Below are 57,671 nucleotides of genomic sequence, written 5' to 3' on the forward strand. Positions count from 1 at the left end.
TAATGGGAGCCGGCTTTTTCAGCAGCGCGGGAGATACCAGGGCATCGGGGGAGCGGATGGAGGCCAGCGACAGGCCGACGCCCTGAAAAGCCTTGGTCGCCAGGTTGACGTATGCCGATCCGGCGACGAAGCCGTCGAATTCCTCCGGAAAGTGAGACGCTGCAACCAGCGTGTCGCGGCCGCCACCCGAGCATCCGCAGAAGTAGGAATAGGCGATCTCCTACGACTGGCCGGAGACCCGTCCATAGAACGCGGTGGTGAATTGTTTGCCCATGCCGGCCAGAACCTTGTGGGCGCGATAGAGGAAGTCATCCAGCGCGTCCTGGTCGATCTCCCCATCGCTCTTAACGGCCCATTTGCCCTGGGTGAAGCCGTAGTGTCCCTCGTCCGTCGCGAAAGAGGCATAGCCCTTTCGCAAGACGTCGGTCGGCTTGCCCTGCACGCTGATAGAGATCGTCGGCCAGGTGGCGTTGCTGACTGAGAATGTGCCGCAATGTCCGCCGCAGCCGATCTGCAGGTACTTGCGGTTCCAGTTTTCAGGCAGCGTTGCGAGGAAGTGAGCCGTCTTTCCCGTGGCCTCGTTGGTGACGAAGGTGCCCGTGATCTGGCAATAGGCCGGCATGTCGTTCGTGGCCGGGGTAAACTTGACGCCGGTGGTGAGGAAAGGCCCGGGCTGAGCCTTGTCCGGCAATCGCCGGACATCGACTTTCGTGCGCAGCCCGGACACGAGCGTTTGCAGCGCTGCGGGTTGGCACAGTTCGCTCAACGGTACGGATGAGGCCTGCGCTGGCGGCGACACAGGCGGTGTGCGGTCGTATACGACGAAGAGTGCGATGGTCGGTCGCCAGCGTCAAGGCGGCGATGCCAGAGAGAACCGGTAGTCTTTTCATTTCAGTGTCCTATTGTTTGTAGCCCGTGAAACGCTCTTGCACACCTGCCGGCGCTTTTTCCGGCGTCTGCAAAAGGGCGATGATTGCCCTCTCGGCCCATTCTTTCAACACCGCCTGGCCGAGTTGGCCGTTGGCACCGCCAACACCGATTCTCATAACAACATCCTTTGGTTAGCTACAAAACTTTTGTTCGTAACGATACCATGGTAGTTTCTGAAATTCGCAAGAGTGTACAACTCTGTTCGTTACGTAATCTTATCCAAATAGGGGATGACGATGCGAATTGTGGTTCTGGGCGCAACCGGCACAACGGGCGGATACGCTGTGAGTGAGGCGCTGGCCGCGGGATATGAAGTCGTGGCCTATGTCCGTAATCCCCGAGCCGTGCAGCCCCGTGCCGGACTTACGGTGATGGACGGTTCGGTCGAGGACGTCGCCGCAATGCGGGGGGCGTTCGAGGGCGCCGAAGCCGTGGTCTATTGCCTTGGCGTCCGCACCAGCGTCAGATCGGTGTTCCGGAAGACGGATTTTCAACAAAGGACGCTGCCCAAGGTCATTGCTGCTATCAATGCAGCGGGTGTCAGACGTTTCGTGTTGCTGTCGTCCTTTGGGGTGGGCGAAACGCGAGCCAAAGGGGCATTTATCCCCAGGTTCGTGTTCCATACCCTGTTCGGCGGCCGCCTGTTTGCCGACAAGGCCATCGCCGAACGGGCGCTCTCCGATTGCCGGGCGAACTGGACGGCGGTCTATCCGGTTTCACTGAAAAACGGACCCGTTGATTCGGCTTGGGACCTGCTGCCGCTGGACGATGTTCGCCATGTTCCGGGAAACCCCATGCTGACTTTTGCAACGGTTGCCAAAGTGCTTGTAGATTTGATCTCCGATGACAGCCGGAATCGGCGCAAGCTACTACTGACGGCTCACGGCGCATGGAAATAAAACCTCGATTTTCGCTGATCCAGACACATACCTGAAAGACAGATTTAGCCAGATCGATACCGATGACTTTTATCGCGTTCATGATGCTGTACCCCAGAAAAGAAGACCGCTCAGCATAAGTGTGGCAGGACTTACGATAATGAAACCGTATCGCCGAAAGGCATACGGTTTCTTTTCGTCTTTATGATATCTCCGGCATAGCCGGGTATCCGACGCGAAATGGCTCACGCTACGAAAAGAGAATATTTTTTATGGTGCGCATCCCTGCGTACCACCATAACGCAATTTCGCCTGGAAATTTTTTACTCCACGTGAATGGCGGGAGGCGCATTAAACGATAATACGCCTTCTGTTTTGTCGCCAATAGGGTTGTGGAAAAGGATTTACATTACCGTGAGGTGCATAAATGAACCATTAAAGCGTCCGCTTTCCGGAATAAAGCAAAGAATTTTCTGTCCGCTTTTCAGCTCATTGGATTTAATCAGTTCGTCCAGCATAATATAAATAGAAGCAGAACCGACATTACCTTTGGTGGTCAGATTGGTGAACCAGCGCTCCTGTGGAATATTAAAACTATTTTTTTCCATACATTCGGCAATCGGTTGGCGGAAATAATTTGATGACATATGAGGCAGGAACCAATCAATATTGTCTGCCGAAATTTTCCGGCGCTCAATAGTTTTAAGCAGCGGTTTTCCCAAAGCAATATCGACGATATTCTCATTCAGTAATCTAACATCTTGTTTTACGGAAAAAATAGAACGATCTCCCCAATCTTTGACCGGGAAACGCATCCAGCCAATCAGCGTGCCGTTTTCATCTTTTTCCGCCCCGGAATACATACAGGTTTCCAACTCATTAGCGTAAGAATAGATATCAATCCAGTCGATACGCAGCGAGGAACCATTTGGACGTGGTTGGTTTTCCAGCAAGATGGCGCCCGCGCCGTCTGACAACATCCAACGCAGGAAATCTTTTTCAAAGGCGATTTCAGGGTGTTTTTCTAGTGCTTCGACTTTCGCCTGATTTTCATTGATAAAGTTACGCGCGTGCATTACCGTTGAGGCGATTTCAGATGCGGTGGTGACGGCATTGCGGGAGGCGCCGGAAAGCACCGACAGCCATCCGTATTTTAATGCGGTAACGCCCGCTACGCAGATCCCCGCTGTGGAAACCACTTCGCAAGAAGGATTACCCAGTTCTCCGTGCACCATCACGCCGTGGTTAGGCATCAGTTGGTCGGGCATGCTGGTGCCTGTGGCAAGGCATTCAATATCTTCCGGGGAGAAATCGTCGTCAAATAGGCCTTTTATCGCTTCCGCCGTGAGTTGCGCATTGGTATAACGAGGCTCCCCTGTTTCTGGGTCTAAAACGTAATAACGTGTTTTAATACCATTACTGCGTAATACAATTTTTTTTGCTCTGGACGGCGCTCCGCCAATATATCCCAATACCTTTTCAATTGAGTTATTATCAACCGGTTCGCCCGGCATAAATGAGGATGTTTTGTTTATATAGACACAATTATCCATTATAACACTCCGTTATTATAAATTACAGGTTTGAAGTTCCCGGTGTCAAATACGCAACCAAATTAAATATACAGGATATTATTAATGCCCTAGAGAAGAATGACGGCGTTTTATTAGTGTGATTTTTATAGTGATGAATAGTGAATGATTCACTGCTAATTATTTTTTTGAAATTCTATATACTCCTAAGACTTTATCGGCGTGGCTATTATGGTAGGTGTTGGAACTCTTCTTTTCAAATTTAAATAAATTTAATTTGTGCTTTTTTCATTTATTTTTTTCTGAAAACAGATGAAATGAATTATCGAAGCTAAGTCGATATATTTTTTTTCGTGAGAATAACGGATTTTTACAATGATTTGTTTTCTATCATGAATTGGAGAATATTGCGCCTGAGGGGGAAGTTATGGGGCGAACGCCCCATAATTCCCGGAACTAGAAATCCCAGTCCTCATCTTCGGTGTTGACCGCTTTGCCAATGACGTACGACGATCCGGAACCGGAGAAGAAGTCGTGATTCTCGTCCGCATTGGGCGAAAGGGCGGAAAGAATCGCCGGATTGACGTCCGTCATGCTGGCGGGGAATAACGCTTCATAGCCCAGATTCATCAGCGCTTTGTTGGCGTTATAGTGCAGGAATTTCTTCACATCCTCCGTCCAGCCGACGCCGTCATACAGCTCCTGGGTATACAGCACTTCATTGTCATATAAATCCTGTAGCAGATCGTAAGCGAAGTTTTTCACCTGTTGCTGGCGGGCCGTATCCGCTTTGGCCAGACCTTGCTGGAATTTATAACCAATATAATAACCGTGCACCGCTTCATCGCGAATAATCAGCCGGATCAAATCGGCGGTGTTGGTCAGTTTGGCCCGGCTTGACCAGTACATGGGCAGATAAAAGCCGGAATAGAACAGGAAGGACTCCAGAAACACGCTGGCGACCTTTTTCATCAACGGATCGTCGCTGCGGTAGTGACTCAGAATGATGGCGGCTTTTTTCTGCAAGGCCGGATTTTCTTCGCTCCAGCGATAGGCATCGTCTACTTCACTGGTCAGACACAGGGTGGAAAAGATGGAACTGTAAGAGCGGGCATGCACCGCTTCCATAAAGCTGATGTTGGATAGCACCGCTTCCTCGTGGGGGGTGACGGCATCGGGCATCAGCGTCGGTGCGCCCAGGGTGTTCTGAATCGTATCCAGCAGCGTCAGTCCGGTAAACACCCGGATTGTCAGCTGGCGTTCATGCGCGTTTAACGTTCCCCAGGAGGGGATGTCATTGGATAACGGGACTTTTTCCGGCAGCCAGAAATTCGAGGTAAGCCGGTTCCAGACCTCCAGATCTTTGTCGTCTTCAATTTTGTTCCAGTTGATGGCCTGTACGCGCGTTAGCGATGTCATAATCAGATTTCCTTCAGCGATAGCTTACAAAGCGCAGGACACGCAGCCCTGAACCTCGGTACCTTCCAATGCCATCTGCCGTATGCGAATGTAGTAAATGGTTTTGATGCCTTTGGTCCACGCATAGATTTGCGCTTTATTGATATCCCGCGTGGTGGCGGTATCACGGAAGAACAGCGTCAGCGACAATCCCTGGTCGACATGCTGGGTTGCCGCCGCGTAGGTATCAATAATCTTCTGCGGGCCGATGTCATAGGCGTCCTGGTAATATTCCAGATTGTCATTGGTCATGTAGGGGGCAGGGTAGTAGACCCGGCCAATCTTGCCCTCTTTGCGGATTTCAATCCTCGACACGATCGGGTGGATGCTCGATGTGGAGTGATTGATATAGGAAATCGAGCCGGTCGGGGGCACCGCCTGCAAGTTCTGGTTATAAATACCATGCGTCATAACGGCGTCGCGCAGCGTTGCCCAGTCCTGCTGGTCGGGAATGGTTATCTCCGCTTGTTCGAACAGTTCACGCACTCGTTCCGTAGCGGGTTGCCAGCGTTGTTCCACGTATTTATCGAAGTACTCGCCGGAGGCGTATTTAGAATTTTCGAATCCTTTAAAACGCCGTCCGCGCTCTATCGCCAGCTGATTTGAGGCGCGTAGCGCATGGTAGGCAACGGTGTAAAAATAGATATTGGTGAAGTCGATCGCTTCCTCTGAACCGTAAAATATTCTCTCGCGGGCCAGATAGCCATGCAGATTCATCTGCCCGAGGCCGATAGCGTGGGATTCATCGTTGCCTTTTTCTATCGATGGCACGGAGCGGATGTGGCTCATATCGGAGACGGCGGACAGCGCCCGGATCGCCATTTCAACCGTGAGGCCGAAGTCTGGCGACGACATCGCCTTAGCGATATTCAGGGAGCCGAGGTTGCAGGAGATGTCTTTACCAATGTGGCGATAGCCGAGATCTTCATCGTACAGGCTTGCGTCATTGACCTGCAAAATCTCGGAGCACAGGTTGCTCATATTGATGCGGCCCTGAATCGGATTGGCGCGATTGACCGTGTCCTCGAACATCATATAGGGATAGCCGGACTCAAACTGGATCTCGGCCAGGATCTGAAAGAACTCCCGCGCCTTGATCTGCGATTTACGGATCCGTTTGTCGTTGACCATCTCATGGTATTTTTCGCTGACGCTGATTTCCGACAGCGGAACGCCATACACCTGCTCGACGTCGTAGGGCGAAAACAGGTACATCACCTGATTGTTTTTCGCCAGTTGGAAAGTGATGTCCGGGATGACCACGCCAAGCGACAACGTTTTAATGCGGATTTTCTCATCGGCATTTTCCCGCTTGGTATCGAGGAAGCGCAGAATGTCGGGGTGGTGGGCGTTGAGGTATACCGCGCCGGCGCCTTGACGCGCGCCCAACTGATTAGCGTAGGAAAAGGCGTCTTCCAGCATTTTCATCACCGGGATGATGCCGGATGACTGGTTCTCTATTCTTTTTATCGGCGCGCCGGTTTCGCGGATATTGGTGAGCATGAAGGCCACGCCGCCGCCGCGTTTGGAGAGTTGTAACGCGGAGTTAATCGCGCGTCCAATCGATTCCATGTTGTCTTCAATACGCAGCAGGAAGCAGGAAACCAGTTCGCCGCGCTGTTTTTTTCCGCAGTTGAGAAAGGTGGGCGTGGCAGGCTGAAAACGGCCGCTAATGATTTCCTCCACCAGCGCGCCGGCAAGCTCGGTGTTACCGGCCGCCAACGTGAGCGCCACCATGCAGACGCGGTCTTCGTAGCGTTCCAGATAGCGCTTGCCGTCAAAGGTTTTGAGCGTATAGCCGGTGTAGTATTTGAACGCGCCAAGAAAGGTCTGGAAACGGAATTTATGGCTGTAGGCCTGCTGAAAAAGACTTTTGATAAAGCTGAAGGCGTACTGATCCAGCACCTCGGCTTCGTAATAGTTCTCTTCAACCAGATAGCGCAGCTTCTCTTCCAGGTTATGGAAGAACACCGTATTCTGATTGACGTGCTGTAAGAAATAGCGCCGCGCCGCCAGCTTGTCCTGCTCGAACTGAATGTGACCCTCGGCGTCGTAAAGGTTCAGCATGGCATTCAGCGCATGGTAATCCAGCTCCGTGGCGGCTGGTTTGGTGATCACGGATTCTGTTGTTGCCAAAATTCAGTTACTCCCTTTCGCACGTTTGCAACGTCTTCTGCCGTACCCAACAGTTCGAAGCGATACAGATAAGGCACCTGACACTTTTGCGCGATGATGTCGCCGGCGAGGCCGTAAGCGGCCCCAAAATTGGTATTGCCCGCGGCGATGACGCCGCGCAGGTAGTCGCGGTTTTGTCGGTCGTTCAGAAACAGGATCACCTGACGGGGCACCGAACCTTTGGCGCTTCCCCCTCCATAGCTGGGAACCACCAGAATATAGGGACGATCCATTTTCAGTCCGGGCTGTTCAATCGCTATCGGAATACGCAGGGCGGGCAACCCGACCCTGGCAACGAAGCGGTGGGTGTTCTCCGACTGGCTGGAAAAGTAAACCAGCGGGTTCATCGCGCCCCCTTACTGCAACCGTTGAGATTGCTGTAGCGTGCTGATTTTATCCGGGCGAAAGCCGCTCCAGTGATCGTCAGCGGTCATCACCACCGGTACTTGCTGATAACCCAACGCTCTTACCTGCGCTAACGCCTGCTCATCTTCCGTTAAGTCCACCAGTTGATAATGAATGCCCTGCTTATCCAGTGCGCGGCATGTTGCATTACATTGAACACAGTCCGGCTTGGTGAAAATAGTAATACGCATGATTCGTATTTACCTTTTAATGTAAGAGTCATGTGTCGGAGCGGCTGTTTCTGTGGGCGTTAGCGCCCGTACCGATCCATGGAGCAACCATCATTTGCGATGCGGTTACGAATTAGATACTAGATGTAGGTGTTTTAAATTTCAACCATACAATATATAGGAATTACGCTGAAATTTATCCAGCAGGGATGTAAGCCAGACGGCGCAAGGGAAAAATAAAAATCAAGGAAAAAATTTTCTTTCAACAACGGAATAATCAACGCCGTTTCTGGCGGCGTTTTATTCAGTTCAGGTGGTTGCCGTTGATGAGGTGAAAGGGAGCCAGGCTCCCTTGGTTGAACATTAGAGTACGGGCAGGTTTCTGCCGTAATAGATCTCCTGCATTTCGTGATACAGCAAATCGGTGATTCGTTTACGTTCCTCGGCGCTTAATGTGCTGGGATCGACGTTGAACAGGTAATGCTTAAGGTCGAAATCTTTCAGCAACATCTTGGTGTGGAACATGTTTTCCTGATAAACGTTGACATCCATCAGGTGATACAGCGATTTCATGTCCGCCGACATAAAGTTCTGGATCGAGTTGATCTGATGATCGATAAAGTGTTTTACGCCATTGATATCGCGGGTAAAGCCGCGCACGCGATAATCAATGGTGACGATATCCGATTCCAACTGGTGGATTAAATAGTTCAGCGCTTTTAGCGGCGAGATAACGCCGCAGGTCGACACTTCGATATCGGCGCGAAAGGTGCATAGCCCGACTTCAGGATGACTTTCCGGATAGGTGTGCACGCAAATGTGGCTTTTGTCCAGATGGGCGACCACGGAGTTGGGCAAGGGGCCCGGAAGCTCGGAGTTATCGACATCGCGCGGGTCCATCGGCTCTTCGCTGACCAGAATGGTCACGCTGGCGCCTTGCGGTTCGTAATCCTGACGGGCGATATTGAGAATGTTGGCGCCGATAATCGAGCAGGTTTCGCTCAGGATTTCGGTCAAACGGTTAGCGTTATACTGTTCATCAATGTAAGCGATGTAACCGTCACGGTCATCGGCAGTTCTGGTGTAACAGATATCGTAGATACAAAAACTCAGGCTTTTGGTCAGATTGTTAAAGCCGTGTAGTTTCAGCTTGTGCAATTTAAGTCACCCCCTTATGGATGCGATAATCAGCGCGCGGCCGATAATGCATTCAGTAAATATTGCGGCAGCGCGAAGCTACCTACGTGAACGGCCGGATTGTAATAGCGGCACTCGATACCGGACGCATTAAAGCGTTGTTGTAATGTCTCCACGCTTATCTGACGCAGCGACGGATGGTTGCTGGCCCAGGCAAACGTCATGATGCCGCCGTAATAGGTGGGGATCGCCGCCTGATAAAATGTTACATCGCTAAAGTAGCGGCTGAGTTTATGGTGGCTGTTGACGGCCTCATCCTGTTGCAGAAAACAAACGCCGTTCTGCGCAACGAAAATACCGCCTTCATTCAGGCAGCGCGCGCATCCCTGATAAAAGTCAGACGTGAACAGGCTTTCGCCCGGCCCGATGGGATCGGTGCAGTCGGAAATAATGACATCGAATGTTTCGTCACACTGATTAACGAAGTTCACGCCGTCGTCGATGACCAGACGAAAACGCGGATCGTCGTAGGCGCCGGCATTATGGTTGGGTAAATACCGGCGGCAGAATTCCACTACGCCCGCATCAATTTCCACCATGGTGATTTGTTCGATACCGGCATGACGGCTGACTTCACGCAGTATGCCGCCGTCGCCGCCGCCGATAATCAGCACGCGTTTCGCCCGCCCGTGAGACAACAGGGGGATATGGGTCAGCATTTCGTGGTAGATGAATTCGTCACGCTCGGTGGTTTGCACCACGCCATCCAGCGCCATGACACGGCCGAGCGCCGCGTTTTCAAAGATGATCAGATCCTGATGGTCAGTCTTTTCGTGGTATAGCACCCGGTCGATGGAAAAGTACTGGCCAAAGTTGGCATGCAGGGTTTCATACCAAATTTCTTTCTGGGACATGTTAGGGCTTCCTCCGCGATAACAGCCATGAAAATTGGCGCGCCATGATAGCTAACTCTTGCGGCGCTTGCACGGTCAAATTTCAGTCAGTGCAGAAGGAAGGAAGAAATTATTTCGCGTAGGCAAGCAAACCGAGTGAGTTACGAGCCAGAGACTGGCATTTCTGCGGCGTGGGGATAGCGATTTTGCTGAGATCCCGATAGCTCTCTTCCCCCAGCGCCGTCATGTTATAGGCATTGTAATTACTGAGATCCCAACGATTTTGCCGGGCGAATGCCAATAGCGACTGGCGAATTTGTTCGTTGGGCAAATCCTGATATCCGCAATTATTTTTCAGATAAACGAAAACGGCGGTTAAATCGGCAAGATCTTCCGCTTCAAATTCATTCAGTGCCTTGCCGGCGGAGGAGAAGCTCATCAGACTCAGCAGGAGTAGCGCCAGCGCAGAGTTTTTCATGGTTAAGTTCGTTCCGATTATTGTCATGAGACGTTATCACAATTGTAGATAACCTGACTAAATTTTCTTGCGCCGCGTCATTTTTGTTATTCGTAAGGATTGTGTAAAAAGTTAGTGACGTAAAGTAACTGATTGTGAATAATGAGAGCGATTCTGATAACTATTATCATTTATTGAGGCATCTCATGAAGAAACAGATTCTGATCGGTTCGATCCTTTCCGCGCTTGCCATCAGCAGCGCCGCGCACGCCGCATCTGAAGTCAATATCTATTCATACCGTCAGGCCTATTTGATTGAACCCATTCTCAAAGAGTTCACGCAGCAAACCGGCATCAAGGCCAATGTTATCTATGCCGAGTCAGGGCTGGTGGAGCGTTTAAAAAGGGAGGGGAGCCTAAGCCCGGCGGATGTAGTGCTGACGGTGGATATTAACCGTCTGATGGAAGTGGTTGATGCGGATTTGTCGCAGCCGCTGAAAGATAAAACGCTGGAAGAGAACATTCCGTCGCAATACCGCGATTCTCAGGGCCGCTGGGTCGGACTGACGACGCGCGCCCGGGCGATTTATACCTCAAAAGATCGGGTAGGAAAGATCCCGGCGTCTTTTGACTATCTGGACCTGGCCGACCCCAAATATAAAGGGCGTATTTGCACCCGCTCTTTTAAAAATGCTTACAACGTGTCGCTGACGGCGGCGATGCTGGCGCATCACGGCGAGGCGAAAACCCGGCAATGGCTGGAAGGCTTAAAGGCGAATCTGGCGCAGAAGCCGCAGGGCGGCGATCGCGATCAGATTAAAGCCATCACGGAAGGCGTGTGCGATTACTCGCTGGGGAATAGCTATTATCTGGTCAGAATGCTTGCCGATGATAAGCAGCGCAGCTGGGGCGAAGCCGTCAATATCAACTTCCCGGGTCAGGAAGCATCAGGCACGCACGTTAACATCAGCGGGGCGGTGCTGGCGAAATATGCGCCAAACCGCGACAATGCCGTGCAGCTGATTCGCTTCCTCAGCGAGGATCGGGCGCAGCATATGTACGCTGACGTTAACGGCGAATATCCGGTGAAACCGGGCGTACAGCCGTCGGAAGTGGTTGCGTCGTGGGGAACATTCAAGGCCGATGCGCTGCCGCTGGAGAAAATCGCCGACGAATATCAGCACGCCTTGCGGTTAATCGATGAGGTTAAGTTTGATCTGTAAATAAACATCTGATATTCAGGTGATAGAATAATTCAAGCCCGGAATATATCGCCCTGCGGAAAGCGTGATTATTGTTCCGGGCATTTTTGTTTACGAGTGGTACGGAATAGACGTGGCGAGTAAGAGCGGTTTCAGTATCCGACGTTGGCGAGCGAGTAGTTGGTTATTAACGGGGCTGTTGCTGTTCCCGATAGCCGCCATTTTTTTCCAGGCCTTTTTCGCCCGGGGCGAGGGGTTTATTCATCTGTGGCAAACCGTGTTGCCCACCTATATTGTCAACTCTCTGGGGTTGGTGGCGGGGACGGTGGCGCTGAGTCTATTATTGGGTCTGCCTGCCGCCTGGCTGATGACCCAGTATCGTTTTCCCGGTCAACGCGGGTTGCGGTGGATGCTGTGTTTACCGCTGGCCATGCCGCCTTATCTGGTCGCCTATATTTATACCGATCTGCTGGACTATGCCGGCCCGGTGCAGGGATGGCTGCGTCGGGCGTTTTCCCTGCACAGCGCCGGTGATTACTGGTTTCCGCCGATCCGCTCTCTCGGCGGCGCCTGCGTCGTTCTGGCGCTGGTGCTGTATCCGTACGTTTACCTGCTGGCGCGCAAAGCCTTGCTGGAACAGTCGGTTACCTTGCTGCATTCGGCGCGTCTGCTTAACCATTCCCCCAACCGGGCTTTCCGGCGCATCGCTTTTCCGCTGGCCAGACCGGCGATTGTCGTCGGCGCCTCGCTGGTGGCGATGGAAACCCTGGGCGATTTCGGCACCGTCTCCTATTTTGCTCAGGCCACGCTGACCACCGCCGTGTATGACACCTGGCTGGGGTATGGCGATCTGGGCGCTTCGACGCGAATTTCCGCCCTGATGTTGCTGTTCATCTTTATGATGATCTCGGCGGAGTTTTACAGCCGGCGTCGGCAGCGTATTTATCAGAAAAGCATGGGGCAGGAGCGGGAAGATCAACCGCCGCTTACCGGCCTGAGAAAATGGCTGGCGCTGGGGTATTGCTGGGGGCTTATTGCGCTGGCGATGGGGATACCCTGCCTGATCCTGATAACCTGGAGCTGGCGCTATATCACTCAGTCCTGGTCGATGGCGTTTTTTCACTACGGCATGAACAGCCTGCTGGTATCGTCGCTGGCGGCGGGCGTGACGCTGCTGGCGGCGCTGGTGCTGGTCTTCTCCACCCGCCTGGATAAATCCAGCCCGGTATTGTTGCGGCTGGCCAGCCTTGGGTACGCGGTGCCCGGCACCATTCTGGCTATCGGCCTGCTTATTCCTCTGGCGGCGTTCGACCATGCCGTCAACCGGCTGGCCAACTGGATAAACCTGCCCGCGCCGGGACTATTGCTGTCGGGAACGCTGTTCGCGCTGGTGATCGCTTACTGCATCCGTTTTAGCGCCATGATGATAGGCAGCGTGGAAAGCAGCATGTCGAGAATCTCGCCGTCGCTGGATATGGTCAGCCGGACATTGGGAAGTTCTCCCGCGCAGCTGTTGCAACGGGTGCATCTGCCGCTATTGCGACGGGGGATCGTAACCGGTACGTTGCTGGTTTTTATTGAGAGTATGAAAGAATTGAATGCGTCGCTGTTGCTGCGGCCGTTTAATTTTGAAACGCTGGCAACCTATGTTTTTACCTTTACCTCCGATGAGCAACTGGAGCAGGCGGCGCTGCCGGCGGTGATCCTGGTGCTGGTCGGGCTGTTCCCCGTTATCTGGCTGAATGCGGTGCTGGAAAATAAACGATGACAGATGTAACCGACGTATTAAAGATTGAGCACATAACCTGCCGTTATCTGCCGCGTAAGGAAAGGGACGGGAACGTACTGAATAACCTTTCCCTGACGGTACGGCAGCGGGAAATTGTTTGTCTGCTCGGCGCCAGCGGCTGCGGCAAGACCACCTTGCTTAAAGCGGTGGCGGGACTGCTTGCGCTGGATAAGGGTTTGATCGCCATCGCCGGCCAAACGATGAGCGACAGCGAACGGATTGTCGCGCCGGAGTTCCGCCAGGTCGGGTTGATTTTTCAGGATTACGCGTTATTTCCGCACCTGACGGTGGCGGAAAATATCGCCTTTGGCCTGTACGGTCAGCCGCAGGAAACGATTGTCCGTAGCGTCGGCGAAATGATCGATCTGGTGCATCTGGCCGGATTGGAAGCCCGCTACCCGCATGAACTTTCCGGCGGACAGCAGCAGCGGGTGGCGATAGCCCGCGCTCTGGTCTGTAAACCGAGCGTACTGCTGCTTGATGAGCCTTTTTCCAATATTGATAATCAGGTGCGCGACAACCTGATGAACGAGTTACGCATTATTCTGAAGCAGCGGCAGGTTGCCACCGTGTTTGTGACCCACAGTAAGGAAGAGGCTTTTGCCTTTGCCGATCGGCTGGCGGTCATGGACAATGGTGCCATTGTGCAGGAAGGCTATCCGGCAACGCTGTACCAGCGTCCCAACAGCCGTTTTGTTGCCGATTATCTGGGCAGCAGCAACTATCTGCCGGTTAACATCCTCAGCGATCATCAGTGGCAGAGCCTGTTCGGCGAGCACCTCGCCGCCCACCCCCACGGGCAGCCGATCGGTTCGCAATGTGACTGGCTGGTTCGTCCGCATGATATTGCTCTGGCGCTGGATCCCAACGGCACGGCGCAGATTCAGGATCGGTTGTTTATGGGCACCTTAAACCACTACCGCATCAAACTGGACGATCGCATTATCCAGGTGCAAAGCAGCACCTGGTTTGAGCCGGGGCAGCCGGTAAGGCTGAGCGTCAAGGCCTCGCAGCCACTCTTTTTCCCCAGCGCGGCCGGGAGTGAATAATCGACGGCGGCCTTGATTTCATTCGGGCGATTACCCGGACGCGGTGATGTTTTTTCAACGCCCGGTTTGGGGTAATACCCGGTAGCCTGCGCTTTCTGGTATACTTCGCGCCCTTAGGCGCTATCCGTCTGCACTGGCGCATCATCAATGGTCAGAGCCTGAACCCTCTTGATGGTGCTGAATACCTTTATTCAAAGAGTTATGAGTATGATGAAACATACCGTAGAAGTCATGATTTCCGAACAGGAAGTCAGGGCGCGGGTTACCGAATTGGGCCGGGAAATCAGCGAACATTATCGTGACAGCGGCAGCGATATGGTCTTGGTTGGTTTATTGCGCGGGTCGTTTATTTTTATGGCCGATTTATGCCGGGCGATTGATGTTTCACACGAAGTCGATTTCATGACGGCCTCCAGCTATGGCAGCGGTATGAGCACCACCCGTGACGTGAAGATCCTCAAAGATCTGGATGAGGATATTCGGGGCAAGGATGTGTTGATTGTCGAGGACATTATCGACTCGGGAAATACCTTGAGCAGAGTACGTGAAATCCTGCAATTGCGCGCCCCGAAGTCGCTGGCGATCTGTACGCTGTTGGATAAGCCGGAACGCCGTGAAGTAAGTGTGAAAGTCGAGTGGGTCGGCTTCTCTATTCCTGATGAATTCGTGGTCGGCTATGGTATTGACTACGCTCAGCATTATCGGCACTTGCCGTATGTTGGTAAGGTTATTCCTCAGGAATAAACAGGGTTACTGACGCCCGGAACCGGCATGGTTGGGCGTCAGTGGCGATCAGGAACGGGAAGACATGGCCCGGCGATAGCGTTGTTCCAGCGTCTCCCTGCTGGTGGCCGTCACTTCCAGATCGCGCAGCCGTCCGTCCTGAATACCATAAACCCATCCGTGGATGGTCACTTTCTGACCGCGTTTCCAGGCCGACTGCATCACGGTGGAGTGACCGAGATTATAAACCTGCTCGACCACGTTGATTTCGCACAGGGTATTCAGCCGTTGTTCGGGAGGCAATTCTCCCAGCAGCGAACTATGCTTATACCACAGGTCGCGGATGTGCAGCAGCCAGTTGTTGATTAAGCCCAGTTCGGGGTTTTCCACCGCCGCCTGGACTCCGCCACAGCCGTAATGGCCGCAAATAATGATATGTTCGACTTCCAGAACTTCGACGGCATATTGCACCACGGAAAGGCAATTCAGGTCGGTATGAATCACCAGATTGGCAACGTTGCGATGAACAAACAGTTCGCCCGGTTCGAGGCTGGTGAGGCTTTCCGCCGGTACGCGGCTGTCGGAACACCCAATCCACAAAAATCGAGGTCGTTGTGCCTGCGCCAGTCGTTCAAAATAACCAGGATCCTCTTCCACCATCGTTGTTGACCAGCGTTGGTTATTGGCGATGAGCGTTTCGATTTCTTTCATGAAAGTAAATGACCTGTAACAAACAAGGGGCGGTGGGGGTAATATAAGTCAACAATCGCCGTTTGAAAACGATAGTTTATGAATTGAAACTGTAGAACTTACTGATAATAAGGCAACCCATTTTTTATGACATATGCACTGGAGCTGGCGCAGTTAACTAAAACCTACCCGGGAGGCGTCAGGGCGTTGCGCGGCATCGATTTACGTGTTGACGCGGGTGATTTCTACGCTCTGTTAGGGCCGAATGGCGCCGGGAAGTCCACTACGATCGGCATCATCAGCTCTTTGGTCAATAAGACCGCCGGGAAAGTTCAGGTATTTGGTTACGATCTAGAGCGGGATGTGGTTAACGCGAAACGTCAATTGGGACTGGTCCCGCAGGAATTCAACTTTAATCCGTTTGAAACCGTGTTGCAGATTGTGGTCAATCAGGCGGGGTATTACGGCGTTAAACGTCATGATGCGCAAAAAAGGGCGGAAAAGTATCTGAACCAGCTGGATTTATGGGGAAAACGCAACGACCGCGCCCGTATGTTGTCCGGCGGGATGAAGCGTCGTCTGATGATTGCCCGCGCATTGATGCATGAGCCGAAGTTACTGATCCTGGATGAACCCACCGCCGGGGTGGATATCGAACTGCGCCGCTCCATGTGGGGATTCCTGAAGGAGTTGAATGCGCAGGGGACGACGATTATTTTGACCACCCACTATCTGGAAGAGGCTGAAATGCTGTGCCGCAACATCGGCATTATTCAGCATGGCGAATTGGTGGAAAATACCTCCATGAAACACCTGCTTTCCAAGCTTAAATCAGAAACCTTTATTTTCGATCTGGCGGCCAAGAGCCCGTTGCCGAAACTTGAGGGGTATCAGTATCGTCTGGTGGATACCTCGACGTTGGAAGTGGAAGTCATGCGCGAACAAGGGCTAAACGGCTTGTTCAGCCAGCTAAGCGGGCAGGGCATCCAGGTGTTGAGTATGCGTAACAAAGCTAACCGGCTGGAAGAATTGTTCGTCACCCTGGTTAATGGTTATGGAGGAAAAGCATGATGCGTTTGTATTGGGTGGCGTTGCAGAGTATCTGGATCAAAGAGGTGAACCGTTTTGGCCGAATCTGGATACAGACGCTGGTGCCGCCGGTTATCACCATGACGCTGTATTTTATTATCTTTGGCAATCTGGTCGGTTCGCGCATCGGGGATATGCGCGGATTCGATTATATGCAGTTCATCGTTCCCGGGCTGATTATGATGTCGGTGATCACCAATGCCTATGCGAATGTGGCCTCTTCCTTCTTCAGCGCAAAATTTCAGCGCAACATTGAAGAACTGCTGGTGGCGCCGGTTCCGACCCATGTGGTGATTGCCGGTTATGTCGGCGGCGGAGTGGCGCGGGGGATCTGCGTCGGCGTGCTGGTGACGGCGGTATCGCTGTTTTTTGTGCCGCTGCATGTTCATGCCTGGTGGATCATTGTATTAACGCTGCTGCTGACGGCGGTGCTGTTCTCGCTGGCGGGATTGCTGAATGCGGTTTTCGCCAAAACTTTTGACGATATCAGCCTGATCCCGACTTTTGTACTGACGCCCTTGACCTATCTCGGCGGGGTGTTTTATTCGCTGACGCTGCTGTCGCCGTTCTGGCAGTCGGTATCCAAACTTAATCCCGTGGTGTATATGATCAGCGGATTCCGCTGTGGTTTTCTCGGGATACAGGATGTCCCGCTGGTATTTACCATGGCGGTGTTGGTCGCCTTTATCGTCGTTTTTTATATTCTGGCGTGGTGGCTGATTGAAAACGGACGCGGGCTGCGAACCTGATCTGCGGATGGAAGTAAAAGGCGGTGGCGGCACCGCCTTGGTTATTCAATTCAGGCTATCTGTACCGGAATCGCTTTGGCCTGGCGCTGTAGCTCGTTGTCGCCGGAGAAATAAGCGACTTTGGGATGATGGCTTCTCGCCTGCTCATCGGACATTTGCACATAAGAACAGATGATCAGCTTATCGCCCACGCAGGCGCAACGGGCGGCGGCGCCGTTTACCGAAATAATCCGCGAGCCTCGTTCTCCGGCTATCGCATAGGTTGAGAACCGCTGGCCGTTATCCACGTTGTAGATATCAATGGCTTCGTATTCCAGTATGCCAGCCGCATCCATAAAATCCTGATCGATAGCGCAAGAGCCTTCGTAATGTAAATCGGCCTGGGTTACTTTTACCCGGTGCAGTTTGCCCTGCAACATGGTACGTATCATTGTTTATCACCTCGGTTATCCCCTTCATCTTTCAAGCTGCATCTGTGTTGGCTTCCCTCTCTCACCCCAGTCACTTACTGGTGTAAGCTCCTGGGGATTCATTCAGGCGCCGCCTTGATGCAACTCGAAATCTATTGGGTTCATACGGTCAAATCGACCTGCTGGTTATCAATTAATCGCGCTTTACCCAGCCAGGCGGCCATTAACACCACCGCGCGGGTGCTGGCTGCCGTGAGCGGCTGCAACGTGTCGGCATCACGGATGAACAGTTCGTCAGGCGTGAACCCGGCTTGTCGCAGCGATTCTTCCGCCTGAGCAATCAGCGGCTCTATCTGGCGATCGCCGGCAGCCAGTTGCTCCACTACGGTTGCCATGATCTGATGTAATCGTGGCGCGATCCGGCGCTGCTCGGCGCTGAGATAACCGTTGCGTGAGCTGAGCGCCAGCCCGTCGTTGGCGCGCACAATCGGTACGCCGACAATACTGATGTCATAACTCATATCGCTGACAAGCTGACGGATCAACGCCAACTGCTGATAATCTTTTTCGCCGAAGCAGGCCAGGTCGGGCTGCACCATATTAAACAGTTTGCTGACGATAGTGGCGACGCCGCGAAAATGGCCGGGACGACTGGCGCCTTCCAGCATATACGAAAGACCGGGAACCTCGACGAAAGTTTGTTCTTCCAGTCCGTTGGGATAGATCACCTCGGAGCCGGGAGCGAAAACCAGGTCGACGCCGCGCTGGTTCAGCTTCTCACAGTCTTCCTGCAACGTCCGTGGATAATGCGCCAAATCATCTTGCCGTTCAAACTGCATCGGATTGACGAAAATGCTGACGACCACAATGTCGGCCCGTTCTCTCGCTTCATCAACCAGCCTCATGTGCCCGTCGTGCAAATTACCCATAGTAGGCACCAGAGCGATACGTTTCCCCTCCTGGCGCCAGCGACGGATTTCACGACGTAGCAGTAGAGGGGTTTCAATAATCAACACACCTACACTCCTTAACGATTAACGAAAACAGCCAATTTTAGTAAAAAGAATAATCAGGAGAAGCTGGCGTTGTCAGCCGTAATGCAAACAAATTTTCTCTGTTCTTATTGCCATTGAGACGCCGGGCGTTCGGTTTTATGACGGCCTTCCTGACGTCAAGATGGCGGAGGAGCAGGGGATCATTCTAATGGAAGCACACGGGTAACGATAGCATTCACCCCACCTGAATAAACAGAGGGATCAGCCGACGCGGCTCTTATCCCAAAACGTCAACCCGTTACGGCCAACGTTAGTCAAAAGATGGGAGAGCGCTTCTCCATCGGGAAAAACCAGTTCCGGGGCGATCTCGGCCAGCGGAAACAGCATGAATTCACGATTTTTCATATCGTAATGAGGAACCGTCAGCCGCGGCGTCTGGATGACCTCATCGCCGAACAGCAACATATCCAGATCCAGCGTACGCGGCCCCCAGCGGTGCGCTTTTCGCACGCGTCCCTGTTGCTGTTCAATCGTCTGGGTATGATCCAGCAGGCGCTCGGCGTCCAGAGCGGTTTCCAGTTCGGCAACGGCGTTCAGATAATCGGGTTGATCCTGCGGGCCTAACGGTCGGCTACGGTAAAAAGAGGAACAGCGGATCAACCGGGTTTGCGGCAGGTTATCCAGCGCGGTCAGGGCGGCATTAACCTGCTGTAAAGGCTGTGCCAGATTGCTGCCCAGGGCCAGATAAACGCGCGTCATCAGGCTTTTTCTCGGCGCTCGGCGCTCGGTTTGCGCGGACGCCGGGGGCGGGAACGACGATGCGGCGTCGGGCCGTCATCCAGAGAACTCAGCATGGCCTGCTGACGCGGCGGCACCGCCGCCTGGAACTCTCCCCACCAGTGCGCCAGACGCAGCAGATCCTGATGGTTTTCTATTTCAGCGCGCAGACACAGCAGATCATAGGCGGCCCGGAACTTGGGATGCTCCATCAGTTTATAGGCGCGCTTGCCCTGGCGGCGTGACAGACGTAGCTGCAACTGCCAGATATCACGCACCAGCGAGGTAATACGTTTAGGTATCGCCAGTGAACGGCATTGTTCGTCCAGAATGTCATTCATCGCCAGTGAAAAGGCATCAAAATAGGCCAGACCGCTTTCCTGCGCCAACTTTTGCGCGTGCTCAATCAGCGGATACCACAACATGGCCGAGAACAGAAATGCCGGGTTAACCCGCATATTGTTTTGCAGCCGTTGATCGGTATTTTTCAAGACCTGAGCCACCATCCGTTCCAGCGTGGTATCGCCCGTTTCGGTAAAGTTACGGCTGATTAACGGGAAAAGCGGCTGGAATAACTGATATTCACACAGCATTTTGTAGGTTGGATAGCCGTAACCGGTCTGTAACAGCTTCAGCGATTCCTCAAACATGCGGGCCGCCGGAATGTCGTGCAGCAGGGCGGCAAGGCGGGGGATCGGTTCGGCCGTTTCGGGGCTGATGGTCATACCCAGTTTGGCCGCGAAGCGCACCGCGCGCAGCATTCGTACCGGATCTTCGCGATAGCGGGTTTCCGGATCGCCGATCATGCGAATCACGCCCTGACGCAGATCGTTTAAGCCGTCGGTATAGTCACGCACGGTGAAATCAGAAATCGTGTAATAAAGGCTATTGATGGAGAAATCGCGGCGTTGAGCGTCTTCCTCGATGGAGCCAAAAATATTGTCGCGCAAAAGCATGCCGCTCTGGGCTTGCTGGGCTGAATTCCTGATTTCCTGCTGTTCCTGGTGCCGCTCATGGTGGCCGCGGAATGTGGCGACTTCGATCACTTCCGGCCCGAACATCACATGAGCCAGACGGAAGCGGCGGCCGACCAAACGGCAATTGCGGAATAACTTACGCACCTGTTCCGGGGTGGCGTTGGTGGTGATATCAAAATCTTTGGGTTTTTTGCCCAGCAGCAGGTCACGGACGCCGCCGCCGACCAGATAAGCCTCGTAGCCCGCTTTGTTCAGGCGATAAAGTACTTTCAGTGCGTTATCACTGATATCACTGCGCGAAATATTATGCTGGTCACGCGGGATCACCGTCAGATGCTGACGCGTTTTCTCAGGTTTGACCATTTCGTTCTCACGATTCAGTACTTTACGGCAAAAATTAGCGACTCGGGTAAAGATAATACACCTCGATAGTGATGGATAAACAAAGTCACAATAAAAAATAGCGGCTAATCATAGCTCACCGGGCCCGGTTTGAGAATGCCGATGTGAGCTCTGGCCGGTTTTTGCTGCTGGCGAAGGGATTCGGGAAAGCGACCAATGTTCTACGGACCACTCAAGTAATGCCGCAAGCGTCAGGTCTTGCCAGCTTTCGGGCAATGGCTGATGTAAAAACTGTAATGCCGATATCAATATCGGGCGCGGGTCGCTATCGGGCAGCGCCGGGGCATGATTTTGTTTGGAGAGTTTATGTCCGTGCGCATTCAGTACCAGCGGCAGATGGATATACGCCGGCTGTTCATATCCCAGTTGACGATATAGCGAGATCTGCCGCACGGTGGGGGCGATCAGATCGGCTCCGCGGACAATTTCCGTGACGCCCTGCGCATGATCGTCGACGACCACGGCCAGATTGTAGGCAAAAAGCCCGTCGCGACGATGAATAATAAAGTCTTCACCCGCCAATGCGCGATCCGCATAAATTTCACCGCTTAATCGATCATAAAAGTGGCATACCGGCATGGTCTGGCGTAAGCGTAGTGCGGCGTTTTTGGCGCTTAGGCCGCGATCCCGGCAATAACCGTCATAGTGTCCGCCTAATTGCCGGATTCGGCGGCGGCTACAGGTGCAGTAGTAGCATAATCCCTGTTGCGTAAGCCAATGCAGCGCCTGGTGATAAAGCGCGTGGCGTTGTGACTGATAGACGACTTCGCCGTCCCAATAAAGGCCGTAATGCTCAAGCTGGGAGAGGATACGGGCGGCAGCGCCGGGGATTTCACGGGGAGGGTCGATGTCTTCGATACGCACCAGCCAGCGCCCGCGCTGAGCGCGAGCCTGAAGGTAACTGCCGAGGGCGGCAATCAGAGAACCAAAGTGCAGATCCCCGCTTGGGGAAGGGGCAAAACGCCCGATGTAACGATCTGTTTGACGCATCACTATAAGAATAACGCCGCGCATCGGCACTAAATCGGCAGCAGGCCGCGGCGAACGTTTTCTTTCTATAACGTTAAGCGCGGCTTATCGCCGCAGAGCCTATCCCTGTGTGCGAATATCCGCCCGCAGGGTTAGGCTTTTAGGATGAATGATTACCCAGCCATCTGCTTTTCGCGTATTTCCGCCAGTGTTTTGCAGTCAATACACAGATCAGCCGTTGGACGAGCTTCCAAACGACGGATGCCAATCTCCACGCCGCAGGATTCGCAATAACCGAAGTCTTCATCTTCGATTTTTTGCAAGGTTTTGGCGATCTTCTTGATCAGCTTGCGTTCACGATCGCGGTTGCGCAGTTCAAGGCTGAATTCTTCTTCCTGAGCCGCACGATCCACTGGATCGGGGAAATTAGCCGCTTCATCTCGCATATGCGATACGGTACGATCCACTTCGTCCCTGAGTTGGTTGCGCCATGCTTCAAGAATACGCTTAAAATGAGCCAGCTGAGCGTCGTTCATATACTCTTCGCCCGGCTTCTCCTGGTATGGCTCTACTCCGGCAATTGCGAGAATGCTCAGAGAAGATGTCTTACGGTTTTGCCCTTCTTGCATGTTGCTTCTCCTACATAACACGACACGCACTATACCCTGCTTATTTGCCGCCGCAGCCAGGCTACAACGCCAATTATTCGGGGTATATCGATCCCCTAAGGGGAAAAACAGGCCGCTATAAATAGCAGATGAAGATTAGGTTGGCAATGGTTCCTGACACGGGCCTGATAAAGTGTGAGGAACAACGTATTATCATCGGATGATAAACAACATGTTAGCGTGTATTGCTACGGCCATTTTATTTATCACGTTATCAATAACGGCAACGGATCGGTAAGTTTGATGCTGTCAGGGGATAAATTGGCGCCATAACATAAAATTTCAACCCCCTGCTGTTGCGCTGTCACCAATAATTCAGCGTAACGCGGGTCAATCTGTCGGGCAGGGCAAACCTGGTTGATCCCCGAATGAAGGACGGCGAAAAACAGCACGGCTCGCTCGCCATTGGCTGCTACCTGTTGGAGTTCGCGCAGGTGCTTTTGTCCCCTGAGCGTAACCGCATCGGGAAAGTAACCACATCCATGTTGCAACAATGTGACAGATTTCACCTCAATATAGCAGTTAATCTTGTCCGGCGCTTGTAATAGCAGGTCAATACGGCTGTTTTCCGTGCCGTATTTGACTTCCGTTTTTAAGGACGTATAACCCGCGAAGGTTGCTATCTGATTTGCTAACAAGGCTTCATGCAATAAGGCATTGGCACGCAACGTATTAACGCAAATCCAGTGATTTTCCTGCGTCTCGGTCAGCTCCCAGCTGTGCGGATATTTCCGCTTCAGGTTGTCGGAGGTGGAGTACCAGACGGTATCGCCGGGGGTGGCGCATCCGGTCATTGCGCCGGTATTGGCGCAGTGCAGCGTAAGTTCTTTTCCTTCCGGGGTCACTACATCGGCCAGAAAGCGTTTGTAGCGTTTAATCAGCCGGGCCGGCTGTAAGCGGGGAATGAATTGCATAGGTATCCTACTTGTTGATCAGCGGCCAGCTTGCCAATTCCTGATAGCGGGTTTTGCCATGTTCAAACAGTGATTGATAAAGCGAAAAATGGCGTATGGGGATTGACCAGTTAAAATCCGCGGGCGGCAGGGCAACGAATTTGGTTGCGCCGCGCAGCAGGGTGATATGCGGGTGGAAAGGCTGCGAGGGCTGGCTGCATCCGTTGCGGGCCGCCTGCGAGCGTAATAAATCCGCCAGTTGCAATAACCCGCGGGGAGCCTGTCGGCAGCCCATCCATACCACGCCGGAGCGCGGCCATTGGCCCGCGTCATTCAGATGCAGCGTAAATTCAGGCTGGCGGATTCGCCCCGCCAGCGTGCGCAGAGCCTGTTCTTTTTGTTCACTCACGTCGCCAAGAAAGGCCAACGTCAGATGAAGGTTGGCCGCAGCGACCGGGCGACCGGCCTGCGCTGAAAAGCTATCGGCGCGCCAGCGCACGATCGCCTGGCGGGTCGATTCCGGTAGCGACAAAGCAAAAAACAGGCGACGGGTGGGATGCATGTCGATCTCTTAAGTTCTGATTCCAGCAGATGCTACAATGCCTGCCGCTGAAAGTTAACCCTTACGGAGATTTCTGTGATTTTACCGCCCGTCAGTGCCGTATTGAATGATGTGATCGCCGCGCTGCACATGTCGCCCCAGGTTTTATTGAATGCGCCGACCGGTGCGGGAAAATCAACCTGGCTGCCGTTGCAACTGCTGCATCAGGGCAAACTGGACGGTCGGATTATCATGCTGGAGCCGCGACGGCTGGCGGCGAAAAGCGTAGCCTGGCGTCTGGCGCAGCAGTTGGGGGAAGAACCCGGCCGGACGATTGGCTACCGTATGCGCGCAGAAAGCCGGGTCAGCGCCTCAACCCGTCTGGAGGTGGTCACTGAAGGAATATTGACGCGCATGCTGCAACAGGACGCTGAACTGAACGGCGTGGCGCTGGTTATTCTGGATGAGTTTCACGAGCGTAGCTTGCAGGCCGATCTGGCGCTGGCGTTGCTGTTGGAGGTTCAGGCGGGGCTGCGTGAGGATTTGAAGCTGTTGATTATGTCCGCCACGCTGGATAATGCCCGGCTTTCGGCCCTGCTTCCCGAGGCGGGCGTGGTGACGTCCGCGGGGCGCAGCTATCCGGTTGAGCGTCATTATCACCCGTTGAATGGCCAGGAGCGGCTGGAGGAGGGCGTAGCCCGTCAGGTAAAACGTTTACTGGCCGAGGAAACCGGGTCGATGTTGTTATTTCTCCCCGGCGTGGCTGAAATCAAGCGGGTACAGGCTTTGCTGGCGGGCAGCGTGACGGACGATGTGGACTTGTGCCCTTTATATGGCGCGCTGACGCTGGCGGAGCAGCAGAAAGCGATCCTGCCGTCGGAAAGCGGGCGGCGTAAGGTCGTTTTGGCGACCAATATCGCCGAAACCAGTCTGACCATCGAAGGGATCCGGCTGGTGGTGGACAGCGGACTGGAGCGGATGGCGCGCTTTGACGTCAAAAGCGGTTTGACCAGGCTGGTCACCCAGCGTATCAGTCAGGCATCGATGGTCCAGCGCGCCGGACGCGCCGGGCGGTTAAGCGAAGGGATCTGCTGGCATTTATGTTCCCGCGAACAGGCCGAGCGCGCCGCCGCGCAAAGCGATGCGGAAATACTCAACGGCGATCTCAGTAGTTTCTGGCTGGATCTGTTGCAGTGGGGATGTACCGACGCCGGCCAATTAACCTGGCTGGATGCGCCGCCGCCGCCCGCCTTACAGGCGGCCCGGCAACTTTTGCGCCAGCTAGCGGTTACCGATCGGCATGACAAACTGACGTCGGAAGGGCGGAAAATCGCCGCGCTGGGGTGCGATCCGCGCTTGGCGACCATGTTGTATGCCGCCGCCCGGCAAAATGACGATGCGCTGGCAACGGCGGGGTGTCTGGCCGCGATACTGGAAGAGCCGCCCCGTAGCGGATCGATGAACCTGCTTGACTGGCTGCATCGCCCGTTGCCGCACTGGCTGCGGCGCGCGCAGCAGCTTACCCGTCGTTTGTCCGGGACGTCGGGCCGTATAGACGACGGATGGGCCGCCTGGCTGCTGGCGCAAGGCTTCGCCGATCGCATCGCCCGGCGCCGAAGTCAGGATGGCCGCTATCAACTGGCAAACGGCGCCGGGGCGATGATGTCGGCGGACGAGGCGTTGTCCGGCACCGACTGGCTGATGGTTCCCAGTTTATTGCAAAACAGCCATAATGCGGATGCGCGTATCCTGCTGGCGTTGCCGCTGGATATGGCGCGTTTGGAACAACAACTGCCCGGGTTGGTCAGCGAACATAACGTGGTGCGCTGGGACGAAGAAAAAGGTACGCTGCGCGCCAGTAAATGCAGTCAGATCGGTTGCCTGACGTTGCGCTCCCGTCCATTAAGCAAACCCTCCGACGAGGAGTTGCAACAGGCGATGTTGGGCTGGCTGCGGGAACAGGGGTTGTCCGCGCTGAACTGGGATGCGGCGGCATTGCAGTTACGCGCCAGAATACAATGCGCCCGCCAGTGGTTGCCCGAGGTAAACTGGCCGTCGGTGGATGATGAAACCTTGCTGGCGACGCTGGAACAGTGGCTACTGCCGTCTTTTCCCGGGGTGAGGGATATGCGGGCATTGCGACAGATTAACCTCGGCGAGGCGTTGATGCGCCTGCTGGACTGGCCGTTGCGCCAGCGGCTGGACAGCGCGTTGCCCAGCCATTACACCGCGCCGGGCGGGAGCCGTTTGCCTATCGCCTATTATGAGGATAAGCCGCCGGTGCTGTCGGTACGGATGCAGGAAATGTTTGGCGAGCGGCAGAGTCCGCTGCTGGCGGAAGGGCGGGTTGCGCTGGTGCTGGAGCTTTTATCGCCCGCGCAGCGTCCCTTACAGATTACGCGCGATCTGGCGGCTTTCTGGCAGGGCGCTTACCGTGAAGTTCAAAAAGAGATGAAAGGGCGTTATCCCAAACATGTCTGGCCGGACGATCCGGCGAATACGGCGCCGACCCGGCGTACCAGGAAATATCAGAATCATTAATTTCAGACGTTTCCTCTTCTTTGCAAAGGGCGGTGGAAACAGAGTAGGCGGCTTGAGTACCGAAGTAGGTGGCCGTTAATAACCTGACGGAGAAGTAACAGCAATGTCTCGGGATGACCGCGAACCGATTGGACGCAAGGGGAAAGCGTCGGGACGTAAACCTGCTCGCAAGCAGGCGATACGGCGTCGCAGGGATGACGACTATGATGATGATTACGAAGATTATCAGGATGGCTTTGATGACGACGACGATGGTTATGATGATGAGGACACGATGACGCGAAAACCGCGTAACAAACGGCGCTGGCTGGGGCTATTCATCAAATTGTTCCTGGTGTTCGCCGTATTGATGGCGATCTACGGCGTGTACCTCGACAGCCAGATCCGCAGCCGTATTGAAGGCAAGGTGTGGCAGTTGCCGGCGGCGGTGTACGGACGCATGGTTAATCTTGAGCCTGGGATGCCGTATAACCAGAAAGAGATGATTGGCCTGCTGGAAGGCATGCAATATCGCCAGGTGACCCGGATCACCCGTCCCGGCGAATTCAGCGTACGCGGCAACAACATTGAAATGCTGCGCCGTCCGTTCGATTTTCCTGACGGCAAAGAGGGGCAGATCCGCGCCCGTCTGACGTTCAGCAACGATCGTCTGTCGCAGATCCAGAATCTGGATAACCAGCGCAATTTCGGTTTCTTCCGTCTCGATCCGAAACTTATCACCATGATGCAGTCGCCGAATGGCGAACAGCGCCTGTTCGTGCAGCGCGCCGGGTTTCCCGATTTGCTGGTGGACACGCTCATCGCCACCGAAGATCGTCATTTCTATGAGCATGACGGCATCAGCCTGTATTCCATCGGCCGCGCGTTTTTAGCCAATATCACCGCCGGTCGGGCGGTGCAGGGCGGGAGCACCCTGACGCAACAGCTGGTGAAAAACCTGTTCCTGACCAATGAGCGCTCCCTGTGGCGTAAGGCTAACGAAGCCTATATGGCGTTGATCATGGATTATCGCTATAGCAAGGATCGTATTCTGGAGCTGTATCTTAACGAAGTGTACCTCGGTCAGAGCGGCAGCGATCAGATCCGCGGGTTCCCGCTGGCCAGTCTTTACTATTTTGGCCGTCCGGTGAATGAGCTGAGTCTCGATCAACAGGCGCTGCTGGTCGGAATGGTGAAAGGGGCGTCGCTGTATAATCCGTGGCGTAATCCTAAAATCACGCTGGAACGCCGTAATCTGGTATTGCGCCTGCTTCAGAATCAGCAGGTGATCGATGTCGAACTGTATAACATGCTGAGCGCGCGGCCGCTGGGCGTGCAGCCGAAAGGCGGCGTCATCAGTCCCCAGCCGGCGTTTATGCAACTGGTTCGTCAGGAATTACAGCAGCGGCTGGGGGATAAAGTCAGCGATCTGTCGGGGGTGAAGGTGTTCACCACGCTTGACCCGGTATCGCAGGATGCGGCGGAAAAAGCGGTGGAAGAGGGGATCCCGGCCTTGAGGGCCGCGCGGGGCGTTAACGATCTGGAAACCGCGATGGTGATCGTCGATCGTTTCAGCGGCGAGATCCGGGCGATGGTCGGGGGATCACAGACGCAATACGCCGGCTTCAACCGCGCCTTGCAGGCGCGTCGGCCGGTTGGTTCGTTGGCGAAACCCCCCACCTATCTAGCGGCGCTGAGTCAGCCCGATGCCTATCGGCTGAATACCTGGCTGGCGGATGAACCGTTGTCGCTAAGGCAGCCCAACGGCCAATTGTGGCAGCCGAAAAACTACGATCGCCAATTCCGCGGGCGCGTGATGCTGGTTGACGCGCTGGCGAATTCACTCAACGTGCCAACGGTGAATCTGGGGATGGCGGTGGGGCTGGATCAGGTTACCGCCACGCTGAAACGGCTGGGGATCCCCGAGAATGTGATTGAACCGGTTCCTTCGATGCTGCTGGGGGCGATCAGCCTGACGCCGATGGAAGTGGCGCAGGAATATCAGACCATTGCCAGCGGCGGAAACCGGGCGCCATTGTCCTCGTTGCGCTCGGTTATTGCGGAAGACGGTAATGTGCTGTATCAGAGTTTCCCCCAGGCCGAACGTGCGGTTCCCGCGCAGGCGGCTTATCTGACGCTGTACGGTATGCAACAGGTGGTGGCGCGCGGCACCTCACGTTCTCTGGCGGTCAAGTTCCCGAATTATCATCTGGCGGCGAAAACCGGTACTACCAACGATCTGCGCGATAGCTGGTTTGCCGGGATAGATGGTAAAGAAGTGGCGATCAGTTGGGTCGGGCGGGATAACAACGGGCCGGCAAAGCTGACCGGCGCGAACGGTGCGTTGACCATTTATCGCCGCTATCTGGAAAACCAGACGCCGCTGCCGTTGATGCTGACGCCGCCGGAAGGGATCGCCACCATGACGGTCGACGGCGGCGGCAATTTCCTGTGTAACGGCAGCGGCGGCGGACGGGTTTTACCGGTATGGACGGATAATCCGCAGGCGCTGTGTCAGGCCAGCCAGCCGCAGACGGCGCAGCCAGCGCAGCAAAATGGCGAGGGCGTCGCGGATTGGATCAGGGAAATGTTCGGCCAATAATTTTTTCTTCCGGCCCCCGCGCCGCCCTGTCTCTTATACAAATGCAGGGCATCATGATGGGTTTTGCCGTTACCCGGCGTAAGAAATTATGCTGAGGAGGCGGCAGGCTTAGGATGAGCCGCATGGATGCGGCGAAAGCTTGCGCCACGTCGGGAACGTGTCGCAAGCGGTCCGTTAAGCCTGATGCCGACGAAGGCACCGCGTCAGCGGCATAATTTAGCCGGAAGCCTGGGTTCGCAGGGCGGCGGCGCTTGAGCTGCCCTGCGTCGGGCGCGTGCTACGACGTAGCATGAAAATACCTTTCTTTTCGCGCACGAAATAACACTGAACCTACATATACCGTTATCAGTAAATTTGTGACTAAGAGACAGCGCGTCGCCGGGGGATCTTTTTCGCCTTGTCTCTGGCGTTTTTGCGTCTTCATCGTTGATTTCCGGCAGTGTAAATTCCTTGCGGAGCGTATTCCGTTACGCCTATTATGCAATCTTTATAATAATTATTATCATTGTCTTTTAGTTTGATAACCATTAACCACCTTGATTCCAGGTCGGCGGTAAAGCTCAAAACGTTATGCGAAACCAACATGCACTGCCAGATACTACGTTCAGGCTGGATAAAGTCAGCTTTTCCATCGCCGGCCGTACGCTGCTTCACCCGCTGTCCCTGACTTTCCCGGTGGGAAAAGTCTGCGGTTTGATTGGACACAATGGCTCCGGGAAATCCACGCTGTTGAAAATTCTTGGTCGCCATCAGGCGGCCAGCAGCGGTTCGGCCTGGTTGGGCGAACGCTCCGTCAACGACTGGGACAGCAAATCCTTTGCCCGTCAGGTCGCTTACTTACCCCAACAGTTGCCCGCCGCGGAAGGCATGACCGTGCGCGAATTGGTCGCGGTGGGGCGCTATCCGTGGCACGGCGCGTTGGGGCGTTTCGGCAGCGCCGATCGGGAAAAGGTCGACGAGGCGATTATGCTGGTGGGGCTGAAAGCCTTTGCCAACCGTCTGGTGGACAGTCTGTCCGGCGGCGAACGGCAACGGGCCTGGCTGGCGATGACGGTGGCGCAGGACAGCCGTTGTCTGCTATTGGATGAACCGACCTCCGCGCTGGACATTGCCCACCAGGTTGAGGTTCTGGCGTTGATCCAGCGCATGAGCCGGCAGCGCGGCCTGACGGTGATCGCCGTTTTACACGACATCAATATGGCGGCCCGTTATTGCGATTATTTAGTGGCATTGCGCGGCGGTGAAATGATTGCGCAAGGCGATCCGCTGGCGCTGATGAACGGCCCGGTGCTGGAAAATATTTACGGAATTCCCATGGGGATACTGCCTCATCCCGGCGGTGGCGCGCCGGTAAGTTTTGTTTGCTGACCATGTCTGACTTATTTCTTTCTGTTGATCCCCCGGATCGGAAACGCCGCCGTTTGCTGACGGCGCTGATGCTATCGCCGCTATTCTATTCCTCATTCGGTCGGGGGGGCGTTTATCCCGATACGCAGCGTATCGTGGCGCTGGAATGGCTGTCGGTTGAGATCATGATGGCGCTGGGCGTCACGCCGCTGGCCGTGGCGGATATCTATAATTACCGCCTGTGGGTGGAGGAACCTGTTTTGCCGCAACAGGTCATTGATGTCGGCTTGCGTACGGAGCCGAACCTGGAACTGCTGGCCGAGCTTCAACCCTCGCTGATTCTGTATTCCAAAGGCTACGGCCCGTCGGAGGATAAAATTAAGCGCATCGCGCCGATTCTGGGGTTCGATTTTAATGACCAGCATGGCAAACCGCTGACCATCGCGCAGGGATCGGTCGTGACGCTGGCGAGGGCGCTGGGCATACCTGAAGCGGCCGAGCGGCATTTGCAACAGCTTGCGGCATTTATGCAGCAGGCAAAAACACGCTTGCAGCCCTATACCCAACGTCCTCTGCTGTTGTTTTCCCTGCTGGATGCGCGTCACGCGCTGGTGTTGGGCAAAAACAGTTTATTTCAGCAGGTGATGGATGAACTCGGGATTGAAAATGCCTGGCGCGGAGAAACCAGTTTTTGGGGCAGCGCCATCGTCGGCATCGAGCGTCTGACCGAAATTAATGATGCTCACGCGCTTTGTTTCGATCACGGCAATGATGCGATTACGCGACAGGTCTCCGCCAGCCCGCTATGGCAGGCAATACCGTTTGTGCGGCAGCGGCGTTGGCAGCGGGTGCCCGCGGTATGGGTTTATGGCGGCACGCTGGCGGCGATGCGTTTTTGCCGCGTGCTGGAACAGGCATTGGAGGCGCGGCGTCATGTCGGTTAAGCATCGAATGCTGCCTATCCTGCTGATTGGACTGCTGTTGGCGTTGACGCTGGGGATGGGCGGCTACAATTTGCAGCGGCAATTGCCGGTGGCGTTATGGTCACAGGGGCTATGGCAGCCGTCCACCGACGATATTCGGCAACTTCTGTTCCACTATAGTCTGTTGCCGCGGATGGCGCTGGCTCTGCTGGTGGGGGCCGGGTTGGGGCTGTGCGGCGTGCTGTTCCAGCAGGTATTGCGTAATCCGCTGGCGGAATCGTCGACGCTGGGGATCGCCACGGGCGCCCAGTTGGGCATCACGGTGGCGACGCTGGCGGCGCTGCCCGGCGGCGCGTTTATCCAGCAAATCGCCGCGATGATCGGCGCGTTACTGGTCGGCGCGCTGGTGTTCGGCGTTGCCTGGGGCAAGCGATTATCACCGGTTACGCTGATACTGGCCGGGCTGGTGCTGAGCTTTTACTGCGGCGCGGTCAACCAACTGCTGGCGTTGTTTCACCACGACCAGCTTCAGAATATGTTTCTGTGGAGCAGCGGCGCGCTGAATCAGCAGGACTGGCGGAACGTGTGGTTTGTCCTCCCCCGGCTGCTGGCGTGTTTCTGTCTGGCGTTATTACTGCTGCGTCCGCTGACGTTGCTGGGGCTGGACGACGGCGTCGCGCGTAATTTGGGCTTAGGACTATCGCTGGCGCGGTTGGGCGCCCTCGGGCTGGCGGTTTTCCTCAGCGCCCAACTGGTCAATGCGACCGGCATTATCGGCTTTATCGGTCTGTTTGCCCCGCTGTTGGCGAAAATGCTGGGCGCCAGGCGATTACTGCATCGACTTTGGCTGGCCCCGCTGTTGGGCGCGCTATTGCTCGGCGTGACCGATCAGATCGTGATCTGGCTGACCGGCGTATGGCGCGAGGTGCCGACGGGCGCGGCGACCGCCCTGATTGGCGCGCCGCTGCTGCTGTGGCTGCTGCCGCGCCTGCGCGCCAGCGGGCCGGCTTCGATGACGGATCGTGCCGGCGCGCAGACGACGGAACGCCGTCAATGGGGCCTGTGGCTGTTGGGGGGCAGTCTGTTGCTTGCCGCGGTAGTGTTAACGGCGCTGCTGCTGGGGAAAAACGCCCAGGGCTGGCAGTGGAGCAGCGGCGATCTGTCAACCCAGCTATTGCCGTGGCGCTGGCCGCGGGTGCTGGCGGCGCTGACCGCCGGGGTGATGCTGGCGGTGGCCGGCACGCTGATACAGAAACTGACCGGTAACCCGATGGGCAGCCCGGAAGTGCTGGGGATCAGCTCCGGCGCGTCGTTCGGGGTGATCCTGCTGATGTTCCTGGTGCCCGGCAATGCGTTTGTGTGGTTGATCCCCGCCGGAAGCGCGGGCGCGGCGGCGACGCTGTTGACGATAGTTATCGTCGCCGGACGCGGCGGGTTTTCCACCCAGCGCATGCTGTTGGCGGGTATCGCATTGAGTACGGCGTTCACCACCGTGATTACCCTGCTGTTGGCCAGCGGCGATCCGCGCATGGGAAGCGTGCTGACCTGGTTGTCCGGGTCAACCTATGCCGTCGAAGCGACGGATGCGCTGCGAACGGCGGTTATCGCCGCCTTATTGTTGCTGATGGTGCCGCTGTGTCAGCGCTGGTTACGTATTTTGCCGTTAGGCGCCGCGACGGCGCGCGGGCTTGGAATGGCCGTCACGCCGGTGCGTCTGCTGGTGCTGCTGTTGGCTTCGGTGCTGACCGCCATGGCTACGCTGATGGTGGGGCCGATGAGCTTTGTGGGGTTGATGGCGCCGCATCTGGCGCGCCTGATGGGTTTTAGCCGCGTGATGCCGCAACTGTGCTGTTCGGCGTTGATCGGCGGATTGCTGATGGTGTTGGCCGACTGGTGCGGGCGCATGATGCTGTTCCCGAATCAGATCCCGGCCGGGCTGCTGGCGACCTTTATCGGCGCGCCGTATTTTGTTTATCTGCTGCGCAAGCAGGTGAGATAAGCAGCCCCACATCGTGGGGCTGCGGCGGGTTGTCGAAACGATCGTCGGTCAGAATGTGTAGTTGACCGCCACCGAGACGCTGCGCGGCGCGCCGTAAACGCTATAACTGTTCAGGTAGCTGTAGTAGGTCTTATCCAGCAGGTTGTTGATGTTGGCCTGTACGGAGAACTGAGGCGTGACCTGATAACGGCCAAACAGACTCACCAGCGAATAGCTTCCCTGGGTGACGCGGGTTTCGCCCTGGGGGCCGGTGACATCCGCATAGGTATGACTCTGCCAGTTGACGCCGCCGCCCACCGTCAGTTCCGGCAACGTAGGTAGCTGATAGCGGGTAAACAGCTTCAACTGCGTCCGGGGTAAGTGGGAGTTTACCGCCGTATTGTCCTGATCGACGGCGGTATAGTGCGAGCCGCCGAGGGTGAGTTGCAGATTGTCGGTCACGGCGCCGTTCAACTCGACGTCGAAGCCTTTGCTGACCGTGCCTTGCGCGCCGTAATACGCCTGCTGGGACGTGCCGGGCACAAACAAACTGCCGTCGGGCTGGGCGACGTTATCCTGCTCGATGCGAAATACCGAAAAGGAGGCGGTCAACCGGCCGTCATACCAGGCCGCTTTCAGGCCGGTTTCATAATTTTTCCCCACTATCGGATCGAGGTAGCTGCCGTTGCGATCTTTATAGTCCTGCGGCATAAAGATTTCGGTGTAGCTCACATAGGTCGACCAGACGTCATTGATGTCATAGATCAGGCCGCCGTAAGGCGTGATGTTATCCTGATTACGCACTGAGGTGGTCGCGGGGGTACTCCAGTAATTTTTGGCGGTGCTGCGCCAGTCGGTGTAACGCGCGCCGACGATGAGCGCCAGCGGGTCGGCCAGCGAGAAGCGGGCGGCGGTATAGAGCGCTTTTTGATGCACGGTCTCGTCCGAATAATCGGCGAAGTCAGGCCAGCTAAGATCGGAGGTAACGCCGTTCCAGTTGTTAAAATTGCCAATATCCACAACGGGAACCGTGGCGTAGCGATAGTTATTGGTCTGCCGGCTGTAACTGACGCCGCTCACCAGTTCATGCTGGCGGCCCAGCAGTTCAAACGGCCCGCGAACCAGCGTGTCGATGGCATCCAGTTTGCGCGTGCCGATATACCAGCCGCCGTAGCCAGAGGTGCCCAGACCGGTGGTTTTATCGGGGAGGCCGCCGATGAACATCAGCTTGCTGTCGAAGTCGGTTTCCGCATGGGTGGCGGCGCTGCGGATTTCCCAGCCGTTATCAAACTGATGGTTGAGATTGGCAAACACTTTGGTGGTGTCGACATAGTGATGGCTCCAGTTCGGCGCCACGTTGAATCCGCGATCCAGACGGGTGCGGCTGCCGTCGCTGTACCAGTTGGGCATGCCGCCCCAGGTTACTGAAGTAGGAGTGCTTTGCTGGTAATCATAACCCAGCGACAGCGTGGTATTGGCGGACAGATCGGCATCGATCACGCCGTAAAGGAATTTTTTCCGGTAGTGGTAGCGGTCAAGGAAAGAGTCATTATCCTGATAGCCGGCGATAACGCGGCCGCGTACGTCTCCGGACTGGCTAAGCGGGGCGGACAAATCCGCGACGTAGCGTTGATTGTCCCAACTGCCATAGCTGCCCGATACCGAACCGATAAACTCGCGGCTGTCGGCATGTTTGCGCACCATATTAACCGATGCGGAGGGGTTGCCGGCGCCGGTTAACAACCCCGTCGCGCCGCGCACGACTTCGATGCGATCATAAATGGCGGTGTCTGAACCCGCGTCGCCGAAGTTCCATGCTTCGGTCATGGTGGTGGGAATACCGTCAAACTGATAGTTGTTAATGTAGAATCCGCGCGAATAAAAGCTGGTGCGCTCACTGTCGATCACCTGGGTGGCAATGCCGGTGGTATTTTGTAATACCTCCCCGATGCTCTGTAGATTCTGATCCTGAATGCGCTGTTTGGTTATCACGCTGACCGATTGCGGAATATCGCGCGGGGTTAGCGACAGCCCCGTGCCGGCGCTGGTGGTTTTGACGCTGTAGTCCGTATCGCTGTCGACCGCGTCGTTGCCCGGACTGGCGCTGACGACCAGAGTATCCCCGACATTCGCGCTCTCATCGGCGGCCAGAACGTCAGGGGCGGTCAAGGCCGAAGCGATTAAGATAGCGATAAGGGAAAGCGCGTATTTGCTTTCTGGTCCGCTAAATGCGGCGTTGTCAATACGCCGGTTTTCCCTCACCGGTACGGTCTGTGAATACATGGGCATTCCTTATGATAAAGTTATTGTTTTTTACTGAATATTTTAAAACCAGCGTACCGCTAGGCCTGATTCCAGACCGGCGCGGCGGTATTGGGGCGAGCAATGAGTGTGATGTAGTTAATAATTTGAATGCGAATAATACTCATTATAAGTATTATTGTAAATAAACGTAAGCGCTCACCAATGGGGCAAAAAAAGACAAGAAATCGCGGTTTGCTTGTTGTGGATACAGACAGCGGCCGAGCGGTGGTTAACGGCGCGGGGGGCGCGATCGGCTTTCCGCTCGGCGGCAGGGAAATAGCGTGGGTCAGTCAGAGATGCGCGCGCCCTATCATGTTGATGATCGGGCGCGGCTTAAGAAACGCAGTGGCTTGGTCGGCGGTTACAACCGGGCAAAGCAGAACTGCGCGGCTTCTATCGTGCGTTCGATATCCTGCGGGGTATGCGCCAGCGACATAAAGCCGGCTTCAAAGGCGGAAGGGGCCAGATAGACGCCTTCTTCCAGCATCATGTGGAAGAAGCGCTTGAAGCGTTCTACGTCGCTCGTCATCACGTCCTGATAGCAGGTAACGCTATTCGCCTCGGTAAAGAACAGGCCGAACATGCCGCCTGCCTGATTCACCACCAGCGGGATATGTTCCGCTTTGGCCGCCGCCAGCAGCCCCGCCGCCAGCTGCTGCGTTAGTTCGGTCAGCGTTTGATGAACGCCGGGTTTGGCGACTTCCGTAAGGCAGGCGAAACCCGCGGCCATGGCGATCGGGTTGCCGGACAACGTCCCGGCCTGATAAACCGGCCCGGTCGGCGCCAGCGCCTGCATCACTTCGCGTCGGCCGCCAAACGCCCCGACCGGCATGCCGCCGCCGATGATTTTCCCCAGACAGGTTAAATCAGGCACCACCCCGTAGTGCGCCTGTGCGCCGGCGAGGGCGACGCGAAAGCCGGTCATCACTTCATCGATAATCAATAGCGCGCCGAATTCATCGCACAGCGCGCGTAATCCGGGTAAAAACTCGGGTAACGGCGGAACGCAGTTCATATTACCGGCGACCGGCTCCACAATAATGGCGGCGATATCCTGAGGATATTGCTCAAACGCGGCGCGTACGGAGCTCAGGTCGTTATAGGTGCAGGTCAGGGTATGGCGGGCGAAATCCGCCGGTACGCCCGGGGAGTTCGGTTGCCCCAGCGTTAACGCGCCGGAGCCGGCTTTCACCAGCAGGCAGTCGGCGTGTCCGTGGTAGCAGCCTTCGAATTTGATGATTTTATCGCGCCCGGTAAAACCGCGCGCCAGACGGATCGCGCTCATGGTCGCCTCTGTACCGGAGTTGACCATGCGAACCATGTCGATGGTCGGCACCAGCGACGTCACCAGCCGCGCCATCCGCACTTCCATTTCCGTCGGCGCGCCAAAGCTCAATCCACGTTCCGCCGCCGCGATCACCGCCTGACGAATGGCCGGATGGTTATGCCCCAGCACCATCGGTCCCCAGGAGCCAACGTAGTCGATGTAGGATTTGCCATCGGCATCGTAAAGATAGGCGCCGTCCGCCCGTTCGATAAACAGAGGAACGCCGCCAACGCCGTTAAACGCACGGACCGGCGAATTGACGCCGCCTGGAATGAGTTGCTGCGCCGCCGCATACAGACTTTCAGATTTGTTCATTAAGAGGGTCCTGACGTTACGTTTATCGTGGAAAGTAAGGCTATTCTAATAAACTGACCCGCGTTATGAAATCATTGTGCTGCCATCGTGCCGGAAAACCCGGCGCGTCGGGGATCGAAAGCATGGCGGAAGCGGCGCGCCGGCTGCATAATATGGCGATTAATTCGTCCACCGATGTCAAATCTTGAACGTTTTAACCCGCTATTGGATAATAAGCGTATGATTGGGTGAGCATGTATATCACCCGATAAGCATTGAGTTGGGAGTAAAGAGATGAGCGACGATATGGCATTGCCCCTGCAATTTACTGATGCGGCGGCGAAAAAAGTGAAACTCCTGGTGGCTGATGAAGAAAACCCAGAGCTGAAACTGCGGGTTTATATCACCGGAGGGGGGTGCAGCGGCTTCCAGTACGGCTTTACGTTTGACGACCAGATCAATGAAGGCGATATGACCATCGAGAAGCAGGGCGTTGCGTTGGTGGTTGACCCGATGAGCCTGCAATATCTGGTGGGCGGTTCGGTCGATTACACCGAAGGGCTGGAAGGTTCGCGTTTTATCGTGACCAACCCGAATGCCAAAACAACCTGTGGCTGTGGTTCTTCTTTCAGCATCTGATCGCGCCTTCATCGGCCAGGAAACCTTAAAACCCGTGCAATCGGAATGACTGCGCGGGTTTTTGATTTTTTGGCGCTAATCCGTTTGTTTCAATTCGGCCAATTGCCGGCAAATTTGTTGCGCCGCCAGCAACAAACGGGGGCCGCTGCGATTAAACCAGTCTTCATTAACCGCAATCACCGGCGCCGACAGTTGAGGACGCCAAAAAGCCTGCGTACTGGCGATGGCGTCGGGCGAACCACTGATGATAATGGCCTGCGGTTTGCGCATCAGCACCTGTTCCCGGCTGACCTGAGGCCACGGCGCCGGGCTGTCGCTGAAAATATTCTGCGCGCCGCACAGTGAGACGACCTGACTTTGCAACGTGCCTTTGGCGGAGGTGAACAACGGCTGGGAACCAAACTGCATGAAAACCCGCAGCGGTTGCTGGTTTGTATATTGCCGCCGTAATTCGGCCAACTGCCGACGAAGCGCGGCGGCGGCATGTTGCGCCTGTTCAGGATGGGAACTGTATTGCGCCAGATGCGTCAAAGCGTCGGGAATATCGTCAAGCGTTTTGGGATCCAGATAAACCACCGGGATGCCAAAATTGATCAGCTGTTCCAGCGGCCTTTGCGGATTGCCTTCGCGCCAGGCCAGAATAAGATCGGGCCGTAGCGCGAGGATCCGCTCAAGGTTAATTCCCTGCCAGGAGGCGACCCGCTCCAGTTCTTTGGCCTGCGGCGGATAGTCGGACCAGGCGCTGACCGCCGCCATCTGCCCCCCCATACCGGCGGCGTAGGCCATTTCCGTGGCATGCGGCGCCAGGCTGATGACGCGCTGCGGCACCGCGTTGGCCGCGGCGATCGCCGAAAATAGCAGTAGCCCGAGCAGGCCGAGGATCGGCGATTTCATTTACCGGCGTTCAGCCAGCGCCTGCAACATGGTTTCCACCATGCGGGTGGACTGCTGGGCGGCAAGCGCCAGAAATTCATCAAAACTCAGGTGGGATTCCTGGTCGGCAACGTCGGAAATCGCCCGCACAATGACGAAAGGCACGGCAAACTGATGGCAGACGTGCGCAATGGCGGTGGCTTCCATTTCTACTGCGATAGCCTGCGGAAAGGTGCGACGAATACGAGCCAGCGGCTCCGCGCCGTTGATAAACGCATCGCCGCTGACCACCAACCCCCGCACCGCATTCAACTGAAGTTTGGCAATCGCCTCCTGCGCCAGCGTAATTAATCCCTCATCGGCGGTGAAAGCCGCCGGGCAGCCGGCCATCTGACCCGGCTCATAGCCAAAGGCGGTGACATCGGCGTCGTGATAGCGTACTTCATCGGAAATGACAATATCGCCGACCTTGAGCGTGGCGGTCAGCCCGCCGGCGGAACCGGTGTTGATCACCACGTCCGGCTGGCCGTGTTCCAACAATAAGGTGGTTCCCAGCGCGGCGGAAACTTTACCTATGCCGGACTTCAGCAATGCGACGTCGACCCCGTTCAACCGACCGCTGTAGATTTCACAACCTGCGCGCTGGAAGGTTTGACGGTTTTCGATCCGATCGCGCAGTAAGGTAACTTCTTGTTCCATAGCGCCGATAATGCCGACTTTCATAAGGTTCCCCACAAATTTTGTGATAAATGGCACGAGTATAGCGCCAGCTAGTCTATCATGGCTAACGGGGTTAAATGGAGACGGTGAGAAGCTTACGGCGGCATTCAATGGAGAATTTTATGTCTGATATCGATTTTGCGAAAAAGATGAGTTTTCAGCGGCCTCTCAGCAGTAAGACGATTACTGCCGAGAATGAATATGCCATTGTTCGCCAGTTCGAAAGCGATCGCGGACGCATCATCAACTCCGCCGCCATTCGCCGTCTACAGCAAAAAACGCAGGTCTTTCCGCTGGAGCGTAATGCGGCGGTACGTTCGCGCCTGACCCATTCGATGGAAGTTCAGCAGGTCGGGCGTTATATCGCCAAAGATATCCTGGATCGCCTGAAGCGGGATAACCGGCTGGAGGCGCTGGGGTTGGACCAATGGCAAACGCCTTTTGAAAGCATGGTGGAAATGGCGTGCCTGATGCATGACATCGGCAATCCCCCGTTCGGCCATTTTGGCGAGTCGGCGATCAATAACTGGTTCGGGCAGTTACTGGACGTCGCGCATCTGGAGGATGAGGCGATAAGCGAAGATCGTTGCCGGGTCGGTTTTTTACAGCGTAAAAACGACGATCTGGATGAATTGCGCTGGCGTATTCGTCAGGATTTAAGCCATTTCGAAGGCAATGCGCAGGCCATTCGTATGGTGCATACCCTGCTTAAGCTGAATCTGACCTACGGACAGGTCGGCTGTATCTTAAAATATACCCGGCCGGCCTATTGGCGCGGCGGCGTGCCCGCGCAGTACGACTACCTGATGAAAAAGCCGGGTTATTATCTGGCTGAAGAAGCCTTTGTCACCACCCTGCGCGAAGCCTTGTCAATGGGGGAATTTCATCGCCATCCGCTGACTTATATTATGGAAGCGGCAGACGATATTTCTTATTGCATTGCGGATCTGGAAGATGCGGTCGAGAAAGATATTCTCACCGTAGAACAACTCTATGAGCGCTTGCAGGAAGCTTGGGGGGAAACGCTTGCCGGCGATTTATTCGCCAAAACCGTTGGCCGGGCGTTTGATAATAAAAATCATCATCAATGGCGCGGCTCCAACGATCAATTTTTCATGAACCTGCGGGTTAACACGGTAGCCAAACTGGTGCCGCATGCCTCGCAGCGCTTTATTGATAATTTGCCGAAAATTTACACCGGCGAGTTTAATCAGGCGTTGCTGGAGGATGAGAGCGAACAGAATCGTTTACTGAAAATCTTTAAACGTGTGGCGCTGAAACACGTATTCAATCATCACGAAGTGGAACAGCTTGAACTTCAGGGATACCGGGTTATCCGCGGACTGCTGGATATTTACAGCCCGCTGCTCGATATGTCGTATGAAGATTTCAGCCGGTTGGTGACGGAAGATACCCACCGGCGCTACCCGATAGAAACGCGGTTGTATCATAAATTATCCCGCAAACATTGCCTGGCTTACCGTGAGGCCGTTGAGAATCTGCAAACGTTATCCCCGGAAGAACAGGAAGTTCGCGAGTATTATTACCGCGCCCGCTTAATTCAGGACTATATCAGCGGCATGACCGATCTTTATGCCTATGATGAATATCGGAGACTGATGGCGGCGGAATAGAAAGAATTTTGTAAACAGGCTCAATATTTTCTTACGCTTCAGCAGCTTCCACTGATGAACTTTGTTGCTTCATATTTATCTGATGCAATACGACCACTGTATAAAGGTCGCGGGACTTGCCTGTTGATTACGATGGAAACACTATTCCCATGAAAAGAAAATCATTAGTTTTAAGCGCGCTGACGTTAAGCCTGGCGATGGCAATGGGGCCGCTCGGCGCGAATGCGGCGGAACCCGCCGCATCCCCGGTTGCATCGAACCCGCTTCCCAGCCTGGCGCCGATGCTGGAAAAAGTCATGCCTTCGGTGGTCAGCATCTATGTGGAAGGGCATACCAGCGTGAGCAATGAGACGATCCCTCAACAGCTACAGCCTTTCTTTGGTGAGAATTCACCTTTCTGCCAGGAAGGTTCGCCGTTCCAGGGATCGCCGATGTGTCAGGACGGCGGCGATGAGGACGGCGACGGACAGCCCTCCAGACAGCAAAATTTTCAGGCGCTGGGCGCCGGCGTAGTCATCAATGCTGAAAAAGGCTATGTGGTCACCAATAACCACGTGGTGGACAACGCCGACAAGATTCAGGTTCGGCTCAACGACGGGCGTAAATATGAGGCCAAAACGATTGGCAAAGATCCCCGTTCTGATGTGGCGCTGCTCCAACTGAAAGAGTTTAAGAATCTAACGGCGGTCAAACTGGCGGATTCGGATCAGTTGCGTGTCGGCGATTATACGGTGGCGATCGGTAACCCGTACGGTCTGGGGGAAACGGCAACCTCGGGGATTGTGTCGGCGCTGGGGCGCAGCGGATTGAATATTGAAAATTATGAAAACTTTATTCAGACCGATGCCGCCATCAACCGGGGGAATTCCGGCGGCGCATTGGTTAACCTGAACGGTGAACTGATCGGTTTAAATACCGCCATTCTGGCGCCCGACGGCGGCAATATCGGTATCGGTTTCGCTATCCCGAGCAATATGGTGAAAAGCCTGGTGGCGCAGATTATCGAGTTCGGCGAGGTGAAACGCGGCGAACTGGGGATTCTCGGCACCGAACTGAACTCAGAGCTGGCGCAGGCGATGAAGGTGGACGCGCAGCGCGGCGCGTTTGTCAGCCAGGTGCAACCTCAATCCGCCGCCGCCGCCGCGGGGATTAAAGCGGGCGATGTCATTGTGACGCTGAACGGCAAGGCGATCGGCAGCTTTGCCGCGTTACGGGCGCAAGTGGGATCGTTGCCTGTCGGCAGCAAAGTGGCGCTGGGCTTATTGCGCGACGGCAAACCGCTAACGGTGGATGTCACCTTGCAGCAGAGCAGCCAGGCGCAGGTGGCGTCAGGGAATCTTTATTCCGGCATTGAAGGCGCCGAATTAAGCAATACGCAGCTGGGCGGCCAAAAAGGCGTCAAGGTCGATAACGTGAAAGCGGGTTCCGCGGCGGCGAAAATCGGCCTGAAAAAGGATGATGTTATCTTGGGCGTAAACCAGCAGCCGGTACAGAATCTTGGCGAGCTGCGTAAAATCCTCGACGGCAAGCCCGCCGTTCTGGCGCTGAATATTCGCCGCGGCGACAGCAATCTTTATCTGCTGGCGCAATAATTCAATGTGATGTAAACCGGGTGTCGCCGCACCCGGTTACCTTTCTGTTTCTGCCTGCATTTTGTGAAGCCTGCCACAGTTTCAAGCGAACTGTTGATTCTTTGTGAATTTGCACAATGTGCGGCGTAACACGCAGCGCTATGCTGGTGCGATTGTCGTACTTCTTCGAGGTGGAAATGGCGTCGTATCATCTTAATGCCAAAATGGCGCAGGATATTGTCGCACGGACTATGCAGATTATTGATAGCAATATCAACGTCATGGATGCCCGCGGTAAGATTATTGGCAGCGGCGATCAGGAGCGGTTGGGGGAATTGCATGAAGGCGCGCTGCTGGCATTGTCTCAGGGGCGGGTTGTCGATATTGATGAAGCGGTGGCGCGCCATCTGCACGGCGTTCGCCCCGGCATCAATCTGCCGCTGCGTATCGACGGAGATATTGTCGGGGTGATCGGTCTGACCGGCAACCCCGGACAACTGCGTCAGTACGGCGAACTGGTATGCATGACGGCGGAAATGATGCTTGAGCAGGCAAGATTGCTGCATATGCTGGCTCAGGATAGCCGCCTGCGTGAAGAACTGGTGCTTAACCTGATTCGTACCGATGAACTTTCTCCCGCCTTGATGGAGTGGGCGCAGCGTTTAGGCATCGATCTTAATCAGCCCCGCGTAGTGGCGGTGGTCGAGGTTGATAGCGGTCAGCTTGGCGTAGACAGCGCGATGGCGGAATTGCAGCAGTTGCAGACGCTGCTGACTACGCCGGAGCGCGACAACCTGATCGCCATTGTTTCCCTGACGGAAATGGTGGTGCTGAAACCGGCATTGAACAGTCATGGCCGCTGGGATGCGGAAGAACACCGCCGCCGCGTGGATAGCCTGCTGTCGCGCATGGCGGAAAGCAGCCGTTTGCGAGTGCGTCTGGCGCTGGGAAACTACTTTTCAGGCCCCGGCAGTATCGCCCGTTCCTACCGTACCGCCCGAACCACCATGAGCGTCGGCAAGCAACGGATGCCTGCACAACGCTGCTATTACTATCAGGATCTTATGCTGCCGGTTTTACTGGACAGCTTGCGGGGCGGCTGGCAGGCGAACGAACTGGTGCGCCCGCTAACCCGGCTGAAAGCGATGGACGGTAATGGCCTGCTATGCCGCACGTTGAACGTTTGGTTCCGTAACAATGTCCAGCCCGGCGCAACGGCGAAGGCGTTGTTTATTCATCGCAATACGCTGGAATACCGCCTTAATCGTATCTCTGAGCTTACCGGGCTGGATTTGGGGAATTTCGACGATCGCCTGCTGCTGTACGTCGCCTTGCAACTGGACGAAGAAGAGTAAGTTTTCACCGCGCCGCCGGAACAGCCGCTGTTCCGGCGCAGCTCACTTACTTAGATTGAAAACTATTACATAACCATTAACAATATAACGCGATAGCATAAATTATCGCGAAACAGTATTTTTGCCCCTTTCTCATATCCTCTATTGTCACTTCCATGTTGTCGGTCTGATATTCGTGTGCAAATCACGCCAGCCGGTCGTATCCATCGCTATTTTTTGAGTCGGATTGATTCAAAAATGTCAGGAATGGCAACGCATTAACCTATTGTTCCGTGCGCACAAGCGTTTGTATAAATACCGTCAAATTTTAGGGAGTGATAATGATGTCAATACGTCGTCTGGGGTTGTCTCTTGCTACGGCAACGCTATTGTTTTCTGGCGTCGCTTCTGCGGCAACGGAATTATTGAATGTGTCTTACGATCCGACCCGTGAACTGTATCAACAATATAACGCCGCTTTTATCAAGCATTGGAAAGAAACCACCGGTGAGGATATTTCCATCAAGAATTCGCATGGCGGCTCGGGCAAGCAGGCGCGATCGGTGATTGACGGCTTACAGGCTGACGTGGTGACGTTGGCGCTGGCCGGGGATATTGATGCGCTTAATCTGAATCAACAGATTATCGATCCGAAGTGGCAGGCGCGCTTGCCTGATAACAGTACGCCTTATACTTCCACTATCGTTTTTCTGGTTAGAAAAGGTAATCCGAAGCAGATCAAAGACTGGGACGACCTGGTGAAACCGGGCGTTGAAGTGATTACGCCAAACCCGAAAACTTCTGGCGGCGCGCGTTGGAATTTCCTGGCCGCCTGGGCTTATGCCAAAGCGCAACCCGGTGGTAATGATGAAACGGCGCTGAAGTTCGTCACCGAACTGTACCGTCATGCGCCGGTGCTGGATACCGGCGCTCGTGGCTCGACGATCAGCTTTGTTCAACGTCAACTGGGCGATGTGCTGCTGGCCTGGGAAAACGAAGCCTATCTGTCGTTGAAGGAGCAGGGCGGCGATCAACTGGAAATTGTGACGCCATCGCTGTCAATTCTGGCTGAACCGCCGGTTGCCGTGGTTGATAAAGTGGTGGAGCGCAAAGGCACTCAGAAGCAGGCGGAAGCCTATCTGCAATATCTCTACAGTGATGAGGCGCAGCGGATTATCGGTAAAAACTTCTATCGTCCGCGTAATGCCAACATTGCTGAAGAATTTAAAGATCAATTTGCGCCAGTGAATCTGGTCACCATTGATAAAGACTTCGGCGGTTGGAAGGCCGCACAGGATCAATTCTTCAAAGATGGTGCGGTATTCGACAAAATATTCCAGGAGATCAATAAGTAATTAACCGATCTTCCGATTCTTTCAGGCCGCTGTTTATCCAGCGGCTTTATCACGTCGGCAATGTTTGATTAGCCAGGCTACCTGAGCAATGATTATTAAAGGCACTGTATGTCACAACGTTCTTCCTCGGTCATTCCCGGTTTCGGATTAACTTTAGGTTTTAGCCTGAGTTACTTAGGGTTGATTGTACTGATCCCGTTGGCCGGTATGTTTCTTTATGCCAGCCAACTCACCTTGGCGCAATTCTGGGAGCTGATCACCAGCCGACAGGTGTTGTTCTCGCTCCAGCTATCTTTCGGTACGGCGCTGACCGCGGCATTGATCAATGGCATTTTGGGAACGCTGCTGGCGTGGGTGCTGGTCCGTTACACTTTTCCCGGCCGCAAGATCATTGATGCGATGATCGATATGCCGTTTGCATTGCCGACCGCCGTGGCGGGGATTGCGCTGACGGCGTTGTATGCGCCAAACGGCCTGATCGGATCGCTATTTCCGTTTAAAATCGCCTATACCAGTATTGGCATCACGCTGGCGTTGATTTTCGTCACCCTGCCTTTCGTCGTTCGCACATTGCAGCCGGTGCTTGCCGATATTCCGAAAGAAATCGAAGAGGCCGCCGCCTGTCTGGGCGCGCGTCCGCTGCAAGTGTTCCGCCATGTTCTGATCCCCGCCTTGCTTCCCGCCTGGCTGACCGGTTTCGCCCTGGCGTTTGCCCGCGGGGTGGGGGAATACGGTTCAGTGGTGTTTATCGCGGGCAACATTCCGTTTAAAACAGAAATTCTGCCGCTGCTGATCGTCTCTAAACTCGATCAGTATGACTATAAAGGCGCAACCGGGATTGGCGTATTTATGCTGCTGGTTTCATTCATCATGTTGCTGTTAATTAATTTATTGCAGCGCCGCATTCAACCGAAACTGTAAGGCATGTCGTCATGGAACAGGTTATTTCCGCTCAGGTCGGTAAGCAAAAAATCCAGAAAAACCCAGTAACGTATTACGTTCTGGTTTCACTGGCGTGGATCGTTTTTTTTCTGGTTCTGGTTTTGCCGCTGCTGATGGTGGTGACGCAGGGGTTGGAGAAAGGCATTGGCGCTTTCTGGGAGGCGATTACCGAGCCGGATGCGATTTCCGCATTAAAACTGACGTTATTGGCAACGGCGATTTCCGTGCCGCTTAACGTTGTTTTCGGTCTGGCGACCGCGTGGTGCGTGACGAAATTTGAATTCCCCGGCAAAAGTTTTCTGCTGGCGTTAATCGATTTACCGTTTTCCGTTTCACCGGTGGTGGCCGGTTTGGTCTATGTCCTGCTGTTTGGGGCGCAAAGTAAACTCTATCCGTTCCTGACCGCCCATAATCTGGAAATCGTTTATGCGGTGCCGGGGATTGTGCTGGCGACCATTTTCGTCACGCTGCCCTATGTGGCGCGTGAACTGATTCCGCTGATGGAGCAGCAGGGATCGCAGGAAGAAGAGGCCGCCCGACTGTTGGGCGCCAACGGTTGGCAGATGTTCTGGCATATCACGCTGCCTAACGTGAAGTGGGCATTGATTTATGGCGTGGTGCTGTGCACCGCCAGAGCGATGGGGGAATTCGGCGCCGTCTCCGTTATCTCCGGACATATTCGCGGTTTGACCAACACGCTGCCGCTGCATATCGAAATTCTTTATAACGAATACAATATCGTCGCTGCTTTTAGCGTCGCCATTCTGCTGTTGGTGATGTCGCTGGTCGTGCTGCTGTTACGCCAGTGGAGTGAGAGCCGCCTGACGAAGCAAATACAGAAACAACAGGAGTTGACCAAAAATGAGCATTGAGATCCGCAATATTAATAAACAATTTGGTCAGTTTCAGGCCCTGAATGAAATTAATCTGGCGATTCAGAGTGGCGAACTGGTGGCGTTGCTGGGGCCGTCCGGATGTGGCAAGACGACGTTATTGCGCATCATCGCCGGTCTGGAACAGCCGGATAGCGGCAGCATTATTTTTCATGGCGAGGATGTCTCGGTTCACGACGTGCGCAAACGTAATGTCGGATTCGTTTTTCAGCACTATGCCTTATTCCGTCATATGACGGTGTTTGACAACGTGGCGTTTGGGCTGCGGATGAAGCCGAAAAATATCCGCCCGTCGAAACGTGACATTGAGCGGAAAGTCCATGAATTACTTAATCTGGTTCAATTGGACTGGCTGTCGGATCGCTATCCCGAACAGCTGTCCGGCGGTCAGCGCCAGCGTATCGCCCTGGCCAGAGCGCTGATTGTCGAGCCTAGCATCCTACTGTTGGATGAACCTTTTGGCGCGCTGGATGCCAAGGTGCGTAAAGAACTGCGCCGCTGGTTATCTCAACTGCATGAAGATATCAATCTGACGTCGGTGTTTGTGACCCACGATCAGGAAGAGGCGATGGAAGTCGCCGATCGTATCGTGCTGATGAATAAAGGCGTGATTGAACAAATCGGTTCGCCCGATGAAGTTTACAATCACCCGGCCAGCGAGTTTGTGTATCACTTTCTGGGCGACAGCAACCGACTGACGATTGAACAAACCGAGGAAACCATTTTGTTCCGTCCTCATGAAGTGGCGTTGTCCGTTCAGGCGCAGGAAGGCTACCAGCCGGTGATCGTTCGTGATATTCGCCCACTGGGCGCATTAACCCGCCTGTCATTGAAGATTGGCAATCAGCAGGAGCTGATAGAGGCTGAAGTGGCAAAGGACGACCTGAGTCTGCATGGTTTGCAGAAAGGCGATGTCATCCAGTTCAAGCCCAAGCGCTATAACCATGATTGGGAAATCTGATCGTTAACGCTAAGTCTGGTTGTGATATCAAATCTGGAAAAACGCTCTGCATAGGGCGTTTTTTTATGGTCAGGGACAGCGTTGCTGTTACAAAGCGCTCATCAATCGTGGTTCCATTACTTTCTGGCTGGAAGATGGCTTTCTTTCAGGTAGGGTATGAGACCGCTATACCCTGGTCATGAGGGCAATCACGGCGCGACTCTGATCTTGCCATCTACTGTCCTGATGATTAAAGGCGTGTTCCGGCTCACATTAAGTGCTGCTCAGGGTTTCCTTAACTTCATTTTATCCCTGATGAGCGTTCCGGATTACACTTGCGTCAGCAAACGCGCAACGTCCTCAAAAGCATCCGCATTAATAGAAAGCAGGTCACATATCACATAGATGGTTTTATTCAGTAGAAGGCGTTTGTTAACGATAGACTTATTTGTCGATTTCTATCTCTCCCGTGGATAGGCCCGCCACCTCAACACCCGGCGGCACGGCAAGCCCCGGCGTCACATCGATTCGCCGTGGCGCGCTGGCGGCGTCGGGACGGAAAATCACATAGCTGTTGCCCGCATCGTCGGTGCGCAGCGCTTCGGCGGGAACGGCAATCCCTTGTTCATTGCGGTACGTCACCACCGAAAGTCGGGCGCTCATCCCCAGCCGAAGACGCTGGCGCTTTTCGGGGGATGGCGTGTCGATGGCGACCAGCACGTCATAGCGAGCGCCTGCGCTCTCGGATTCGGCGGCTCGGCCCTCGATACCGATAGTCTGGATACGGCCTTGCAGCGTCAGCCCGGCGAAGCCGTCGCCGTCGATCTCCACTGGCATCCCCTCGCGTAGCTGGTGCAGATCGGCCTCTTCAATGCTGGCGACGGCTTGCAGACGCTCGGGGTTAATCAGGCCGAACAGCGGCATACCCTGTGCGATATGCATCCCCGGTTGCGGCGGTTGCCACTTGCTGGTTTCCGTTACGGCGGGTCGTACCAGCACACCGGCGAACGGCGCGCGCACTACCTGCTGCGCTTGCATAGCCAGCAGCGCCTGATGACGCGATTTAGCATTCGCCAGTTCCATTTCAGCAATCTGACGATCTTCGCCGCGCCCCTTGTTCAGCGTGGCCTGCAACTCTTCTTGCGCGGCGGCCAGATCTTGCCGCTGAGCCTGCACCTGCTGTTTCAGCGCATCCACTTCCATGCGGGCTACAATACCGCGCTCAAACAGTGTACGGGTGTCTTTCAGGCTGGTCTCGGTGTTCGCCAGCGTGATACGGGCGTTGTTCAGGGTGCGGCGCGCCCGCGCCACTTCCTGACTTTGTTCCCAATGTTGCAGTTCCTGCTCCATGCGCTGCGCCTTGAGCAGTTCGGCCAGCGCCTGACGCAGTTGGATATCCAGCAGACCTGTATCCAGCGTCAGCAGCGGTTGCCCTTTTTCTACACGCTGCCCTTCGGCGACCAACACGCTTTTAATCGTGCCTTCAAACGGCGCGGAGAACGTCAGATGGGTGGCCGCTTGAATCCGACCGATCAGTCCCAGCCGGTTCTCCAGCACCTGTGGTTCGATGCGCAGCCATTGCATTTGCGGTGCGTCGGCGACTGGCTCCGACCAGAACCGCCAAATGCCGGTTACGGCAATCGGGATGATCAGGATTGTCAGCGCGGCTAAGCGGCGCGACCAGAAGCGTACGATTTTAATCATTGAGTGAGATATCCCAGCTTAGCAGCGTTGTTCCCAGCGTCTGATCCAGTTCGGCCTGGGCGTTGAGATAGGCGATCAGCGCGTCGAGCCGGGCATTTTCAGCGTTGCGCAGGTCGGCCTCATAGCTCAACACCTGAAAGTTGCTGGAGCGCCCGACGGTGAGCTTATCCCGTTCGATATCCAGCTTGCGGCGCGACAGATCGCGGGCGCGTTGGGCGATTTCGAACTGGCGCCAGCGTACGCCGATACCGCGCACGGCATTGGTGACGTCGCGTTCCAACTGCTGGCGGGCCTCGGCGAGCTGTACACGCTGATTCTGCACGCTCACCCGCGCCTGCACTTCCGCCTGCCGCTGGCTCATGTCGCCGATGGGAATTTCCACCTGCACGCCGACATAGTTTTCCCAACTGCGTGAGCCGTCCGCCGCGGCGTTGCGGTTTCGTTGCTGACTCGCCCCGCCCACCAGGGACACATCCCACAACCGTTCGTTACGCGCCACCGCCAGATTGATATCTGCCTGTTCGCCGGCGATCAACTGCGTGAGGTAGGTGGGCTGCATGGCTTCGGCCTGTTTCAGCGCCTCGGCGGGGCTGACGCTGACTCGGCTGACCTGTAGCTTTTCGGCGGCGCGGATCGGCGTGCGTAAATCCAGCGCCAGCAGTTGCAGCAGTTCCAGGCGGCTGCTGTCGAGCTGGTTGTGCGCGTCTTCGTAAGACAGTTCCTGCGTCGCCACGTCCGCTTCGGTCTGCACAATGTCAAACTCCGCCATTCGCCCGGCAGCGATCAGCGAACGGTTTACGGCCAGCAACTGACGCGAGCGCGTCAGCGCATCGTTGGCAATTTGCAACTGCTCTTGCGCGCGCAGCAGTTCCCGGTAGGCGACAATAATCTGCGTAATGGTCTGGGCGACGGTGGCTTTCAGCATCAGGCTGTTGGCTTGTTCGGTCAGCCGGGCCAGCCGCACCGGCGCGGTGGCGGCTTCACGGCCCGCGCCGCGCAGCAGCGGCTGAATAACGGTGATGCTGGCCCCGTCGTTGCGGTCGTTTCCGGCATCGTCGGCCTGCGTGGTTCGATGCGTCCAGGCCAGGCTGAACTGGGTACCGTAGGGCGTCAGCAGCGTGGTGGTGGGGGCAATGTCGCGCTGGCGGTAGCGGTCGTCATGATTTCGCGCCGCCAGATAACTGCCGCTTAGCACCAGTTTGGGCGTGAATCGGTCTTCGGCCACCAGCAGATCGAATTTCTGCGCTACGCGATCCAGATAGGCGCTGCGGATAACGCGGTTGTCGCGCAGGCTGAGGTAGATAGCGTCGCTCAACGTCAGATCAATGATTTGCGCATTGAGCCGCGCAGCGCTGGCTCCCGGACGGGTGGGGTGGGACGGCAACAGACGATCGGTCAGCGCGGCCGAAGCATTCAGGCTGATAAGCAATAGGACGGAAGTAAAGGCTCTAATCATCGCGCAGCGCCCTTACCGGTTCGAGCCGGGCCGCCGTCAGGGCCGGATACAGGCCGAAGAACAATCCGACCAGCAGCGAACTGATGATCCCCAGCGGCAACGACAGCGGCGACAGGGAAAAGGCCCAGCCGGAGAGTTTTACGAACAGCCAGGCGGCGGCCAGACCGAAAACAGACCCGGCCAACGCCCCGGCCACTGCCAGCACGACCGCTTCCAGTAGAAATTGGCGGCCAATATCCTGTGGGCGTGCCCCCAACGCCATGCGCACGCCGATTTCACGCCGCCGTTCGGACACATTCATCACCATGACGTTCATCACGCCCACGCCGCCCACCAGTAGCGCGATCCCGCCCAGCCCAGCCAGCAGCCAGGTGAAGGTGCGCGACTGGCGCGCCATCCCCTCCAACAGTTGCTGCGGGATCTGAACCGTTACCTCGCGGCCTGGAGCAAGCGATGAGAGGTAGTTGCGCAGCGCGGCGGCCTGCTGCGGCAGCGTGGCGCCATCGCGGGCTCGCGCCACTACGGTACCAATTTCCGGGGAGGGAACCAGACGACGGATTCCCTCGACGGGCAGCAGAATAGCCTCGTCCACTGGCACCGGGATCAGGGGATTTTGCCCTCGTTCCTGCAAAACACCCACCACCTCGAACAGATAGCCGCCGATCTGTATCCGGTTGCCGAGTGACGCGCCCAGTTCAATGGCGGCTTTCGCGCCCAGCACCGCATAGGTGCTCTGGCGATCGTAACGGGTGAGGAAACGGCCTTGCGTCATGCGTAGCTCCATCGCCAGAGCCAGCTCGGCGCTGGTGCCGACCACAATAGTACTGAAATTTCGACCGTTCAGGCGGGCGTCGGTTGAGGTCAGGATAAGCGGAGCAGCGTAGTGGATACCGGGTAAGGCGCGGGTCAGTGCCAATGTATCCAGTGTGACGGGCGCGCGGCGCTGACCGCCCGATTCTGCTGCGGAAAAGCTTGCAACCAGCATATCGCTGCCCATGTCTTTAAATGTACTGATGGCGTCTGCCGCCGCATTGTGACCGATGTTCAGCAGTGCGACCATCGACGCGCAGCCGACAGCGATACCCAGCAGGGCCAGTAGCGCCCGACGTCCCAACTGTCGCAGGCTATCCAGCGGTTCGGTCAGGGTGTGGCGCAGCGAAGGGCCGTAGGGGCAATGGGAAGTATCAGACATAGCATTCTTCCTGTATGCGCCCATCGCATACCTGAATCCGGCGCTGCATCTGCCGGGCGATGGATTCGTCGTGCGTCACCATCACCAGCGTGACACCCTGTTTACGGTTCAGCGTCAGCAACAGCGAGAGGATTCCACTGGCGGTCTGGCTGTCGAGGTTGCCGGTGGGTTCGTCGGCCAGCAGTAAAGACGGTTCGCCAACCAGGGCGCGGGCGATGGCGACGCGCTGGCGCTGACCGCCGGACAGATCCGCCGGACGGTGACAGACGCGATCGATCAGCCCGACCCGTTCCAGTTGTTTTTGTGCCGCCTGGCGAGCGTCATGACGGGAATGGCCGCGATAGAGCAGCGGCAGCGCCACGTTATCCAGCGCGGTAAGGCGCGGCAGCAGGTTGAAACTCTGGAACACGAAACCGATAACCTGATTGCGCATTCTGGCCCGTTCGTCGGCAGATGCCTGCGCCATGTCGCGACCATTCAGCAACAGACGCCCGGCGCTGGGCTGGTCGAGCAGCCCGATGATATTCAGCAGGGTGCTTTTGCCCGAACCGGACGCGCCGACAATGGCACAGCTCTGGCCGGAAGGAATGAATAGAGAAACATCATGCAGCACCGACTGCATGGATGCGCCGGTACGGTAGGCGTGGGTGATGCTTTGCAGGCAGAGCAACGGCGTATTTTCCATCAATTCCCCAGCATTGCGGGCAGGGACGATAACGGATTATTTTTTATTGTCATTGGCAAGCAGGGTGAAAAGGCTCATCGGAACGAGATGGGAATTTTTCTCCTGTAGCTCGTTTTTCCAGTTATTCAGCGTACTAAACAGGGAGGTGCTATTTGTTGTAAGCGATGAAGAATCTGACGCAATTACCGACTGCAATCGTGCTTCATAACCTGTCGGATATTGTGCCTGTTCTATTGCAGGTAGCGACTGATAATGTTCTAGAATATCAGAGAGTGATTTGGTGATTTTCCCAGTTCGGTTATATTCCGCTTCCATTTTTGCCACGATTTTCTCACGCCATGCTTGTTCCTGATCATATGATTCCGACCAGGCCGCCCGACGTTCATTGACGGTGAAGGCACCACTGTCATCATAGGTGATCAGGGCGAGTTGTTCCCGCGACATTCCTTTGAAGGGATTGCTTGCTTTACCGTTTAAATAATCAGTGGCCTGTTTTGCCCTAGCCAGCAAATCTGGGTCAGTTGTATCGGGAATTTCGGCGTCATAAATTTTTTTATACGAATCGGTATAATAATTCGCGTCGGTGATCTCTTTAAGAATTGACTCGGCTTTGGTCTTGAGTTCGCTGCGGCTAAGACTGGCGTCGCGTTTTTCTGCTCGAGTAGCTGCATCACTTAATTGCTGGGCGAAAGACGACACCTTAGTGGATGTTGTATTGGTGGATTTATTTTGTTCACTCTGTACGGAATCGCTGCTCACTTGATTTTTAATTGCTGAACTCGATGTATTACTTATTTCGTTAGTTAACGTGGTTATTGAAAATTTATTGATGCTGACCATAAACTTCTCCATTCGTTATAGTGTCGCCTGATTGAATTGAAAATAAATTAAATCGACACCACAATACATTTTAATAACAGTACCCATCGCCACCTGTTGGTGACGATGGGGCTATCCATTTCTGGATAATTACTTCATGGTAAATTCAACCGCCCATGCGCCAGTTATACTGGTTGACGTGATGGTGGCTTTACAAGTAGCCCCACCGCTTGCTGTCGCCGTTTTGTTCCATTTTGGTACTTTGGGAATTGTGCCGCTAAACAATCCCCCCGGAATAACTTCATTTACAAACGTCGTACCAAAAACGCAGGTTTTTTTGCCAATGGTGTAGCGAACTACTGCGGCATTTGCGTCAGACGTAATGAGGTTTTGCACAATATATTTATCGGTTCCTTTTGCTACAACAGAAGTTTCCGGCGCAGGTTTCGCTAGTACGCTTGTGCTAACTTCGTTAGTTGTCACTGGGGAATATTTTGCCGGTGCGGTTCCGAGGTTTTTAAATGTAATAGTTACCGGCCCAGCATAAGCCGCGCCAGCAGTAAACAATGACGCAACTGTAATCGTAGCCAGAATACTTTTTTTAATTCGCATATCACATATCTCCATATATTGATTTTTCACACATTTAATAACAAACACATCTTGCCCGATATGCGGCACGGCTTCTTTACTATGCCGCCATTCATCCCTGCTACTGTTTATTCAGCCGTTCCAATAGATTCGTTATCCTCTGCTGTTGGACTTGATCGTACAGCTCGGACGGCATCTCGCGGTCATCGTTGGTGAGTAAGTTGACTGAGGACATGGCTATCGTAGTTTCCGTCAACTGCGTTATAACTGGAGGGTTAGCATTTGCATCACGAAACAGGCGGGACATCATAAGTTCCTCGCCACTAAGGCTAAACAGCCCGGAAGTTGACAACGATTTGTCTGACAAGCCATTCGCCAGTGAAGCCTGTGATTGCACCGTCTTTGAAGTGTTGCTTGGCGTATTTTGCACCTGAATATAGGCCGTCGTGGCTGTGTTGATTTCCATATCCCAATCCTTGAGGTATCAATAGCGTCAGTCGATTTCATTAGAAACAGGCGGAAAAGTCTGTCTGATCAAATATCGACACAATTATTTAAATCTTTACTAATTCTTTACTATTTACTGCATTAATGCTTTCACTGTATTTTCATTTTATTATTTATATACAATGGGTTATCGTCACGCTTGCCTCTTCTGAAATTTATTTTTTTGCTCAATTTTTAAACCATCGCATGAACCACTAACAAAGTGGTACTGATCGGCCAAACCGATCGATATGATCTTGCCGATCTATAAAAACAATTATCTTTTGATCGTTACTTCAATATAGATTCTTCCGGGATTTCTACTAACTGTATGACTTTATTCGCTTTATCCTCAATAGGATGGGTGAAGTACTTTTTCCTGTTCGTCAAGGAAATGGCACCCGGCAGGCTATCATGGCGGAGTATTACCGGCAGGTGCTGGAAACCGCTCGCGCAAAAGACGCCGGGATGGCGGCGGCGCTGGAACTCTCGAGGTTGATGGGATTACGCTCATGACAGTGATGGAGTGGTGCAATATTCTGTTTTCTTACTTCTCCGGACTCTATAAAGGTATCCCAAGAAGATGAATTGGTGGGTCGTGCAGGATGACTCGGCCTTTGGCCTCGCCCCTTCGGGGTCAACGCTGACGCGTTGTTGTCTCGCTTCGCTCGGCTCGAACCTGAACGCAGGTTCTCACCCGCACGACTCGTGCAATATAAAGATAAGTGGATTGACTTCGGAGAGGTAAAACTTTGCGGATATTGGTGGGTCGTGCAGGATTCGAACCTGCGACCAATTGATTAAAAGTCAACTGCTCTACCAACTGAGCTAACGACCCGCAGAAGTGGTGGGTGATGACGGGATCGAACCGCCGACCCCCTCCTTGTAAGGGAGGTGCTCTCCCAGCTGAGCTAATCACCCACTTCTGTACTTCACTTGCTATAAGAAGATCGCTGGTATGAGATTGGTGGGTGATGACGGGATCGAACCGCCGACCCCCTCCTTGTAAGGGAGGTGCTCTCCCAGCTGAGCTAATCACCCAATCTCACTTCTTCTTACTTACACAACGCGGCACTCGAAAGAGTGGTGGGTGATGACGGGATCGAACCGCCGACCCCCTCCTTGTAAGGGAGGTGCTCTCCCAGCTGAGCTAATCACCCTCGCTGTGTGGAGTCGCATTATAGGGATAGTTGAAAGTGAGTCAACGCTTTTTAAAAGTAAAATGGCCGTTCGTTGTAAAATTAGGCAGGACGTCTTATTTCTGGTCGTTACCGATGCTTCCTTATTCACTTCAATAAGTAATAAACCGTGCTGTGGTTCGTTACAGCGTTGAGGATTCGGGGCAGAATGATAGAATGTTGTCCACTTTTGTTATTTGAACTCATGTCGGTATCCGCCGGCAGCCGTTGCGTAATAAGGCTTGTAATCCCAAATGAAAATCAAAACCCGTTTCGCGCCCAGTCCAACTGGCTATCTTCACGTCGGCGGCGCCCGTACCGCACTTTATTCCTGGCTGTTTGCCCGTCATCAAAACGGCGAGTTCGTTTTGCGTATTGAAGATACCGATCTGGAGCGTTCCACGCAGGATGCGATTGATGCCATCATGGATGGTATGAACTGGCTGAATCTTAATTGGGATGAAGGCCCGTATTATCAGACCAAACGCTTTGAGCGTTATAATGCGGTCATTGATCAAATGGTGGAAAACGGTACGGCCTATAAGTGTTATTGCTCAAAGGAACGTCTGGACGCGTTGCGTGAAAAACAGATGGAGAACGGCGAGAAGCCGCGTTATGACGGACGCTGCCGTGATTCCCATGAGCATCATTCCGCTGATGAACCTCATGTGGTGCGTTTTCGCAACCCGCAGGAGGGCGCGGTTATTTTTAACGATCGCATCCGCGGTCCCATCGAGTTCAGTAACCAGGAGCTTGACGATCTGATTATCCGTCGTACCGATGGCTCGCCAACCTATAACTTTTGCGTCGTGATCGACGATTGGGATATGGAAATCACCCACGTTATCCGTGGTGAAGACCATATCAACAATACGCCGCGTCAAATCAACATCCTCAAAGCGTTGGGCGCTCCCGTGCCGGAATATGCCCATGTTTCCATGATCCTGGGCGACGATGGTAAAAAGCTTTCCAAACGTCACGGCGCCGTCGGGGTGATGCAGTATCGTGATGATGGCTACCTGCCTGAAGCGCTGTTGAACTATCTGGTGCGCTTGGGGTGGTCATATGGCGATCAGGAAATCTTCTCCGTTGACGAGATGAAAGCATTGTTCTCATTAGATGCCATCAGCAAATCCGCCAGTGCTTTTAATACCGAAAAGCTGCAATGGCTGAACCACCACTATATTAATCACCTGCCGGCGGAATATGTGGCGACGCATCTGGCGTGGCATATCGAACAGGCGGGCATTGATACCCGTACCGGCCCGCAACTGAGCGAACTGGTTACATTACTGGGCGAGCGCTGCAAAACCCTGAAAGAGATTGCGGCTTCCTGCCGTTACTTTTATGAGGATTTCGACCAGTTTGACGCTGATGCGGCGAAGAAGCATTTGCGTCCGGTTGCC

Annotated in this window: 51 protein-coding genes, 4 tRNA genes, 1 other RNA gene and 3 pseudogenes (2 of these 59 cut by a window edge); 24 read left to right on the forward strand and 35 right to left on the reverse strand. The window is 54.8% G+C overall.

Annotation, left to right across the window (positions count from 1 at the left end; translation table 11 throughout):
* Positions 1-622: pseudogene (locus JG725_RS20715) on the reverse strand (tannase/feruloyl esterase family alpha/beta hydrolase) (it extends 464 nt beyond the left edge of the window).
* A 277-nt stretch (positions 623-899) separates the two neighbouring features.
* Entirely contained in the window at positions 900-1,046 is a 147-nt protein-coding gene (locus tag JG725_RS15375; RefSeq protein ID WP_172290893.1) for a hypothetical protein, read from the reverse strand.
* Positions 1,047-1,166: 120 nt separating this feature from the next.
* Between JG725_RS15375 and JG725_RS15380 the strand changes: the two genes are divergently transcribed.
* Complete coding sequence (locus JG725_RS15380) at positions 1,167-1,829, forward strand: NAD(P)-dependent oxidoreductase (protein ID WP_199378714.1); 663 nt, start codon at positions 1,167-1,169, stop codon at positions 1,827-1,829.
* Between the two features lie 383 nt (positions 1,830-2,212).
* Here JG725_RS15380 and JG725_RS15385 read toward each other — a convergent pair whose 3' ends face one another.
* The 8 genes from JG725_RS15385 to JG725_RS15420 form a co-directional block, all read right to left on the reverse strand.
* The gene (locus tag JG725_RS15385; protein ID WP_199378716.1) at positions 2,213-3,361 is read right to left on the reverse strand and encodes a beta-ketoacyl-ACP synthase III; all 1,149 of its coding nucleotides are present in this window, start codon (positions 3,359-3,361) and stop codon (positions 2,213-2,215) included.
* Positions 3,362-3,796: 435 nt separating this feature from the next.
* Positions 3,797-4,759, reverse strand: coding sequence for a class 1b ribonucleoside-diphosphate reductase subunit beta (nrdF, locus tag JG725_RS15390; RefSeq protein WP_172290896.1), 963 nt, complete (start codon positions 4,757-4,759; stop codon positions 3,797-3,799).
* A 24-nt stretch (positions 4,760-4,783) separates the two neighbouring features.
* The gene (gene nrdE, locus JG725_RS15395) at positions 4,784-6,934 is read right to left on the reverse strand and encodes a class 1b ribonucleoside-diphosphate reductase subunit alpha (RefSeq protein WP_199378718.1); all 2,151 of its coding nucleotides are present in this window, start codon (positions 6,932-6,934) and stop codon (positions 4,784-4,786) included.
* Positions 6,913-7,320, reverse strand: a complete 408-nt coding sequence (gene nrdI / locus JG725_RS15400; RefSeq protein WP_172290898.1) for a class Ib ribonucleoside-diphosphate reductase assembly flavoprotein NrdI — start codon at positions 7,318-7,320, stop codon at positions 6,913-6,915. Before nrdI ends, nrdE begins: the two co-directional genes overlap by 22 nt.
* 9 nt (positions 7,321-7,329) lie before the next feature.
* Complete coding sequence (nrdH, locus tag JG725_RS15405) at positions 7,330-7,569, reverse strand: glutaredoxin-like protein NrdH (RefSeq protein ID WP_172290899.1); 240 nt, start codon at positions 7,567-7,569, stop codon at positions 7,330-7,332.
* 342 nt (positions 7,570-7,911) lie between these two features.
* Positions 7,912-8,706 carry an adenosylmethionine decarboxylase gene (gene speD / locus JG725_RS15410; protein ID WP_172290900.1) on the reverse strand — a complete coding sequence of 265 codons (795 nt, stop codon included), beginning with the start codon at positions 8,704-8,706 and terminating at the stop codon, positions 7,912-7,914.
* A 29-nt stretch (positions 8,707-8,735) separates the two neighbouring features.
* Positions 8,736-9,599 (reverse strand): polyamine aminopropyltransferase, encoded by an 864-nt coding sequence (gene speE / locus JG725_RS15415; protein WP_172290901.1) that lies wholly within the window; start codon positions 9,597-9,599, stop codon positions 8,736-8,738.
* 109 nt (positions 9,600-9,708) lie between these two features.
* Entirely contained in the window at positions 9,709-10,056 is a 348-nt protein-coding gene (locus JG725_RS15420) for a YacC family pilotin-like protein (protein ID WP_172290902.1), read from the reverse strand.
* A 185-nt stretch (positions 10,057-10,241) separates the two neighbouring features.
* On the opposite strand from JG725_RS15420, the gene JG725_RS15425 reads away from it, so the two are divergent.
* The 4 genes from JG725_RS15425 (at position 10,242) to hpt (ending at position 14,819) form a co-directional block, all read left to right on the forward strand.
* A complete protein-coding gene (locus JG725_RS15425; protein ID WP_172290903.1) occupies positions 10,242-11,258 on the forward strand; it encodes a Fe(3+) ABC transporter substrate-binding protein in 1,017 nt (338 codons plus the stop codon).
* Between the two features lie 112 nt (positions 11,259-11,370).
* On the forward strand, positions 11,371-13,005 hold the full coding sequence (locus tag JG725_RS15430; RefSeq protein ID WP_330529051.1) for an iron ABC transporter permease: 1,635 nt from the start codon (positions 11,371-11,373) through the stop codon (positions 13,003-13,005).
* Complete coding sequence (locus JG725_RS15435; RefSeq protein ID WP_199378720.1) at positions 13,002-14,075, forward strand: ABC transporter ATP-binding protein; 1,074 nt, start codon at positions 13,002-13,004, stop codon at positions 14,073-14,075. Before JG725_RS15430 ends, JG725_RS15435 begins: the two co-directional genes overlap by 4 nt.
* A gap of 201 nt (positions 14,076-14,276) precedes the next feature.
* Positions 14,277-14,819 carry a hypoxanthine phosphoribosyltransferase gene (gene hpt, locus JG725_RS15440; RefSeq protein ID WP_172290905.1) on the forward strand — a complete coding sequence of 181 codons (543 nt, stop codon included), beginning with the start codon at positions 14,277-14,279 and terminating at the stop codon, positions 14,817-14,819.
* Between the two features lie 48 nt (positions 14,820-14,867).
* Here hpt and can read toward each other — a convergent pair whose 3' ends face one another.
* Entirely contained in the window at positions 14,868-15,509 is a 642-nt protein-coding gene (can, locus tag JG725_RS15445) for a carbonate dehydratase (protein WP_172290906.1), read from the reverse strand.
* A 126-nt stretch (positions 15,510-15,635) separates the two neighbouring features.
* On the opposite strand from can, the gene JG725_RS15450 reads away from it, so the two are divergent.
* Both JG725_RS15450 and JG725_RS15455 read left to right on the forward strand, forming a co-directional pair.
* A complete protein-coding gene (locus JG725_RS15450; RefSeq protein WP_172290907.1) occupies positions 15,636-16,559 on the forward strand; it encodes an ABC transporter ATP-binding protein in 924 nt (307 codons plus the stop codon).
* Complete coding sequence (locus JG725_RS15455; protein WP_172290908.1) at positions 16,556-17,326, forward strand: ABC transporter permease; 771 nt, start codon at positions 16,556-16,558, stop codon at positions 17,324-17,326. The genes JG725_RS15450 and JG725_RS15455 overlap by 4 nt, the downstream gene beginning before the upstream one ends.
* A 50-nt stretch (positions 17,327-17,376) precedes the next feature.
* On the opposite strand, the gene panD is transcribed toward JG725_RS15455, so the two are convergent.
* The 8 genes from panD to thpR form a co-directional block, all read right to left on the reverse strand.
* A complete protein-coding gene (gene panD, locus JG725_RS15460) occupies positions 17,377-17,757 on the reverse strand; it encodes an aspartate 1-decarboxylase (protein ID WP_172290909.1) in 381 nt (126 codons plus the stop codon).
* Between the two features lie 140 nt (positions 17,758-17,897).
* Positions 17,898-18,752, reverse strand: coding sequence for a pantoate--beta-alanine ligase (gene panC, locus JG725_RS15465; protein ID WP_172290910.1), 855 nt, complete (start codon positions 18,750-18,752; stop codon positions 17,898-17,900).
* A gap of 240 nt (positions 18,753-18,992) precedes the next feature.
* Positions 18,993-19,490 (reverse strand): 2-amino-4-hydroxy-6-hydroxymethyldihydropteridine diphosphokinase, encoded by a 498-nt coding sequence (gene folK / locus JG725_RS15470; protein ID WP_172290911.1) that lies wholly within the window; start codon positions 19,488-19,490, stop codon positions 18,993-18,995.
* Positions 19,490-20,902, reverse strand: a complete 1,413-nt coding sequence (gene pcnB, locus JG725_RS15475) for a polynucleotide adenylyltransferase PcnB (protein ID WP_172290961.1) — start codon at positions 20,900-20,902, stop codon at positions 19,490-19,492. The genes folK and pcnB overlap by 1 nt, the downstream gene beginning before the upstream one ends.
* Positions 20,903-20,956: 54 nt before the next feature.
* Positions 20,957-21,877: a tRNA glutamyl-Q(34) synthetase GluQRS gene (gene gluQRS / locus JG725_RS15480; RefSeq protein WP_172290962.1), complete on the reverse strand. Its 921-nt coding sequence runs from the start codon at positions 21,875-21,877 to the stop codon at positions 20,957-20,959.
* 152 nt (positions 21,878-22,029) lie between these two features.
* Positions 22,030-22,485 carry an RNA polymerase-binding protein DksA gene (gene dksA, locus JG725_RS15485; protein WP_136168102.1) on the reverse strand — a complete coding sequence of 152 codons (456 nt, stop codon included), beginning with the start codon at positions 22,483-22,485 and terminating at the stop codon, positions 22,030-22,032.
* Between the two features lie 245 nt (positions 22,486-22,730).
* A complete protein-coding gene (gene sfsA, locus JG725_RS15490) occupies positions 22,731-23,438 on the reverse strand; it encodes a DNA/RNA nuclease SfsA (RefSeq protein ID WP_172290912.1) in 708 nt (235 codons plus the stop codon).
* A 7-nt stretch (positions 23,439-23,445) separates the two neighbouring features.
* A complete protein-coding gene (gene thpR, locus JG725_RS15495) occupies positions 23,446-23,979 on the reverse strand; it encodes an RNA 2',3'-cyclic phosphodiesterase (protein WP_199378722.1) in 534 nt (177 codons plus the stop codon).
* Between the two features lie 75 nt (positions 23,980-24,054).
* On the opposite strand from thpR, the gene hrpB reads away from it, so the two are divergent.
* The 5 genes from hrpB to fhuB all read left to right on the forward strand — a co-directional run bounded on the left by hrpB (position 24,055) and on the right by fhuB (position 33,349).
* The gene (gene hrpB, locus JG725_RS15500) at positions 24,055-26,499 is read left to right on the forward strand and encodes an ATP-dependent helicase HrpB (protein ID WP_199378723.1); all 2,445 of its coding nucleotides are present in this window, start codon (positions 24,055-24,057) and stop codon (positions 26,497-26,499) included.
* A 103-nt stretch (positions 26,500-26,602) separates the two neighbouring features.
* Positions 26,603-29,080, forward strand: coding sequence for a bifunctional glycosyl transferase/transpeptidase (gene mrcB / locus JG725_RS15505; RefSeq protein WP_199378725.1), 2,478 nt, complete (start codon positions 26,603-26,605; stop codon positions 29,078-29,080).
* A gap of 570 nt (positions 29,081-29,650) precedes the next feature.
* Complete coding sequence (gene fhuC, locus JG725_RS15510; RefSeq protein ID WP_172290916.1) at positions 29,651-30,448, forward strand: Fe3+-hydroxamate ABC transporter ATP-binding protein FhuC; 798 nt, start codon at positions 29,651-29,653, stop codon at positions 30,446-30,448.
* A 2-nt stretch (positions 30,449-30,450) separates the two neighbouring features.
* On the forward strand, positions 30,451-31,371 hold the full coding sequence (fhuD, locus tag JG725_RS15515) for a Fe(3+)-hydroxamate ABC transporter substrate-binding protein FhuD (protein ID WP_172290917.1): 921 nt from the start codon (positions 30,451-30,453) through the stop codon (positions 31,369-31,371).
* Complete coding sequence (gene fhuB, locus JG725_RS15520) at positions 31,361-33,349, forward strand: Fe(3+)-hydroxamate ABC transporter permease FhuB (protein WP_172290918.1); 1,989 nt, start codon at positions 31,361-31,363, stop codon at positions 33,347-33,349. The genes fhuD and fhuB overlap by 11 nt, the downstream gene beginning before the upstream one ends.
* Before the next feature lie 48 nt (positions 33,350-33,397).
* Here fhuB and fhuE read toward each other — a convergent pair whose 3' ends face one another.
* Both fhuE and hemL read right to left on the reverse strand, forming a co-directional pair.
* Entirely contained in the window at positions 33,398-35,611 is a 2,214-nt protein-coding gene (gene fhuE, locus JG725_RS15525) for a ferric-rhodotorulic acid/ferric-coprogen receptor FhuE (protein ID WP_233356445.1), read from the reverse strand.
* A gap of 382 nt (positions 35,612-35,993) precedes the next feature.
* Positions 35,994-37,274: a glutamate-1-semialdehyde 2,1-aminomutase gene (gene hemL, locus JG725_RS15530; protein WP_172290920.1), complete on the reverse strand. Its 1,281-nt coding sequence runs from the start codon at positions 37,272-37,274 to the stop codon at positions 35,994-35,996.
* A gap of 65 nt (positions 37,275-37,339) precedes the next feature.
* On the opposite strand from hemL, the gene JG725_RS20805 reads away from it, so the two are divergent.
* Complete coding sequence (locus JG725_RS20805; protein ID WP_255556163.1) at positions 37,340-37,462, forward strand: hypothetical protein; 123 nt, start codon at positions 37,340-37,342, stop codon at positions 37,460-37,462.
* Positions 37,463-37,547: 85 nt separating this feature from the next.
* Positions 37,548-37,892 carry an iron-sulfur cluster insertion protein ErpA gene (erpA, locus tag JG725_RS15535; RefSeq protein ID WP_172290921.1) on the forward strand — a complete coding sequence of 115 codons (345 nt, stop codon included), beginning with the start codon at positions 37,548-37,550 and terminating at the stop codon, positions 37,890-37,892.
* 75 nt (positions 37,893-37,967) lie between these two features.
* Here erpA and btuF read toward each other — a convergent pair whose 3' ends face one another.
* The gene (gene btuF, locus JG725_RS15540) at positions 37,968-38,786 is read right to left on the reverse strand and encodes a vitamin B12 ABC transporter substrate-binding protein BtuF (protein WP_172290922.1); all 819 of its coding nucleotides are present in this window, start codon (positions 38,784-38,786) and stop codon (positions 37,968-37,970) included.
* Complete coding sequence (gene mtnN, locus JG725_RS15545; protein WP_172290923.1) at positions 38,787-39,488, reverse strand: 5'-methylthioadenosine/S-adenosylhomocysteine nucleosidase; 702 nt, start codon at positions 39,486-39,488, stop codon at positions 38,787-38,789.
* Between the two features lie 119 nt (positions 39,489-39,607).
* On the opposite strand from mtnN, the gene dgt reads away from it, so the two are divergent.
* From dgt to JG725_RS20720, 8 genes and pseudogenes are all read left to right on the forward strand, one after another.
* Positions 39,608-41,119, forward strand: a complete 1,512-nt coding sequence (gene dgt / locus JG725_RS15550; protein ID WP_172290924.1) for a dGTPase — start codon at positions 39,608-39,610, stop codon at positions 41,117-41,119.
* Between the two features lie 149 nt (positions 41,120-41,268).
* Positions 41,269-42,711 (forward strand): serine endoprotease DegP, encoded by a 1,443-nt coding sequence (degP, locus tag JG725_RS15555; RefSeq protein ID WP_199378729.1) that lies wholly within the window; start codon positions 41,269-41,271, stop codon positions 42,709-42,711.
* Between the two features lie 176 nt (positions 42,712-42,887).
* Positions 42,888-44,045, forward strand: coding sequence for a CdaR family transcriptional regulator (locus tag JG725_RS15560; RefSeq protein WP_172290963.1), 1,158 nt, complete (start codon positions 42,888-42,890; stop codon positions 44,043-44,045).
* Between the two features lie 329 nt (positions 44,046-44,374).
* Complete coding sequence (locus JG725_RS15565) at positions 44,375-45,379, forward strand: sulfate ABC transporter substrate-binding protein (protein WP_370541770.1); 1,005 nt, start codon at positions 44,375-44,377, stop codon at positions 45,377-45,379.
* 108 nt (positions 45,380-45,487) lie between these two features.
* Positions 45,488-46,300: a sulfate ABC transporter permease subunit CysT gene (gene cysT / locus JG725_RS15570; RefSeq protein ID WP_172290926.1), complete on the forward strand. Its 813-nt coding sequence runs from the start codon at positions 45,488-45,490 to the stop codon at positions 46,298-46,300.
* A gap of 11 nt (positions 46,301-46,311) precedes the next feature.
* Complete coding sequence (cysW, locus tag JG725_RS15575; protein WP_199378731.1) at positions 46,312-47,193, forward strand: sulfate ABC transporter permease subunit CysW; 882 nt, start codon at positions 46,312-46,314, stop codon at positions 47,191-47,193.
* Entirely contained in the window at positions 47,183-48,175 is a 993-nt protein-coding gene (locus tag JG725_RS15580; RefSeq protein ID WP_199378733.1) for a sulfate/molybdate ABC transporter ATP-binding protein, read from the forward strand. Before cysW ends, JG725_RS15580 begins: the two co-directional genes overlap by 11 nt.
* A gap of 46 nt (positions 48,176-48,221) precedes the next feature.
* Positions 48,222-48,553 (forward strand): annotated as a pseudogene (locus JG725_RS20720) (transposase); the annotation flags it as partial.
* A 45-nt stretch (positions 48,554-48,598) separates the two neighbouring features.
* Here JG725_RS20720 and JG725_RS15590 read toward each other — a convergent pair.
* The 7 genes from JG725_RS15590 to JG725_RS15620 all read right to left on the reverse strand — a co-directional run bounded on the left by JG725_RS15590 (position 48,599) and on the right by JG725_RS15620 (position 55,067).
* Positions 48,599-49,858: an efflux RND transporter periplasmic adaptor subunit gene (locus JG725_RS15590; RefSeq protein ID WP_199378737.1), complete on the reverse strand. Its 1,260-nt coding sequence runs from the start codon at positions 49,856-49,858 to the stop codon at positions 48,599-48,601.
* On the reverse strand, positions 49,851-51,314 hold the full coding sequence (locus JG725_RS15595; protein ID WP_199378739.1) for a TolC family protein: 1,464 nt from the start codon (positions 51,312-51,314) through the stop codon (positions 49,851-49,853). Before JG725_RS15595 ends, JG725_RS15590 begins: the two co-directional genes overlap by 8 nt.
* Entirely contained in the window at positions 51,307-52,506 is a 1,200-nt protein-coding gene (locus JG725_RS15600; RefSeq protein ID WP_199378740.1) for an ABC transporter permease, read from the reverse strand. The genes JG725_RS15595 and JG725_RS15600 overlap by 8 nt, the downstream gene beginning before the upstream one ends.
* A complete protein-coding gene (locus JG725_RS15605) occupies positions 52,499-53,191 on the reverse strand; it encodes an ABC transporter ATP-binding protein (RefSeq protein ID WP_199378742.1) in 693 nt (230 codons plus the stop codon). The genes JG725_RS15600 and JG725_RS15605 overlap by 8 nt, the downstream gene beginning before the upstream one ends.
* 36 nt (positions 53,192-53,227) lie before the next feature.
* Positions 53,228-54,031: a hypothetical protein gene (locus JG725_RS15610; protein ID WP_172290934.1), complete on the reverse strand. Its 804-nt coding sequence runs from the start codon at positions 54,029-54,031 to the stop codon at positions 53,228-53,230.
* Positions 54,032-54,160: 129 nt separating this feature from the next.
* Positions 54,161-54,622 (reverse strand): hypothetical protein, encoded by a 462-nt coding sequence (locus JG725_RS15615; RefSeq protein WP_172290935.1) that lies wholly within the window; start codon positions 54,620-54,622, stop codon positions 54,161-54,163.
* Positions 54,623-54,722: 100 nt separating this feature from the next.
* Positions 54,723-55,067, reverse strand: a complete 345-nt coding sequence (locus JG725_RS15620; protein ID WP_172290936.1) for a hypothetical protein — start codon at positions 55,065-55,067, stop codon at positions 54,723-54,725.
* A gap of 413 nt (positions 55,068-55,480) precedes the next feature.
* Between JG725_RS15620 and JG725_RS15625 the strand changes: the two are divergent.
* Positions 55,481-55,600, forward strand: a pseudogene (locus JG725_RS15625) (integrase domain-containing protein); the annotation flags it as partial.
* Positions 55,601-55,676: 76 nt separating this feature from the next.
* Here the strand turns inward: JG725_RS15625 and JG725_RS15630 are convergent.
* The 5 genes from JG725_RS15630 to JG725_RS15650 all read right to left on the reverse strand — a co-directional run bounded on the left by JG725_RS15630 (position 55,677) and on the right by JG725_RS15650 (position 56,247).
* A non-coding RNA gene (locus JG725_RS15630) (RtT sRNA) lies at positions 55,677-55,804 on the reverse strand.
* Between the two features lie 45 nt (positions 55,805-55,849).
* Positions 55,850-55,925, reverse strand: a tRNA-Lys gene (locus tag JG725_RS15635).
* Between the two features lie 7 nt (positions 55,926-55,932).
* Positions 55,933-56,008: transfer RNA gene (locus tag JG725_RS15640), tRNA-Val, on the reverse strand.
* A gap of 44 nt (positions 56,009-56,052) precedes the next feature.
* Positions 56,053-56,128, reverse strand: a tRNA-Val gene (locus tag JG725_RS15645).
* A 43-nt stretch (positions 56,129-56,171) separates the two neighbouring features.
* Positions 56,172-56,247: transfer RNA gene (locus JG725_RS15650), tRNA-Val, on the reverse strand.
* Between the two features lie 272 nt (positions 56,248-56,519).
* On the opposite strand from JG725_RS15650, the gene gltX reads away from it, so the two are divergent.
* Positions 56,520-57,671 carry the 5' portion of a glutamate--tRNA ligase gene (gltX, locus tag JG725_RS15655; RefSeq protein WP_199378744.1) on the forward strand. It continues 264 nt past the right edge of the window, so only the first 1,152 of its 1,416 coding nucleotides appear in the window; its start codon is at positions 56,520-56,522; its stop codon lies beyond the right edge, outside the window.

Origin of the sequence: Brenneria sp. L3-3C-1 (assembly GCF_016456245.1) — a bacterium.
GTDB lineage: Bacteria > Pseudomonadota > Gammaproteobacteria > Enterobacterales > Enterobacteriaceae > Brenneria.

Coding starts and splice junctions, on each gene's coding strand:
- JG725_RS15375 (WP_172290893.1), bottom strand. CDS start 1,046: ATGAGAATCGGTGTTGGCGGTGCCAACGGCCAACTCGGCCAGGCGGTG.
- JG725_RS15380 (WP_199378714.1), top strand. CDS start 1,167: ATGCGAATTGTGGTTCTGGGCGCAACCGGCACAACGGGCGGATACGCT.
- JG725_RS15385 (WP_199378716.1), bottom strand. CDS start 3,361: ATGGATAATTGTGTCTATATAAACAAAACATCCTCATTTATGCCGGGC.
- nrdF (WP_172290896.1), bottom strand. CDS start 4,759: ATGACATCGCTAACGCGCGTACAGGCCATCAACTGGAACAAAATTGAA.
- nrdI (WP_172290898.1), bottom strand. CDS start 7,320: ATGAACCCGCTGGTTTACTTTTCCAGCCAGTCGGAGAACACCCACCGC.
- nrdH (WP_172290899.1), bottom strand. CDS start 7,569: ATGCGTATTACTATTTTCACCAAGCCGGACTGTGTTCAATGTAATGCA.
- speE (WP_172290901.1), bottom strand. CDS start 9,599: ATGTCCCAGAAAGAAATTTGGTATGAAACCCTGCATGCCAACTTTGGC.
- JG725_RS15420 (WP_172290902.1), bottom strand. CDS start 10,056: ATGAAAAACTCTGCGCTGGCGCTACTCCTGCTGAGTCTGATGAGCTTC.
- JG725_RS15425 (WP_172290903.1), top strand. CDS start 10,242: ATGAAGAAACAGATTCTGATCGGTTCGATCCTTTCCGCGCTTGCCATC.
- JG725_RS15435 (WP_199378720.1), top strand. CDS start 13,002: ATGACAGATGTAACCGACGTATTAAAGATTGAGCACATAACCTGCCGT.
- hpt (WP_172290905.1), top strand. CDS start 14,277: ATGAGTATGATGAAACATACCGTAGAAGTCATGATTTCCGAACAGGAA.
- can (WP_172290906.1), bottom strand. CDS start 15,509: ATGAAAGAAATCGAAACGCTCATCGCCAATAACCAACGCTGGTCAACA.
- JG725_RS15450 (WP_172290907.1), top strand. CDS start 15,636: ATGACATATGCACTGGAGCTGGCGCAGTTAACTAAAACCTACCCGGGA.
- JG725_RS15455 (WP_172290908.1), top strand. CDS start 16,556: ATGATGCGTTTGTATTGGGTGGCGTTGCAGAGTATCTGGATCAAAGAG.
- panD (WP_172290909.1), bottom strand. CDS start 17,757: ATGATACGTACCATGTTGCAGGGCAAACTGCACCGGGTAAAAGTAACC.
- folK (WP_172290911.1), bottom strand. CDS start 19,490: ATGACGCGCGTTTATCTGGCCCTGGGCAGCAATCTGGCACAGCCTTTA.
- gluQRS (WP_172290962.1), bottom strand. CDS start 21,877: ATGCGTCAAACAGATCGTTACATCGGGCGTTTTGCCCCTTCCCCAAGC.
- dksA (WP_136168102.1), bottom strand. CDS start 22,485: ATGCAAGAAGGGCAAAACCGTAAGACATCTTCTCTGAGCATTCTCGCA.
- sfsA (WP_172290912.1), bottom strand. CDS start 23,438: ATGCAATTCATTCCCCGCTTACAGCCGGCCCGGCTGATTAAACGCTAC.
- thpR (WP_199378722.1), bottom strand. CDS start 23,979: ATGCATCCCACCCGTCGCCTGTTTTTTGCTTTGTCGCTACCGGAATCG.
- mrcB (WP_199378725.1), top strand. CDS start 26,603: ATGTCTCGGGATGACCGCGAACCGATTGGACGCAAGGGGAAAGCGTCG.
- fhuC (WP_172290916.1), top strand. CDS start 29,651: ATGCGAAACCAACATGCACTGCCAGATACTACGTTCAGGCTGGATAAA.
- fhuD (WP_172290917.1), top strand. CDS start 30,451: ATGTCTGACTTATTTCTTTCTGTTGATCCCCCGGATCGGAAACGCCGC.
- fhuB (WP_172290918.1), top strand. CDS start 31,361: ATGTCGGTTAAGCATCGAATGCTGCCTATCCTGCTGATTGGACTGCTG.
- fhuE (WP_233356445.1), bottom strand. CDS start 35,611: ATGTATTCACAGACCGTACCGGTGAGGGAAAACCGGCGTATTGACAAC.
- hemL (WP_172290920.1), bottom strand. CDS start 37,274: ATGAACAAATCTGAAAGTCTGTATGCGGCGGCGCAGCAACTCATTCCA.
- JG725_RS20805 (WP_255556163.1), top strand. CDS start 37,340: ATGAAATCATTGTGCTGCCATCGTGCCGGAAAACCCGGCGCGTCGGGG.
- erpA (WP_172290921.1), top strand. CDS start 37,548: ATGAGCGACGATATGGCATTGCCCCTGCAATTTACTGATGCGGCGGCG.
- btuF (WP_172290922.1), bottom strand. CDS start 38,786: ATGAAATCGCCGATCCTCGGCCTGCTCGGGCTACTGCTATTTTCGGCG.
- mtnN (WP_172290923.1), bottom strand. CDS start 39,488: ATGAAAGTCGGCATTATCGGCGCTATGGAACAAGAAGTTACCTTACTG.
- dgt (WP_172290924.1), top strand. CDS start 39,608: ATGTCTGATATCGATTTTGCGAAAAAGATGAGTTTTCAGCGGCCTCTC.
- degP (WP_199378729.1), top strand. CDS start 41,269: ATGAAAAGAAAATCATTAGTTTTAAGCGCGCTGACGTTAAGCCTGGCG.
- JG725_RS15560 (WP_172290963.1), top strand. CDS start 42,888: ATGGCGTCGTATCATCTTAATGCCAAAATGGCGCAGGATATTGTCGCA.
- cysT (WP_172290926.1), top strand. CDS start 45,488: ATGTCACAACGTTCTTCCTCGGTCATTCCCGGTTTCGGATTAACTTTA.
- cysW (WP_199378731.1), top strand. CDS start 46,312: ATGGAACAGGTTATTTCCGCTCAGGTCGGTAAGCAAAAAATCCAGAAA.
- JG725_RS15580 (WP_199378733.1), top strand. CDS start 47,183: ATGAGCATTGAGATCCGCAATATTAATAAACAATTTGGTCAGTTTCAG.
- JG725_RS15590 (WP_199378737.1), bottom strand. CDS start 49,858: ATGATTAAAATCGTACGCTTCTGGTCGCGCCGCTTAGCCGCGCTGACA.
- JG725_RS15595 (WP_199378739.1), bottom strand. CDS start 51,314: ATGATTAGAGCCTTTACTTCCGTCCTATTGCTTATCAGCCTGAATGCT.
- JG725_RS15600 (WP_199378740.1), bottom strand. CDS start 52,506: ATGTCTGATACTTCCCATTGCCCCTACGGCCCTTCGCTGCGCCACACC.
- JG725_RS15605 (WP_199378742.1), bottom strand. CDS start 53,191: ATGGAAAATACGCCGTTGCTCTGCCTGCAAAGCATCACCCACGCCTAC.
- JG725_RS15610 (WP_172290934.1), bottom strand. CDS start 54,031: ATGGTCAGCATCAATAAATTTTCAATAACCACGTTAACTAACGAAATA.
- JG725_RS15615 (WP_172290935.1), bottom strand. CDS start 54,622: ATGCGAATTAAAAAAAGTATTCTGGCTACGATTACAGTTGCGTCATTG.
- JG725_RS15620 (WP_172290936.1), bottom strand. CDS start 55,067: ATGGAAATCAACACAGCCACGACGGCCTATATTCAGGTGCAAAATACG.